Source organism: Microcoleus sp. bin38.metabat.b11b12b14.051 (assembly GCF_013299165.1).
Taxonomy (GTDB): Bacteria; Cyanobacteriota; Cyanobacteriia; order Cyanobacteriales; family Microcoleaceae; genus Microcoleus.
The window spans coordinates 1-43,006 of sequence record NZ_JAAFKD010000043.1 but is presented as its reverse complement, the minus strand read 5'-3'; the positions used below and the strand labels follow the sequence as shown (position 1 = coordinate 43,006).

Annotated in this window: 40 protein-coding genes and 1 pseudogene; 17 read left to right on the top strand and 24 right to left on the bottom strand. The window is 44.5% G+C overall.

The window, feature by feature from the left end; all coding sequences use genetic code 11:
- The 4 genes and pseudogenes from QZW47_RS28125 to QZW47_RS28110 all read right to left on the bottom strand — a co-directional run.
- A pseudogene (locus QZW47_RS28125) lies at positions 1 to 506 on the bottom strand (protein-arginine deiminase); the annotation flags it as partial.
- Positions 507 to 683: 177 nt separating this feature from the next.
- Positions 684 to 1,025: a DUF5615 family PIN-like protein gene (locus QZW47_RS28120; RefSeq protein ID WP_293135059.1), complete on the bottom strand. Its 342-nt coding sequence runs from the start codon at positions 1,023 to 1,025 to the stop codon at positions 684 to 686.
- A 3-nt stretch (positions 1,026 to 1,028) separates the two neighbouring features.
- On the bottom strand, positions 1,029 to 1,355 hold the full coding sequence (locus QZW47_RS28115) for a DUF433 domain-containing protein (protein WP_293135056.1): 327 nt from the start codon (positions 1,353 to 1,355) through the stop codon (positions 1,029 to 1,031).
- Positions 1,356 to 1,415: 60 nt separating this feature from the next.
- Positions 1,416 to 1,919 carry a hypothetical protein gene (locus tag QZW47_RS28110; RefSeq protein ID WP_293135053.1) on the bottom strand — a complete coding sequence of 168 codons (504 nt, stop codon included), beginning with the start codon at positions 1,917 to 1,919 and terminating at the stop codon, positions 1,416 to 1,418.
- 183 nt (positions 1,920 to 2,102) lie between these two features.
- Between QZW47_RS28110 and QZW47_RS28105 the strand changes: the two genes are divergently transcribed.
- From QZW47_RS28105 to QZW47_RS28095, 3 genes are all read left to right on the top strand, one after another.
- Positions 2,103 to 3,380, top strand: a complete 1,278-nt coding sequence (locus QZW47_RS28105) for a hypothetical protein (protein WP_293135050.1) — start codon at positions 2,103 to 2,105, stop codon at positions 3,378 to 3,380.
- A gap of 136 nt (positions 3,381 to 3,516) precedes the next feature.
- Positions 3,517 to 4,122, top strand: a complete 606-nt coding sequence (locus QZW47_RS28100; RefSeq protein ID WP_293135047.1) for a hypothetical protein — start codon at positions 3,517 to 3,519, stop codon at positions 4,120 to 4,122.
- A gap of 7 nt (positions 4,123 to 4,129) precedes the next feature.
- Positions 4,130 to 4,573, top strand: coding sequence for a hypothetical protein (locus QZW47_RS28095; RefSeq protein ID WP_293135045.1), 444 nt, complete (start codon positions 4,130 to 4,132; stop codon positions 4,571 to 4,573).
- Between the two features lie 97 nt (positions 4,574 to 4,670).
- On the opposite strand, the gene QZW47_RS28090 is transcribed toward QZW47_RS28095, so the two are convergent.
- Positions 4,671 to 5,150: an excisionase family DNA-binding protein gene (locus tag QZW47_RS28090; protein ID WP_293135042.1), complete on the bottom strand. Its 480-nt coding sequence runs from the start codon at positions 5,148 to 5,150 to the stop codon at positions 4,671 to 4,673.
- 218 nt (positions 5,151 to 5,368) lie between these two features.
- Here QZW47_RS28090 and QZW47_RS28085 point away from each other — a divergent pair, with 218 nt between their 5' ends.
- Positions 5,369 to 5,566: a type II toxin-antitoxin system HicB family antitoxin gene (locus QZW47_RS28085; RefSeq protein WP_293135038.1), complete on the top strand. Its 198-nt coding sequence runs from the start codon at positions 5,369 to 5,371 to the stop codon at positions 5,564 to 5,566.
- 211 nt (positions 5,567 to 5,777) lie between these two features.
- Here QZW47_RS28085 and QZW47_RS28080 read toward each other — a convergent pair whose 3' ends face one another.
- From QZW47_RS28080 to QZW47_RS28070, 3 genes are all read right to left on the bottom strand, one after another.
- Entirely contained in the window at positions 5,778 to 7,187 is a 1,410-nt protein-coding gene (locus QZW47_RS28080; RefSeq protein WP_293135035.1) for an NAD(P)(+) transhydrogenase (Re/Si-specific) subunit beta, read from the bottom strand.
- On the bottom strand, positions 7,184 to 7,477 hold the full coding sequence (locus tag QZW47_RS28075; RefSeq protein ID WP_106150865.1) for an NAD(P) transhydrogenase subunit alpha: 294 nt from the start codon (positions 7,475 to 7,477) through the stop codon (positions 7,184 to 7,186). The genes QZW47_RS28080 and QZW47_RS28075 overlap by 4 nt, the downstream gene beginning before the upstream one ends.
- A gap of 489 nt (positions 7,478 to 7,966) precedes the next feature.
- Positions 7,967 to 9,115 (bottom strand): Re/Si-specific NAD(P)(+) transhydrogenase subunit alpha, encoded by a 1,149-nt coding sequence (locus QZW47_RS28070; RefSeq protein ID WP_293135019.1) that lies wholly within the window; start codon positions 9,113 to 9,115, stop codon positions 7,967 to 7,969.
- 100 nt (positions 9,116 to 9,215) lie between these two features.
- On the opposite strand from QZW47_RS28070, the gene QZW47_RS28065 reads away from it, so the two are divergent.
- From QZW47_RS28065 to QZW47_RS28055, 3 genes are all read left to right on the top strand, one after another.
- On the top strand, positions 9,216 to 9,461 hold the full coding sequence (locus QZW47_RS28065) for a hypothetical protein (protein ID WP_293135016.1): 246 nt from the start codon (positions 9,216 to 9,218) through the stop codon (positions 9,459 to 9,461).
- A gap of 192 nt (positions 9,462 to 9,653) precedes the next feature.
- The gene (locus QZW47_RS28060; RefSeq protein WP_293135013.1) at positions 9,654 to 10,166 is read left to right on the top strand and encodes a DUF2808 domain-containing protein; all 513 of its coding nucleotides are present in this window, start codon (positions 9,654 to 9,656) and stop codon (positions 10,164 to 10,166) included.
- Between the two features lie 420 nt (positions 10,167 to 10,586).
- A complete protein-coding gene (locus QZW47_RS28055; protein WP_293135010.1) occupies positions 10,587 to 11,855 on the top strand; it encodes an MFS transporter in 1,269 nt (422 codons plus the stop codon).
- 1 nt (position 11,856) lies between these two features.
- On the opposite strand, the gene QZW47_RS28050 is transcribed toward QZW47_RS28055, so the two are convergent.
- On the bottom strand, positions 11,857 to 12,051 hold the full coding sequence (locus QZW47_RS28050) for a hypothetical protein (RefSeq protein ID WP_293135007.1): 195 nt from the start codon (positions 12,049 to 12,051) through the stop codon (positions 11,857 to 11,859).
- Here QZW47_RS28050 and QZW47_RS28045 point away from each other — a divergent pair.
- Positions 12,050 to 13,561, top strand: coding sequence for an MDR family MFS transporter (locus QZW47_RS28045; protein WP_293135004.1), 1,512 nt, complete (start codon positions 12,050 to 12,052; stop codon positions 13,559 to 13,561). The two genes, QZW47_RS28050 and QZW47_RS28045, sit on opposite strands and share 2 nt — an antisense overlap.
- An 82-nt stretch (positions 13,562 to 13,643) precedes the next feature.
- On the opposite strand, the gene QZW47_RS28040 is transcribed toward QZW47_RS28045, so the two are convergent.
- Both QZW47_RS28040 and glyQ read right to left on the bottom strand, forming a co-directional pair.
- Positions 13,644 to 14,411, bottom strand: a complete 768-nt coding sequence (locus tag QZW47_RS28040) for an ATP-binding cassette domain-containing protein (protein WP_293135001.1) — start codon at positions 14,409 to 14,411, stop codon at positions 13,644 to 13,646.
- A gap of 357 nt (positions 14,412 to 14,768) precedes the next feature.
- Complete coding sequence (gene glyQ, locus QZW47_RS28035; protein WP_293134997.1) at positions 14,769 to 15,647, bottom strand: glycine--tRNA ligase subunit alpha; 879 nt, start codon at positions 15,645 to 15,647, stop codon at positions 14,769 to 14,771.
- 181 nt (positions 15,648 to 15,828) lie between these two features.
- On the opposite strand from glyQ, the gene QZW47_RS28030 reads away from it, so the two are divergent.
- Complete coding sequence (locus QZW47_RS28030) at positions 15,829 to 16,749, top strand: hypothetical protein (RefSeq protein ID WP_293134995.1); 921 nt, start codon at positions 15,829 to 15,831, stop codon at positions 16,747 to 16,749.
- Positions 16,750 to 16,788: 39 nt separating this feature from the next.
- Entirely contained in the window at positions 16,789 to 18,906 is a 2,118-nt protein-coding gene (locus QZW47_RS28025; protein WP_293134992.1) for an SUMF1/EgtB/PvdO family nonheme iron enzyme, read from the top strand.
- 39 nt (positions 18,907 to 18,945) lie between these two features.
- Here the strand turns inward: QZW47_RS28025 and QZW47_RS28020 are convergent, their stop codons facing one another.
- Complete coding sequence (locus QZW47_RS28020; RefSeq protein WP_293134989.1) at positions 18,946 to 20,355, bottom strand: DUF4041 domain-containing protein; 1,410 nt, start codon at positions 20,353 to 20,355, stop codon at positions 18,946 to 18,948.
- 52 nt (positions 20,356 to 20,407) lie between these two features.
- On the opposite strand from QZW47_RS28020, the gene QZW47_RS28015 reads away from it, so the two are divergent.
- Positions 20,408 to 21,640 carry an Rpn family recombination-promoting nuclease/putative transposase gene (locus QZW47_RS28015; RefSeq protein WP_366930938.1) on the top strand — a complete coding sequence of 411 codons (1,233 nt, stop codon included), beginning with the start codon at positions 20,408 to 20,410 and terminating at the stop codon, positions 21,638 to 21,640.
- A 132-nt stretch (positions 21,641 to 21,772) separates the two neighbouring features.
- Here the strand turns inward: QZW47_RS28015 and QZW47_RS28010 are convergent, their stop codons facing one another.
- The 3 genes from QZW47_RS28010 to QZW47_RS28000 form a co-directional block, all read right to left on the bottom strand.
- Positions 21,773 to 22,060, bottom strand: coding sequence for an NfeD family protein (locus tag QZW47_RS28010; protein WP_293134986.1), 288 nt, complete (start codon positions 22,058 to 22,060; stop codon positions 21,773 to 21,775).
- A 97-nt stretch (positions 22,061 to 22,157) separates the two neighbouring features.
- Complete coding sequence (locus QZW47_RS28005) at positions 22,158 to 22,445, bottom strand: NfeD family protein (protein WP_293134983.1); 288 nt, start codon at positions 22,443 to 22,445, stop codon at positions 22,158 to 22,160.
- A gap of 100 nt (positions 22,446 to 22,545) precedes the next feature.
- Positions 22,546 to 22,833, bottom strand: coding sequence for an NfeD family protein (locus QZW47_RS28000; protein ID WP_293134980.1), 288 nt, complete (start codon positions 22,831 to 22,833; stop codon positions 22,546 to 22,548).
- 273 nt (positions 22,834 to 23,106) lie between these two features.
- Between QZW47_RS28000 and QZW47_RS27995 the strand changes: the two genes are divergently transcribed.
- Positions 23,107 to 23,436 carry a hypothetical protein gene (locus QZW47_RS27995; RefSeq protein WP_293134977.1) on the top strand — a complete coding sequence of 110 codons (330 nt, stop codon included), beginning with the start codon at positions 23,107 to 23,109 and terminating at the stop codon, positions 23,434 to 23,436.
- Positions 23,437 to 23,928: 492 nt separating this feature from the next.
- Here QZW47_RS27995 and QZW47_RS27990 read toward each other — a convergent pair whose 3' ends face one another.
- From QZW47_RS27990 to QZW47_RS27970, 5 genes are all read right to left on the bottom strand, one after another.
- Positions 23,929 to 24,405 carry a GNAT family N-acetyltransferase gene (locus QZW47_RS27990; protein WP_293134974.1) on the bottom strand — a complete coding sequence of 159 codons (477 nt, stop codon included), beginning with the start codon at positions 24,403 to 24,405 and terminating at the stop codon, positions 23,929 to 23,931.
- Positions 24,402 to 25,037 carry a restriction endonuclease subunit R gene (locus QZW47_RS27985; protein WP_293134972.1) on the bottom strand — a complete coding sequence of 212 codons (636 nt, stop codon included), beginning with the start codon at positions 25,035 to 25,037 and terminating at the stop codon, positions 24,402 to 24,404. The genes QZW47_RS27990 and QZW47_RS27985 overlap by 4 nt, the downstream gene beginning before the upstream one ends.
- 43 nt (positions 25,038 to 25,080) lie before the next feature.
- Positions 25,081 to 26,130, bottom strand: a complete 1,050-nt coding sequence (locus tag QZW47_RS27980) for a DUF1611 domain-containing protein (RefSeq protein ID WP_293134969.1) — start codon at positions 26,128 to 26,130, stop codon at positions 25,081 to 25,083.
- Positions 26,131 to 26,197: 67 nt separating this feature from the next.
- Positions 26,198 to 26,959 carry a Uma2 family endonuclease gene (locus tag QZW47_RS27975; protein ID WP_293134966.1) on the bottom strand — a complete coding sequence of 254 codons (762 nt, stop codon included), beginning with the start codon at positions 26,957 to 26,959 and terminating at the stop codon, positions 26,198 to 26,200.
- A 30-nt stretch (positions 26,960 to 26,989) separates the two neighbouring features.
- On the bottom strand, positions 26,990 to 28,069 hold the full coding sequence (locus QZW47_RS27970; RefSeq protein ID WP_293134963.1) for a dipeptide epimerase: 1,080 nt from the start codon (positions 28,067 to 28,069) through the stop codon (positions 26,990 to 26,992).
- 158 nt (positions 28,070 to 28,227) lie between these two features.
- On the opposite strand from QZW47_RS27970, the gene QZW47_RS27965 reads away from it, so the two are divergent.
- A complete protein-coding gene (locus QZW47_RS27965) occupies positions 28,228 to 28,668 on the top strand; it encodes an NADAR family protein (protein ID WP_293134960.1) in 441 nt (146 codons plus the stop codon).
- A 4-nt stretch (positions 28,669 to 28,672) separates the two neighbouring features.
- Here QZW47_RS27965 and QZW47_RS27960 read toward each other — a convergent pair whose 3' ends face one another.
- Together QZW47_RS27960 and QZW47_RS27955 are read right to left on the bottom strand one after the other, a co-directional pair.
- A complete protein-coding gene (locus tag QZW47_RS27960) occupies positions 28,673 to 28,885 on the bottom strand; it encodes a hypothetical protein (RefSeq protein ID WP_293134957.1) in 213 nt (70 codons plus the stop codon).
- 1,059 nt (positions 28,886 to 29,944) lie between these two features.
- Entirely contained in the window at positions 29,945 to 30,649 is a 705-nt protein-coding gene (locus QZW47_RS27955) for a hypothetical protein (RefSeq protein WP_293134954.1), read from the bottom strand.
- Positions 30,650 to 30,901: 252 nt separating this feature from the next.
- Here QZW47_RS27955 and QZW47_RS27950 point away from each other — a divergent pair, with 252 nt between their 5' ends.
- From QZW47_RS27950 to rsmB, 4 genes are all read left to right on the top strand, one after another.
- The gene (locus QZW47_RS27950) at positions 30,902 to 32,047 is read left to right on the top strand and encodes a hypothetical protein (protein WP_293134951.1); all 1,146 of its coding nucleotides are present in this window, start codon (positions 30,902 to 30,904) and stop codon (positions 32,045 to 32,047) included.
- 402 nt (positions 32,048 to 32,449) lie between these two features.
- Complete coding sequence (locus tag QZW47_RS27945) at positions 32,450 to 35,401, top strand: tetratricopeptide repeat protein (protein WP_293134948.1); 2,952 nt, start codon at positions 32,450 to 32,452, stop codon at positions 35,399 to 35,401.
- A gap of 208 nt (positions 35,402 to 35,609) precedes the next feature.
- Complete coding sequence (locus tag QZW47_RS27940; protein ID WP_293134945.1) at positions 35,610 to 36,284, top strand: Uma2 family endonuclease; 675 nt, start codon at positions 35,610 to 35,612, stop codon at positions 36,282 to 36,284.
- 174 nt (positions 36,285 to 36,458) lie between these two features.
- On the top strand, positions 36,459 to 38,093 hold the full coding sequence (gene rsmB, locus QZW47_RS27935; protein WP_293134942.1) for a 16S rRNA (cytosine(967)-C(5))-methyltransferase RsmB: 1,635 nt from the start codon (positions 36,459 to 36,461) through the stop codon (positions 38,091 to 38,093).
- A 603-nt stretch (positions 38,094 to 38,696) separates the two neighbouring features.
- Here rsmB and QZW47_RS27930 read toward each other — a convergent pair.
- Together QZW47_RS27930 and chlG are read right to left on the bottom strand one after the other, a co-directional pair.
- Entirely contained in the window at positions 38,697 to 41,324 is a 2,628-nt protein-coding gene (locus QZW47_RS27930; protein ID WP_293134939.1) for a transglycosylase domain-containing protein, read from the bottom strand.
- Between the two features lie 158 nt (positions 41,325 to 41,482).
- On the bottom strand, positions 41,483 to 42,493 hold the full coding sequence (chlG, locus tag QZW47_RS27925; RefSeq protein ID WP_293134936.1) for a chlorophyll synthase ChlG: 1,011 nt from the start codon (positions 42,491 to 42,493) through the stop codon (positions 41,483 to 41,485).
- Positions 42,494 to 43,006 lie beyond the last annotated feature (513 nt).

Sequence of the window (43,006 nt, the reverse complement as noted above, 5' to 3'; positions counted from 1 at the left end):
GCCCGTTCAGCCAACAAAGAACCGTGGGGAATGAGTCGCAGGGTATTGATAGCAATCTGCCACAGGCGTTGTGACTGTTCCCAAGTAGCGGGATCGGCTTTAGAAGTGCGTCCAATGACAACGGCTTCGGAGGCTATTTTAGCAGCATAGTCCCAGTTACTTTTGGCTTGTTTTTCTACTTCTATCTGACTTTCAAGGTTTTGGAGTTGCTGCGTCAGATTTTGGGATTGCTGGCGGTTGGTTTCCGGTTTCCAATGTTCTGGGGAAAACAGACTGGTATCGGGAGTTGGGGGGACGTTATCTAATTGTACTTTGAGGCGATCGCGCAATTTGTAGAGTTCCGGGAGAGATTGCGGAGTGTCGCCATCTGGCTGTCGGGCCGAGAGTGCTAGTCTGTAGTTTAGGCTTGGTTGAGCCACTGTTGTAGGGATAGCAACCCAAATTATACCGATGACGACACCGAAAGCATTGACGATGGCGATCGCCACATATCGAACCCAGCGCATATAGTTAATCCTCTGACACCCAGATGATTCTACCTAATCTTGGTGCATTTAGTAAGATTTTAGGATGATTTGGGCAAATAGGACTTAGCATGGGGCCCAGAAACCGGGTTTTTCGCGAAAATACTTTGTTACTACCGACAGATTAGGTAAAAAACCCGGTTTCTTTACGGCTTTTTTTCAGTTTTGGGGACGTACCACCCGAATCAATTTACCCGTCAATGTTTCTTCAGCAGAAATAGCATCATCGATACGTGATGCCTGTCTTTCCCAATTGTTATCTTGAGTACAAATGATAATACCAGCATGGTTAGGTTGTGAGCGATGCAGTCGAATGAAATCCCCTCGATTGAGAGTCAAAACTGCTCGCTCATTACTCACAGCAAAAGCCAATACATCCTCATCAGGAATTCCCAATCCTGCCTTTCCTGCTTGTTGAACTGTTAACACATCATGACCTAAAGGTCGAAGAAACTCAACTACTGGCAGCGGGTACTGCTCGTCTGCATAAAGTCGCGCCATGTTTTATGCTTCCTCATTTTCTCGGATTGCTGTTTCAATTTCTTCTGGGTAAGCATCAGCATAAGCCCAAGCATTGACTAAATCAGCCGCAGTCAAATGGGGATAGCACTTAAAAAGTTCAGCATCGCTGCATCCGAGACGGCGATACCCGACAAGTACCCAAACTTGTATCCGAGTATTGCCAACACAAGCATCACCACCGCACACGCCGGGAGTTTTTTTGATTCCCAGCGAACTATTGCTTAAACTTTGAACTAATAGCTGTATTGCCTGAGTTTTTTCACTGGGAGTTAAGGCAAGGAGTTGTTTTTCTAATTCTTTCAGTGTCATTGTTTGCTATTCCATGTTTATCGAAGTAATATTTGTTCGCTCCATCATATTGTAGCAAACTCACCCCTCCGAGTCCACCTGCTTCACCTCATCCAATGTTAGCTCTAGCGACTCTGCAATTTGCTCGTCGCTCAAGCCAAACTGCCGCAACTTGGCAATGGTTTCAATCTTAGCTAGATGCTTGTCGCGCCGCAAGTCAGGAGTCGGGGGCTGACTTTCATCTGGGGTAGCAGTAGGGCGATCGGAACAAACATTGATGTAGCCAATAATGTTGCTATTACCAATAGTACAATCCCAGATATTCAGATTTCCTTGCCGATCGAGAACAGATTTAAGATTTCCTTTCTCCACTGGTTCACCAAAGGTATCCGATAACATTTGCAAAAGTTCGTAACCCACATCTTTAACGTGACCTTGTGTAAGACGATAAGTATCTGCAATCTCAGCATACTTTTGTTGTTTCAATGTTCCCTCGATAATTCCACGCTGCAAGTCATTTAGACATTTACCTGTCTTGGCGTAGACAACTTTATCTACAAATTGCAATACCTCGTGAATGTCCATCAGCATGGATGTAAGAGAACTAGGATTATTATACCCGACTTTATCCGTCTATATCCGCCCAAATCCGACTTGCATTCGGAAAGTGAAAAAGATCCGTCTTTTTCCGTCTTTATCTTTTTGAAAGAAAACTCTACTATATGGAGGAGAAACTTATGGAGCGTAGGTTAGAAGGAGAAAGTAGCTATGAGTGGTGGACTCTTCGATTGGGTTGGCGAAGTGGTTGCTGAGATGGGCTCTGAGATCGCTGAAGCCTTCGGCTTTGATGATGCTGTTAGCAGCTCAGAGGCGACACAGGCGAGAACCCCTAGCGAAAATCAAGAAAGGGGTAGAGCTAGTTATCTGCAAGGACAAGATTTGGAGAGGTATACAGAGCAACAACTAGATGAATTTGGATTAAATGCTCTTTGGGATTCCTCTAACTTGGTTTACGATGAAACATTGGAAGACTACGGAAAAAACACTCAAGTCGATGTCATTATTCGTGATGACAATGACAATGAAGTAGCGATAATAGAGTGCAAAGCTTATACATCAAAATGGAGTAATGACGATGCGGTCGATCAAGCTAAACGGCTAGTTTATTTAGCAAGGGAAAGAGGAGTCGCCCTAATTTTTTCTACTTCTGATGGAACTGCCGACTGCTTCGGATCTCGTGTAAAGGAAGTCTTGAATGAAACCCAGTGGTTCGTAATCTCTCCCGATAATATCTTCTTTGCCGATCCATCTGATGTCAAAGAGAATGGTTTTACACAGGGACTTCCTCCTGAATTTCAATCTCACCAAAATACCGTAGATAGCGGTTCGGGAGATAGTGGTGGGTCTTGGGATTTGTTCGGTAATTGGTTCGGTGATAGCTCTGACTCCAAATCGAGTAATAGTTCTGATTCCAATAGCAGTAATTCTGACGATAGTGGCGGCTCTTGGTTCAGCGGTTTGTTCGGTGATAGCTCTGACTCCGAATCTAGTGATAGTTCTGATTCCAATAGCAGTGATTCTGACGATAGTGGCGGCTCTTGGTTCAGTGGTTGGTTTGGTGATAGCTCTGACTCCGAATCTAGTGATAGTTCTGATTCCAATAGCAGTGATTCAGACTCAAGCTACGGTTCCGATTCAGACTCAAGCTACGGTTCCGATTCAGACTCAAGCTATAGTTCCGATTCAGACTCAAGCTATAGTTCCGATTCAGATTCAAGCTATAGTTCCGATTCAGATTCAAGCTATAGTTCCGATTCAGACTCAAGCTATAGTTCCGATTCAGATTCAAGCTATAGTTCCGATTCAGATTCAAGCTATAGTTCCGATTCAGATTCAAGCTATAGTTCCGATTCAGACTCAAGCTATAGTTCCGATTCAGACTCAAGCTATAGTTCCGATTCAGGAAGTAGTGACTATGGAAGTGGGGATTCTGGGGATAGTGGCGGATCTGATAGTAGCTCTAGCAGTAGCGATAGTTGGTGGTAAGCCCTACTTTTTATGGGAAGAGAGCAATGGATAAAGCTATCTGGTCAAAAAATAAATTTTCGGCAAAGGTAAGTGACTACATAATCCTAGTAGCTCTGGGAAACAGGCTAAATAGTTAGAGTTGCAGTGTGGTTTTATGAATCAACAAGTTATAGATAGTGATAGCGGAGACACTTTTGAGAGTGCTATCGCTCAACTCTTGGAACAAATTAGAAAGACAAAATGGGCTAGGTCTCAACTAGATGTCATAGTTGCAGATGGTTTGAAAGTGGCCAAGAAGATTGACGATAGTTACCGTAATGATGGAAGCTTTACAAAGTTTAGGTTATACCTATTGTACAAAATAGCTTTTGAAGTGTGGTCATATCAGCATCAAGCTATTCTCCAGAGTCTAGAAGCCAGTAAACAGCAACAGTTGACACCTAATTCGCAGCTAGTTTTACAACATCAAACTGTAGTGATAAAGATGTTTGATGAACTCAACCATCTTCCTAGTGTCAATGACCCAGATAGCTTGAGAAATTATTGGTTATCAGTATGGAGACAAACGCTCCTTCAATTGGCGGAATTCGTAGACATCCCAATAGTGCCTCCGGTAAAGTCCAAAAAGTCAAATTTATTCGGATTTAGCTTGAGGATGAAACTACCGGCTCTGTCTCCAGATACTAAGTTTGCTTTTCTTGCAACCTGTTTATTATTGCTTGGAATCGTGATTGCTACCCTACTACTGATTCGTAATTGAGGAATATATGAGAGATAAAGGAATATCAGAAATCTTAATCACTGGGTTTTCCGTTGGAGTGTTCTGGGACTTCGTGACAACATTTATGGGAGTAGTATCCATACTTGCAGGCCCAAATTTTTCTATTTCTCTCAAGAACGTTGATAATAACACTTTTGGAGTCTACGGAATAGCTGTTGTTGGTACAGTTATAGTTTTTTGCTTCAATCTAATTACTAAAAACGTCTGGAATGAAGCTCGTGATGGAACATGGACATTAATAGCACCTTGGTTTCTATGCGTTTTTTTCGACTTTTTTACATCACTTGCTGGAAACTACAGGTTTATACTACCGGCCAGACAAAATGAAGTAGCTGTTATAGGTGTCATATGGTTCACAACTCTACTCACTACTATCAGCCCAATGACTGTTTACTATTTATTTAAGAACTACGAGGATAAGAACCGCTAGATAGATATAAATCCCCAAAACAAAAACCCGGTTTCTTCAAAAATAAACCGGGTTTTTTAGGAGGGAATCCAAGACAACAGGATAGGGAGTCAGCCTGCTAGCTGTATACTCTATTCTCATTGAGTTCCTCTTCTTGGCTAAACTCAGCTAATTCTCTCAAAATCTCGCGACGTTTAACAGTAGGCTGCTTTTTATATGCCATTAAATCTCCTAAACAAATCCGCCGTTCAGACCCTATTTTTACATATTTAATCGCCCCTTCTGTCAATAATTTAATCAAAAACTCTTGCGATACATTCAGCAAAATAGCAGATTCTTCAACGGTCATATCTTGCTCGATCGGCACTAAAGACACGGCTCGACCAGCAGCCATTAAATGTGCAGCTTGACGCAATATTTGATAGAGCGATTCAGGAAGTGCGATCGCCTCGCTGCCAACTTGCACAAGTTTCACTTTTAATCTCTCCGAATCACCATTTTCTGTCTCGTTCTCTAACACTCGATTCAACAATTTAATAACTTCTGTTTCTTCCTCTGTCGGAAAAACCGGATCTAGGATGATTCTTTGTCGGTTCATGGGTATGCTTCATGAATTGGTTTAATGCTATTATAGTAGATAAAATAGTCCTAGAGATGGGGCAAGAAACCGGGTTTTTTAGGAAAATACTTCGTTGCTACCGACAGATTAGGTAAAAACCCGGTTTCTTCGTCGGAGTGCATAAGTCCTGTAGAGATGCGATATAATATCAAGTAAAACTATAATTGTTTGAGCTTGGCAGTCCGCCACTTCAAATTATGAAGTCAACACAACAGTTTACAGCAATCATTGAACGAGAAGGCGACGGATATGTATCCCTTTGCCCAGAACTTGATATTGCCAGCCAAGGTGACAATATAGAAGAAGCCCGACGGAATCTGATCGAGGCGCTAGAACTATTTTTTGAGACAGCAGATCCTTCTGAAATAAAGAATCGGTTGATACTCGGCGATTGAAATCGCGGCTACACAAACGAAGTCGGCCTCCGCCGACTCAAGAGTATTTGTATCAAAGCTATCATCGCATTAAAAATACTCGGCGATTGAAATCGCGGCTACACAAACGAAGTCGGCCTCCGCCGACTGAAGAGTATTGATATCCAAACCCAATCCAAACAAAAACCCGGTTTCTTGGAGAAACCGGGTTTTTATTGAGTCCTAAAAAATCCTACAATTGCTTCACCTCAGCAACCAATTTGGCAACCACATCCTTAGCGCTACCAAACAACATCATCGTCTTATCCTTGTAAAACAACTCGTTGTCAACACCCGAAAAACCAGCACTCATCCCGCGCTTAATGACGATCGTATGTTTGGCCTTATCAACCTCCAAAATCGGCATCCCGTAAATCGGGCTCGCCGTATCGTGGCGCGCCGCCGGATTCACCACGTCATTCGCCCCGATTACCAAAGCAACATCGGTTTCGTCAAATTGCGGGTTGATATCGTCCATATCGTACAACTGCGGATAAGGCACGTTTGCTTCCGCCAGCAACACATTCATGTGCCCCGGCATCCGCCCAGCCACCGGGTGAATCGCGTATTTCACGTCAACACCCATTTTTTCCAAACCGTCGGCTAACTCGCGTACCGCGTGCTGGGCTTGCGCTACAGCCATCCCGTAACCGGGAATAATTACTACCGATCGCGCATAGCCTAACATCATCGCACTTTCTTCGAGATTGATGCTGCGGACAGTTTTGTCGATCGCCCCACCAGCAACCCCAGCAGCAGCCGCACTACCACCACCGCTACCAAATGCGCCAAACAACACGCTAGAGATCGATCGATTCATCGCCTTACACATAATTTGCGTCAAAATGATTCCCGACGCGCCAACAAGTGCACCAGCAATAATCAGCATATTGTTCATCAAAATGAACCCAGCCACACTCGCCGCAATCCCCGAATAAGAGTTAAGCAGCGACACTACCACGGGCATATCACCGCCACCAATCGGTAGCACAAACATGATACCCAGGATATTAGAAATAGCCACCAAAGCCAGGAATACCGGCACATCTTCCGGGTGAAACAGCATATAACCACTACCGGCTAAAAGTGCGATCGCCAGTAAAGCATTAAACGGCTGTTGCAACGGAAACGAAATCGGAGCACCAGGTAGCAATTCTTGCAATTTTGCAAACGCTACAAGGCTACCAGTAAACGTAATTCCGCCGATTAAAACGCCCAAAAGAATCGTGATTGTTGCATCGGGAGTTGGCGATTCCGGGATGCTGAGATAGCGCCAGAATTCGCCCACAGCAACGAGTGCAGAAGCCGCGCCCCCGAAACCGTTAAGCAAACCCACCATCTGCGGCATATCTGTCATCGCGACGGTTTTCGCCATAATTGTTCCCAAAATGGAACCGACGATAATTCCCACTGTAATGAGCTCGTAGCTAACTACTTGCTTTTCGAGTAAAGTACCGACGATCGCAATAAACATCCCGATCGCAGCTAACACATTTCCTTGACGCGCCGTCGCCGGGGAACCCAATTGTTTCAAACCGACGATAAATAAAGATGCGGCTACTAGATAGCCTAGCTGAATGCCACTGGGCAGAAAATCGCTCACGCTTTAACCTCTTTTTTCTTAAACATTTGCAGCATTCGATCGGTTACTAAGAAACCGGCGACTACGTTGATTGTGGCTAGGGCGATCGCGATCGTCCCCAAAATCGAAGTAACAGTCACATTACCTTGGCCCGAAATCAGAATTGCGCCTAAAACGGCAATTCCCGAAATCGCATTGGAACCCGACATCAAAGGTGTGTGCAGCGTCGGCGGGACTTTATTGATTACTTCAAATCCCACAAACGACGCTAGAGTAAACACCACTAAACCTGCAATCAATCCTTCTGCCATAACACTTGGTAATTGGTAATTGGAAATAACTCGATTAGTCCGCGGAGGCGGACATTGTTTGTGTGCCCGTAAACTCCGCGATTTCAATCGCCGGGATATTTGTTAGTCCGCGGAGGCGGACATTGTTTGTGTGCCCGTAAACTCCGCGATTTCAATCGCCGGGATATTTGTTAGTCCGCGGAGGCGGACATTGTTTGTGTAGCCGCGATTTCAATCGCCGGGACATTGTTTGTGTGCCCGTAAACTCCGCGATTTCAATCGCCGGGATATTTGTTAGTCCGCGGAGGCGGACATTGTTTGTGTAGCCGCGATTTCAATCGCCGGGACATTGTTTGTGTGCCCGTAAACTCCGCGATTTCAATCGCCGGGATATTTGTTAGTCCGCGGAGGCGGACATTGTTTGTGTAGCCGCGATTTCAATCGCCGGGACATTGTTTGTGTGCCCGTAAACTCCGCGATTTCAATCGCCGGGATATTTTTATGAACCGACTAACTGACTACTGAAGCCTGAGCAGCCAAAGCATCCCGAACTCGCTGATTACTAATTTCGCCATTGTGGGCGACACAAGAACCAGCAATGATATCATCTTCAAAATTTAAATTGAGTTCCTTATCTTTTACCATCAATTGAAGTAAAGCCGAGATATTTTTCGAGTAAGTTTCGCTGGCGTGTACAGGCATTGATGATGGTACATTAATCGGGCCGATGACATTAACGCCGTTCCATTCAACATCTTTCCCTGCTTCAGAACATTCGCAGTTGCCGCCTTGTTCGGCTGCGAGGTCAACAATTACCGATCCGGGTTTCATTTGAGAAACCATTTCTCTAGTAACTAAAATAGGTGCTTTTCTGCCAGGAACTTGAGCAGTTGTAATCACTGCATCGGAAGCGCTGACGTGTTGGGTGAGCACTTGGCGGGTGTATTCTTTGGCGGCTTCAGATAATTCTTTTGCGTAACCACCCGTGGCGACTGTTTCTTCTTTGAGTTCGACATCAACGAATTTAGCGCCTAAACTTTGTACTTGTTCTTTGGTTTCCGGGCGGATGTCGAAGGCTTCGACGACTGCGCCCAAACGACGGGCTGTGGCGATCGCCTGTAAGCCCGCAACGCCTACGCCCATTACCAATATTTTCGCGGGGCGAATTGTACCCGCCGCCGTTGTCAGCATCGGGAAATATTTCGGTAATGCACAGGCTGCAATCAGTACGGCTTTGTAACCGGCGATGTTGGCTTGGGATGAGAGGGCGTCCATGCTTTGAGCACGGCTGGTGCGCGGAATCATTTCCATGCTGAATGCAGTTACTTTGCGATCGGCCAAACGCTGTACTAAAGCCGGATTTCCCAAGGGATTCAAAAATCCGATGCAAACTCCTCCTTCACGAAGTTGGTGAACTTCTGATTCTTTGAACTCTCCGATTTTGACTACGACATCGGCTTCGCCCCACAGCGTAGCAGTATCGGCGACAACACGAGCTCCGGCTTGTTCGTAAGCAAGATCCGAGAAAAAGGATTTTGCGCCGGCACCCGCCTCAACCCAAACTTCGACCCCCTGTTTGACTAATCGGGCTACAACGTCGGGTACTAATGCTACCCGGCGTTCCTCTGCTTCGACTTCTTTGGCGATCGCTAATTTCATGAACTCTCCTTTACTCTAATAGACAGGGCGGTTGAAACCGCGTTGACACAGACAGGGCGGTTTAAACCGCGTCTACACAGACAAAACCTGCCTCCGCAGGTTGAAATTCAAATTTCCAAGTCGGCGTCCGGCGGACATCGTTTGTGTAGGCGCGATTTCTAATCGCTGGCTGGCTTTCCCAGTCCGCGGAGGCGGACTTGGTTTGACAAGAAGCGATTTCAATCGCTGGCTGGCTTCTCACGTTGATACTAAAGCCGATCGCCAAAATTACACTCGCTTCTTTAACTTGTCTTATAGATTCAATTTTGCTAAACTCTTAAGTTTGCAGCAGAGCATGATACAATAAAAAGCTGCCTTATTCTGTAGTTTGAATGTGTGTTGTAAGTATTACGCAAAAAATTACACAAAAAATAATTGACCGAGGGCGGGCGACCCGCCTGATAGAATAATTGAGAAATTCGGTATATTGTAGGCACGATCGCAAATTGACGGCGATCTATATTTAAGCTTCACCAGCAGTTTGATTAGAGGAGTGATTATGAAACGATTATTTTCAGCATTAGCAGTTACAGGTTGCTTACTGACAGGCTTACCAGCCATCAGTTTAGCCCAGTCCATGCCCGGATTCACGATTTTCGGCGGCCCCGATCGCGCCAACCAGTTAAACTATCGCTTGGATTACGGGAAAGCCGGGATGGCTGGGGATAGATACCGACTGCGAATTCCTGCCAAAAAAGTAAGTTTGGCGATCGCGCAACTCAACATTACTTATCCAGACTATTACAAAGGCGAATTCGACCAAAAAGACATTAAAGTGCGCGTCAAAGACAAAACAATAGCATTGCAAGAAGTAATCTGGGACAAAGAAAATCGATTCATAGAAATTTATCCCGCAGAGCCAATTCCAGCAGGTAGCAACGTGGAGGTTGTGCTCTCCAACGTCAGAAACCCAAGTCCCGGCGGAATGTACCATTTCAACGTCCGCATCCGCACTCCGGGTGACGTTCCATTGATGCGTTATTTAGGGACTTGGCTGTTAAGCATTGATTGAGCTTCAGGAAAGCAATTTTTAGTTCATCAAGCGATCGCGACATAAAAATCCAAAGGTTCGTAGTGCGGACTTCAGTCCGTAGAATGAAAGCGGACTGAAGTCCGCACTACGAACCTTTTTTGTTATGTTAATCGATCGCACACAATATTGCGCGCTCTTTGCCAGAAACCGGGTTTTCACTCAAAAATATTCGGTTGTAGCCCCCAGATACGCAAAAAAGCCAGTTTCTTTGAAGAAAGTGCATCTACCCTGAATACTCAAATCCTGATTCTCGGAAATCGTAAAATCGAACCTGAGGCTCATACCGCAATTGTATTTGATTCGTAAAATAAGTCTATGGTAATTCCCCGATGACTGCTCCTAGCTAATTAGGCGTATGCCCTTGGGCGCTACCATAGAGAATATTAACGAAACTGATACATGAATCTTGTAGCAAAAATCAAAAACATAAAACTTCCTCCAGCACTGCGATCGCAAAACTACCGCCTGTTTTTTGCAGGACAAGGCATCTCCTTAATAGGCAGTTGGATGACCCAAGTCGCTACAGTGTGGCTGGTCTACAATTTAAGCGATTCACCTTGGATGCTAGGCGTAGTCGGATTCACCAGTCAAATCCCCACATTAATCTTACTGCCTTTTGCCGGAGTTTTAATCGATCGCTGGAACCGGCACCGAGTGATAATTGCCACTCAAATATTAGCGATGGTTCAATCCTTAGCCCTCGCATTTTTAGCGCTAACAGGAGCCGTCAACATTTGGCAGCTTTTGGTACTGAGTTTCTTGCAAGGGGCAATTAACGCCTTTGACGCCCCCGCACGACAAGCATTTGTCCCCGAGCTCGTAGAAAAGAAAGAAGACTTAGCAAATGCGATCGCCCTCAACGCTTCCATGTTCAACGGAGCCCGACTAATCGGCCCAGCAATTGCAGGTTTGCTGATAGCTACAGTCGGGCCGAGTTATTGTTTTCTCATTGACGGACTCAGCTACATCGCTGTCATTGCAGGCTTATTAGCAATGAAACTCAAGCCGAGAAAAATTGCAGTAACTAATAGCAAACCCATACAAAGATTAAAAGAAGGATTCGTTTATGCCTTCGGATTCCCCCCGATTCGAGCAATCTTACTACTATTAGCATTAGTCAGCTTCGCCGGAATGTCCCACACAGTATTAGTCCCAATTTTTGCCACCAAAATCCTGCACGGCGGCCCGCAAACCCTCGGCTTTTTGATGGCCGCTTCTGGAGTCGGAGCATTTGCAGGCGCAATTTATTTGATTGGACGCAAAAGTGTCGTTGGCATCGGTAAATTAATTGCTATTTCCCCCGCAATCATGGGATTTGGACTGATAGGTTTTGGTTTATCCCGCGTCTTGTGGTTGTCATTAATCATGATGTTATTCGTGGGGTTAGGTTTCATCTTGCAATTTGCAGCAGGAAACACATTTTTGCAAACAATAGTTGAAGACGACAAAAGAGGAAGAGTGATGAGCATCTACACAATGGCATTTTTTGGAATCACACCATTTGGCAACTTAGTTGCAGGTGGATTAGCAAATTATATCGGTGCTCCCAATACAGTCGTAATTGGAGGTATAATTTGTATGATAGCTTCAGGATGTTTCACAAAACAATTGCCAACTTTAAAAAACTTAGTCACACCAATTTATCAAAAAATGGGCTTAATTTCGTAACTTACTTCTTCCTTCTTCCCTCTTCCTGAAGCGGTTCCTGAGCGTAGTCGAAGGGTCTTCTTCCCTCTTCCCTCTTCCTTCTTCCTTCTTCCTTCTTCCTTCTTCCTTCGGTTATAAAACCAATGGCAAACCCCAGTGCAATTCCACAACAGCAGAGCGACGATCGCGTTCCCTTAAAAACCTGGATCGGCGTCATGGGAACAATCCTCGGCGCTTTCATGGCAGTTTTAGACATCCAAATCACCAACGCATCTCTCAAAGATATCCAAGCCGCTTTAGGCGCAACCTTAGAAGAAGGTTCTTGGATTTCCACCGCCTATCTAGTCGCAGAAATAGTAGTAATTCCGATTACCGGCTGGCTGTCGCAGGTGTTCTCAGTCCGCCGCTACATCTTGGTAAATGCGGCTTTTTTTGTATTCTTTTCCATGTGCTGCGCTTGGGCGTGGAATTTGAATTCAATGATTGTATTTAGGGCTTTACAGGGATTGAGTGGCGGAATTTTAATCCCGATGGCTTTTACATTTTTGCTAACAAACTTGCCGCCCAAAAAGCAGCCGATTGGTATGGCAATGTTTGCACTGACAGCTACTTTTGCACCATCCATCGGGCCGACACTGGGAGGTTGGCTGACTGAAAATTACGGATGGCAATATGTCTTTTATTTGAACTTGGTTCCGGGGCTGCTGCTGCTAGCTGCTGTGTGGTACGCTGTCGCCCCTGCACCGATGCGGCTAGAATTGCTGAAAGGGGGCGACTGGTGGGGAATTGCCTCAATGGCGATCGGCTTGGGTTCCCTGCAAGTTGTGTTAGAAGAAGGCAGCCGCAAAGACTGGTTTAGTTCAGATTTTATTGTACGTTTAAGCATAGTTGCTGCGATATTTCTCGGTGCTTTTTTCTGGATAGAACTAACTCGGAAAAAACCGTTTATCAACTTGCGATTGCTGACTCGCCGCAATTTCGGGTTAGCAACTATTGTCAATGTTTCGTTAGGTGTAGGATTGTACGGTTCGGTGTTCATTCTGCCCCTGTATTTAGGTCAGATCCAGCAGTACAATGCCATGCAAATTGGCGAGGTGATTATGTGGGCTGGCGTACCGCAGTTATTCATCGTGCCGATGGTGCCGAAATTGATGCAGCGAATCGATATGCGGCTGCTAATTGCGATCGGTGTGAGTTTGTTTGCGGTAAGCTGTTTTATGAATGCTAGCATGACTCATGAGACAGGTATCGATCAGTTGCGTTGGTCGCAATTAATTAGGGCAATGGGACAGCCTTTAATTATGGTGCCACTATCAACTATTGCCACTGCTGGTATGGAGAAACACGAGGCTGGTTCTGCTTCTGGTTTGTTTAATATGATGCGAAATATGGGAGGTTCGATGGGGATTGCGGCGCTAGCAACTTTGGTGACGCAGCGCGAGCAATTCCACTCGAATCGATTAGGAGAATCTGTGTCTTTGTACAATCCGGCTACGCAGGAAAGACTTAATCAAATGACTCAGTATTTTGTGAGTCGCGGTGCTGATTTGAGTGTGGCGAAAGAACAGGCAATTAAAGCGATTGATGGTTTGGTTCGTCGGGAAGCTTATGTGATGGCTTTTAATGATTGTTTTTATTTTGTGGGAATTGCTTTGTTGTTAAGCGGGATTGCTATTTTGGGTTTTCAAAAGGTGAAACCTGGTGCTGGTGGTGGTGGAGCTCATTGAGTTGGCTTGGGGCGGGCAGGATGCCCACCCCACAAGACTTTTAATATTTTTCCAAATGCCAAGTAAATGTTTTTTACCTGGTTCACCATTCTTGTTGGGCTTCTGCTTCTGCTTGGATTAAATCTTGCCGAAGTTGCACCCAATTTATTTGATGGGAGGGCATATCTTCGATGAGTTTTCCGCGCTGTAAATGCAAAATTCGCGTGCTAAATTGCTCGGATAATTCTAATTGGTGGTTCACCATTAAAATAGTGGTTTCGCCGTTAGTTAGCTGTGTCAATACTTGCAAAAGATTGGCGGCTTTTCCTACATCTAGGGCGGATGTTGGTTCGTCTAAAAGCAAGATTTTTGGTTGTAAAATGATGCCGCGGGCGATCGCCACTAACTGCTTTTGGCCCGTGGAAAGTTGCAATTCCGTGCGATCGAGCAATTCTTGGGGTATGTGCAGTTGTGCGATCGCCCCGCTAATTCTCTCAGCAATGTCTGATGCAGCCACACCGCGCAGCTTCAAAGGATAAGCCAAAGCTTCCCGCACCGACATCCCCAACAGCTTAGATTCTTGTAAAATCAGGGTGATTTGTCTGCGAAGTTCGATCGGCGGAATTTGCCCGTATTCCGTATTTTCGAGATAAATCGAGCCACTGGAGGGGCTGCTGAGTCGATTTAACAACCGCAACAGCGTAGTCTTCCCAGCCCCCGAAGGGCCGACAATCGCCACGCGATCGCCCTTTTGTACCTGAAACGAGATATTGTCCAATAAGTAGCTAGAGGCGATCGGTGTTTTCACACTTACACCATCAACTCGCAATTGAGCAGTTGTCTCTGTATGATTTTCCGAATAATTAGGCATTCATATTAAGTCCGCTAGATTGATTTGTAAGGTGCACAATCCGAACTTTACCCATTGATTTGTAGTGAGGAATTCAGTCCTAATAAAACTACCAAGCTAACCAGCATTTAAATTATCTCTCATATCATGCCCGGTCGATTACCATAACAAAAAAGGTTCGTAGTGCGGACTTCAGTCCGCATAATGCTGCGGACTGAAGTCCGCACTACAAACCAATCTTATTGTGGTCAATCCACCGGACATGATATCAAGCAACAATCCACCCATGAGTAAGCCGCTGGTCTGACGCCGAAGATATGCAATTTAAATGCGAAATAGCAAAGGACTGAAGTCCTCACTACAAACGGAAGTTCTTTGTCAAACCTTCACAGCTTTATCCAAAGGAAAACCCAGATGTTCGCGCTGTTCCAAATAAAGCTGAGCAACACGCCGCGCCAAATTCCGAATCTTGGTAATATAGCGAGTTCTTTCCGTTACCGAAATCACACCTCTAGCATCCAGCAAATTAAAAGTATGAGAACATTTGAGGACATAATCAAGACTCGGCAAAACCAAACCTTTTTGTGTTAATTGCTCCGCTTCTTGCTGGTACAATCCAAACAAAGTAAACAGCAATTCAGGATTAGAAGCTTCAAAGTTATAAGTACACTGTTCTATTTCCCCTTGCAGGAAAACATCCCCGTAAGTTACACCATCTTTCCACAGAATTTTAGTCATCGCATCAACTTCTTGGAGATACATCGCGAGGCGTTCTAGCCCGTAGGTAATCTCAATCGAAACCGGGCGACAATCAATGCCACCGCACTGTTGAAAATAGGTAAATTGGGTAATTTCCATGCCATCGAGCCAAACTTCCCAGCCGACGCCCCAAGCTCCCAGAGTGGGCGATTCCCAGTTGTCTTCAACGAAACGAATGTCATGGTCTTCTGGGCGAATTCCTAATGCTCTGAGAGAGTCTAAATAAACCTCTTGAATGTTGGGAGGAGAAGGTTTAATCAGAACTTGATATTGATAGTAATGTTGGAAGCGGTTAGGATTTTCGCCGTAGCGTCCGTCAGTCGGGCGGCGACAGGGTTCTACGTAGGCGACAGACCAAGGTTCAGGCCCAATTGCTCTGAGAAAAGTGTGGGGATTCATGGTTCCTGCACCTTTTTCTGTGTCGTAGGATTGGGCGATCAGGCAGCCTCGATCGCTCCAGAATTTGTTTAAGGTGGCAATGACTGATTGAAAGTTCACTGGTTTAAATCTGGTTAGTAAGTGTCTAAGCTTATTTAAGCATACTAGGAGTGGCGGATTTATGGCGATCGAGCCTAGGTACACTCTCCAACAACTTATAATGATAAAGATACTTTTACAATTTCCCGAAATCACCTTGGTTGTAGGGAAAATATTGTAATCACCACCCGAGAGACCTAATATGAGCGATAACCTATCCCTGCCTAACATCCAAGAAGCGGATACGCTGCTGTCAGACCTCTTTCAAGAGGTGCAAAAGTGGGAAGGCACCCTGGCTGGAGGGAAAAAACTTGGCACAGGTGCAGCAGCCATTGAAAGTCTATTGAAAAGTCAGGTCAGCTTTGGCAATCCGCAAGATCGGTTGACCTTACTGACAGAGGAAACATTTAAAGGAAGTGGGACTGAATTAATCGGCATCTATAAACAGCAGATGCAGACTCAGTATGATTTTTATTACATGACACTAACAGTGAATTTGCGTCCGCAACCGGGCGCTCAATTCACACGGTTAACCTGTCAGCTCGATTTCCATCCCAAAGGCAGCAACGAGCCAATTATTCAGAACATTTTTCCCAATCAGCAGTGGCGAACTGTGATGAATTTTGGGGTTGGCATGGACATCGGGCTAAATGGAAACCTCGAATGGAGTGCTGGGGTAGACAGCACTTGGCTAGGTGAACTTACAAACTTGCTTCCGGGTGAGCTAAAAACAAATGCAGCAAATAAGAATGAACTTAAAGCATTTATGGTGATGCCTGAATATAAATACGAACTGAGTCATGCTGAGATTACTGCCGTAGGTGACGGGAGTTCCACTTGTTATTGGCGCATCCAAGACGAGGAAATTCAAAAAGTCGGAACAGCAAAATTTGCAGTAGTTTTCAAAGTGCCTAAAGGAACAGAATCGATTAATTTGCGAGGTATTGCCTGGGCCGAACCCAATATGAAGTGGCTGACTGCCGATGTGCGTGATGTGTTTAGCGAATTATCAGATCGCTTCAAGAATCTACTGCGGCGTAAAGATGAAGCTGCGATTCATTTGGCTCGAATTGCAAATGAAGAATGGTCGCTAATTCTACCAAAGGCAACTACTAAAGGCTAGGAAATCAGGTAGCTGTTCACTATTTTATAATAATAATCAATGACAAAATCTTACTGGAATTATCGCATTTGTGTTGCTAACTACAACCGCGTGCAGGTACAAAAATGGAATGATAAATATCAATCATTAGGTGAACCATCTGGAATATTCCGATATCAAGATAAGCGAGCAGAGATTACACCAATGCTAGCAACTGCACGCAATGATGAGTTGCAGAACTCCAGTCAGACACGAGCGATCGGAGAAGTTTTGTTTGAGATCCTATTTGATGATGCACTGCTCCATGATTTTGTGGATTTTTATCATCGGGTTGTGCAGCAGGAAAAGCAACTGTTGCGAGTAGAATTGGACATTGACGAACAGGGAATGCCTGAGATTGCTGCACTTCCTTGGGAGTTCATGTGCGTGCCTACACGGGCAAATTTAGGCACGATTTGGCTCGGAACGGTTTCACATTTGGCATTCTCTCGCCGTCGATCGCAATGGATTGCACCCCCTCCAATTCAGTTACAAAAAGATGAAAAGCTGAGGATTGCGCTGGCGATTTCTGCACCTGAAGATTTGTCTCCAGTCGCTTACGAACCCGTGCAAGAGGCTTTGGAAAAACTGGCTATCGAACTAGCAGAGCGAGTAGAGTTATTGCCAATCCTCAAGTCAGCCAATCCTGAAACGATGAATGCAGTGTTGGTAAAAAAACCGCATATTCTCCACTTTATCGGTCACGGGCGTTTGGTAAACGAAAATAATCGGGAAATAGGGCAAATTGCGTTCGTTGACCCAGAGTTTCAGGAAGCAAGGTGGGTTGATGCCGATTACTTCAGTGAACTGTTTAATCAACACCGACCTGGTGTAGTGATGCTGCAAGCTTGTGAAGGAGGAAAGTTGTCTGAATCCCAGGCTTTTGTAGGTGTGGCCTCCAGGGTAGTTCAGCAAAATATTTCCGTGGTTGTAGCAATGCAGTATGAAGTGACTAACAGTACAGCCTGTCGATTTTCTCGCCACTTTTATCAACAGTTAGTGCAAGGAGATCCGGTCGATATTGCCGCTCAATATGGACGACGGGCGATCGCTCTGGGCCCAATGGAATATCGGAAACGGGATTTTGCTACCCCTGTCATCTTTATGCGCGTGCAAGATGGCTATCTATTCAAACGTGACGATAAATCGAACAACAGTAACAATCTAGAAGAGTTTCCAACCCAGTTACAAGTCACTAGACAGCAGCAGAAATTACCTATAATTTCTATTCCCAGGCAAGGGATAGAGGGTTTGGAGGAACAACAAAATACCAAGTTGATTATCCCATCAATTCCTGGAACTCAAGCCTTTAAATTTATAACTGTGACAATAGATGCTCAAGGTAAAGAGATTAATAGTTATCTAAAGCAGACTCAATGCCTTATCCAAGATTTAGGGAATGGGGTGATGTTAGAAATGGTTGTTATTCCGGGAGGAGAATTTTTAATGGGTTCATCGGAATCTAAAGGCAAACGATACGCTAATGAAAGACCTCAACATTCAGTTACAGTTAAACCATTTCTGATGAGTAAGACACCAATTACACAAGCACAATGGAGAGAAATTGCTTGTTTAAAATACGAAGTAAATCAAAAGCTCAAACTTCGTCCGTCAAACTTGGGAGGAAAAAAACATCCAGTTACTAACGTTTCTTGGTATGATGCGATTGAGTTTTGCGATCGCTTATCTAAAAACACAGGTCATGAGTATCGTCTTCCTAGCGAAGCAGAATGGGAATACGCCTGTCGTGCTGGAACTACAACCCCTTTTCACTTTGGCGAAACGATTACTAGCAACTTAGCTAATTACGATTGTGGCTATCTCTATGCCTCTGAATCTAAAGGTATTTATCGTGAAAAAACTAATGCAGTAGATAGCTTTCAAGTAGCGAATTCCTTTGGACTATTTGATATGCATGGCAACGTATTGGAATGGTGTTTAGATCTCTGGCATGAAAGTTATGATGGTGCACCTACCAATGAAGATGAATGGCTAGATGGTAGTGATAATCAAATTCGTGTAATCCGTGGTGGTTCGTGGCGCAATGAACCCCTACTATGTCGGTCTGCTAGTCGCTGGTACAATAATACCAACAAACCATCTCAAAATATTGGTTTCAGGATTGTTCGGTCTTTATAGCTGACTATATTCCAATCTGTTTTTATGTCGTCACTATTCCTAAGCTATCTCATCTTCATCTATATATGCGTCGATTAAGGTTGTATCATGGGACTTGTTTTGTTCCGCTGCTTTAGTTCTGTGGTATTCGTAGGCTTGAGGTACTCTTTCAAATTTTTCAATCGTCAAAGTCACAGTCTCTAGATAAATATCAATTTCTTGTACAACTTGCTCAATTTCATTGAATGAAACCTTGAAAAACTCTCTCCTTTCATTTTCTACATTCACTCTTCTATCATTAAACTGCTGATGTAAATGCTTTAATGCTTTTGAAGCATCGTCAGCAAAAATCTTATAGTGAACATCAAAGGGGAATGGCAGGTAAGGATTCATTGTTCTGATATATACATCTGGGTCACTATTCTTCGTCATAAATATCCTATATACATCTCGTCCAAGAGAACCAATATTTGAAATTACATAAATGTAACCAGACTTGAGCATTTTGGAATATGAAATAACTTTTTCTTTAGCTTTTTCTTTATCTGTTTGAGCTTGAAAAATCCCCTCTTTAAGATATTTACTTTGACTCTCATATTCTTCTGGCTGTAAACCAGCCACTTTTTTCTTTTCTAAACCTACAAGCTCTTCTTGATATTGCCTTTCTCTTTGCTCAGCTTCTTCAGCTTCTTGTTGCGCCTTTTCGATTTTAATGCGGTCTTGTTTTTCTTGTGCTATCTGTTCTTTGATTTCTCTTTTTCTTGCTTTCTCTTTCTCTTTTATATATTCTAATTCATACTCGATATCTAGCTGTCTCAATTTAAGACTTAAATACTCTTCGGAAATCCTACAGTCTATTTTTTGCAAATACCTATTAATCTTGTCACAATAGTTATTGATCTTCGTCTTTAAATTGTTAACGTTTTTATAGGTAAGTTCTTTGCCAACATACTTGCACTGTTCTTCAAATACAAACTCTATCATTTTTAAGAGATTTTCTATCATTCTTTTTCCTTCATTCTTTCCTTGTCTACCTTCTCCTATACTCCACGGAGTATTAGAAACAAAAGCTTCGTTATTGCGTTGCATTGTTCGCTGTTTTTTTTCAATTTCTCCTAATTGTTGTAGATAATCCCCAGACTTGATAAAATCATATTTTGGTTCGTAAGCCTCTATCGATATCAAATACTCTTTAGCCTCAACTTCACGCAGTTTAGATTGTAAGTTTTTGATAGATGTTCTTATGGCTTCCTGTTGTACATCCAGTTCTTGTAGCTCGTTTTGTTTTAACTGAATGTTTGAATCTAGTTGCTTTTCAGTCTCTTCCCTGGAAGTTAAACTCTGATACTTATTCAGATCCTGTCTAAACGAATTCCGCTCGTGTCGCATTTGGATCAACGTTCTAACCAGGTAGATTAATAATATACCAACCAAGGCTGCTATTGTTAACAGAAGAGATGTTGACAACATTTGACTCAATATTTTTACTTATGCGTTCTTAACCTAGTTTACAGGATATTCAGTGCTGTGGCAAGCGGTACAGATAGGCGATCGCATTTACCAATCTTGGCATGGTATAGTACCCATCTTCGATTCGCACCGACAAGTCATGAAAACAGACACCATTTTCTACAGCCTGTTTCAGGAATTTCCCAGCTTCTTCTTTGAACTGATCGATCGCCCTCCAGACGAAGCCGCCGCCTATGAATTCACCTCCCGCGAAATCAAACAACTGGCATTCCGCATCGATGGGTTATTTCTGCCCACAACCGAAGCACCGGAAAAACCATTTTACTTGGCGGAGGTTCAGTTTCAACCCGATCCCGACTTGTACTATCGCATCTTTGGCGAACTCTTTCTCTATCTGCGACAATACAAACCCCTCAATCCTTGGCGCGTCGTTGTCGTCTATCCCAGCCGCCGCATCGAACACGAACAGATGCTGCAATTTCAGGAACTCTTAACCAGTCAGCGGGTGCAACGGATTTACCTCGATGAATTGCCAGAAGCCGCCGATCGATCGCTGGGAGTGAAAATTGTTAAACTGGTAATCGAGCCAGCAGAGACAGCGGCAGAGCAAGCACGGCAGTCGATCGCAATGGCCCGCCAACAGTTGTCCGATCCCACCGTTCTACGCGATTTAATCAGCCTCATCGAAACAATTATTGTCTACAAACTCCCCCAAAAAAGCCGCGAGGAAATTGCCACCATGTTGAATTTAAGCGAACTCAGACAAACCCGATTTTATCAGGAAGTCAAGCAAGAAGGTTTAGAAGAAGGACTCGAACAAGGACTCGAACAAGGTGAGCAGCAGGCGAAGTTAGAAGCCATTCGTCGGATGATCGCGTTTGGAATGAATTTAGAGACGATCGCACAATTATTAGATTTGTCTCTAGAATTTGTGCGGCAAACAATTCACAAAATCCAACGGGAATCGATGTCGCTTCCCGAACAAAAGATTGACTCATTGATCGAACTATTAACTCAGCAGCGATCGCTCTTCTCTCCCGCACAATTAACTGAACTAGCACAGCTAATTGAACCTTTATCTGATGACAGCGATGTTCTTGCAGAAGCGATTTCACTCTGGGCTGAAAATTACCCTGCAATTGGGGAAGCTCAATCGAAACTGCTCGAACCATTGCGGCCGCTCGCCAAAGCATCAGAAATAGCAGCAGTCAGTCCAGAAAGTAGCGAATCTCAAATAGGCGATCGCCTCAACAAACAAGCTCTCAAAAATGCCATTTTATTGTAGCGCGACATTCGATATATTGTAGGGACACGGCACGTGCAGTCTCCTAATTTCTAAAAAACAGAATAGTCAGAACCCCGACTTATTCAAGAAGTCGGGGTTCTGACAGTGAAAAAATTGAGATTAATTTCTGGTTTATTCGGCGGGAGTTAGGGAAACTAACAGGGTAATTTTGTCAACGCCGATCACATAAACAGTATCTCCGGGTGTGAGGGTGATTTGGCGATCGCACCGTGCGGGCCACCAGCTACCTTGAAAGCGGACGCGACCTGTTTGATTCGGGTAAATAGATTCATCGACGACGGCTTCTTCGTTGAAATAAACAAAATTGGTGTTGATGTAGTTGTCCATTAACATATTGTTTTCTGTGCTGTAGGTGTGAATAGAAAAAATAGAACCGAAAGCTTTTGCTAAGTTGAACATTTCTCTTACTCCTGTTGTGTTAATAATATATATGGAAGTTTAATCGCCTGTTTCTGCTATTTCAAAGGTTGCATTTCCTGGTTATTCATCCTCTGATTTAGTCGGCGGGAGTGAGGGAAACTAACAGAGTGATGTTGTCAACGCCGATGACATAAACAGTATCTCCGGGTGTGAGGGTGATTTGGCGATCGCACCGTGCGGGCCACCAGCTACCTTGGAAGCGGACGCGACCTGTTTGATTCGGGTAAATCGATTCATCGACGACTGCTTCTTCGTTGAAGTAGACAAAATTGGTGTTGATGTAATTTTTGATTAACAGATTGTTAGCTGTGGTGTATCCTTGAGTGGAGAAGATAGAGCCGAAAGCTTTTACTACGTTGAACATGATATTTACTCCTGTTGTTTTAAAATATATCGAAGTTTAATCGCCTGTTTCTGCTATTTAAAAGGTCGCATTTCCTGGTTGTTGATGCTGTGATTTAGTCTTAGTCGGCGGGAACGAGGGAAACTAACAGAGTGATGCTGTCAACGCCGACGACATAAACGGTGTCTCCGGGTGTGAGAGTGATTTGGCGATCGCACCGTGCGGGCCACCAGCTACCTTGGAAGCGGACGCGACCTGTTTGATTCGGGTAAATCGATTCATCGACGACTGCTTCTTCGTTGAAGTAGTTAAAATTGGTGTTGACGTAGTTTTTGATTAACAGATTGTTGGCTGTGGTGTATCCTTGAGTGGAGAAGATAGAGCCGAAAGCTTTTACTACGTTAAACATGATATTGACTCCTGTTGTGTTACAATAAATGGATGTGTAATTGTCTGTTTTTGCTAGTTGAGAGGCTGCATTGACTCGGTTGAGATTGATTGCTTGCCCTGTTATTTCATTGTTCTTGTCTTGCGTCGTTTTATCCGGAACGAAGGCAAAGAATTTTTGAAATGTTGGAGGGATTTGAGAAGCGGTTGCGGGAGTTTAAATTCGGTAATTCCGAGGTATTGAATTAACGATTTAGTGGTTGAGCGGTTGGTGGGATTTACCTCAAGGGTAGATGTGGTTATCTACACTAGCGATTGGCTGATTCCGCATTACTGCTGTTGTGAAGATGTTTTATTTTTGGGCTTGATTTTTTGGCTCGGTTGTGACTCGTTTGCTTTACACTTACTAATTTCGCAGGAGTCGAAAGTGTTTGGTGCGATCGCCAGTCCACTTTTATCGTCTGGTACTGGCACAGGACACTCGCGAACCCTAAAACAACGATTCATCAAGAGTTTCAGCCTAACGATCTGGCTGGTAGCTGTGCCAGTTGACCAATGTGGACTACCGTTGGCTGTGAATCCTGAGTTTACGCAATCTCTCCAGCCCAATCCGGAACATCCATAAATAGGTAGCGCGTGACTCCCGCGATCGGTAAAATAGCCGTTACAGGTTCGTAGTAAGGACTTCAGTCCGTTCTAGTATAAGGTTCGTAGTAAGGACTTCAGTCCGTCCTAATCCAAGGTTCGTAGTAAGGACTTCAGTCCGTTCCGATCCGAGTACAGGTTCGTAGTAAGGACTTCAGTCCGTTCCGATCCGAGTACAGGTTCGTAGTAAGGACTTCAGTCCGTTCCGATCCGAGTACAGGTTCGTAGTAAGGACTTCAGTCCGTCCTAATCCAAGGTTCGTAGTAAGGACTTCAGTCCGTTCCGATCGCATAAAGACTCAAATCAGCCCCGGAAGCATAATCTGTATATGTAGAGTGCACAGTAAGTACGAACAGCGAATCCTATGAGTAGCCTACAAAACCACTTTTTAGCCTGAACCCTGTAATTGCAATTATTCAACAGATCAAACTTAAAATCAATTCATAAATTCAGAATCTCAAACTCATAAAAGTCATAATGATCGAGAACCTGCTTGATACTGCATAATTGTTACAGGAACTTTGAATAAAGTTTTAGCTAATTGAGACAAACCGAACTTAAATTTCAGAGACTGCGGCAAATCTTGCACAGAAACTTCCACAAACCCAAACCGAGTATAAAATGATGCGAGTCGCTTTCCCAGACATTCTAAATATAGGGGTTCTGTAGCCTGTTGAATGAGATATTTTGTGAGATAGCTTCCCAAACCGCGATCGCGCCAATCCTGCGCCACCACCAAACTACCCAACTCCTGCGCGCCCGCAAACTTCCGCAACTGCCCGCAAGCCGCCAATTTCCCGTCACAGTCGATCGCCCAAAATTGCTCCCAGCGCAACTGAGTCGGATCGAGTTTGGCACTCCAAACTAACCCTCTAATTGATTTGATATCTTGTTCAGAGGCGGGGCGTAGAACGCATTCTGGGGGTAAGGAAACAGAACTTGCAATCATGAGTTATAGCTGGAAACTACAGCAGCGATCCGTTTGAAAATGCGAAAAACTTCGTAAAGTTCGTTTCCGGGATTCCGAAGATCAAAAAGCTTAGACAAAGCATACTGCGGTGTATCTTGTTTCGTAACTTTGATGAATCGAAAACTGCTACCATTGGTCAGCAGCCCAAAAGTTGGTTGTTCTGAATTTGGGTCAGTCAGCATATAAAATAGTGATTGAGGAAGTCCAGCTTCAACCGAGTATTGCGATCGCTTGGCTTCGATAGCTACAACCCAAAAAGATTGCAGCAATAGCAGCACATCTATGCTGCCCCTCACAATTGTATCTTCATCTTCGACAATCAGTTCAACAGATTTTTCGCATTCTATGTGAAAGGGAGTCAGGAAAAAATCTGCTACAAATAGCAAAGGAGCTAGTACCACCATTTTTACAGTATCTTCGATAAAAGTATATGAGGTACTGTTGATATAGCCTGCTTTTATCTTGTCGAGCGATCGCTTTTCGGAGTCTGCTATTTCAGGCAAATCATCAATCCATTCTCTAAAAAATTGCTCGTCTTCGCACAACTGTAAATTAAATTTAGTTTGAACATCACCCAATGTCAGTGTTTTTGCTTGAATGCTTTGTGTCATAGTTTTCAGTAGTTATGTGCGACTTGTAACTTATTGTAGCATATCAATTGGCGATCGCCCCCAGCAACATTTCCGCACCAAACCGCACCGGATCGGTACAAAGCAATCCCGTGTCTGCTTGAATTCCGGCGATCGCTAACAGCGCCTCTGCGTCAGTTAAGTGATGAGTATTAAGAGCGATCGCACTTACTTTAGCCCCGACAAAAGCACCCGCAGCAGCGGCAACAATTTCGTACAATTCAACCACTTTCGACAAACTCGGAATCGATACATGGGGGTGATTGCGAATGTGAGTTTGTCCGGCTCTGTGCGCTAAAATTAAGTGAGTTGGCTGCGTACCCCGCAACAGTGGCAGAGTCGCCGTCGAACCAGGATGCAATAGCGAACCTTGCCCTTCTACGTGCAGAATATCGCATTCCGAACCCATTTTTAGCACCGCTTGTTCAACAGCACCGGCGGCGAAATCCACTCGCACTGCATCTAATGCAATGCCTTCATTTCCCAGCATTAAACCCGTTTGTCCGGTTGCTAAAAATTTGGAACGCAAACCCCGCCGCAAGCAACTACGATTGAGTTCCAAACTGCTTGACATTTTGCCAACACTCATATCTGTACCGACGGTTAACACGCGGCGACAGCTTAACTTAGCCGCGGCCGCAGAGGCGATCGCCCCCACAGACTTTGGTTCCTGACGCACGTCCCAAATCCATTGATTTTCGGCTAACGGAACCGCGATCAAAGGTGCAAGTTTCGCGTGCAAACCATTGACAACCGACAAACCTGCTGCTACGGCTTGATTAATTTCTGGCAACCATTCCGGCGGCAAAACACCGCCCGAAGGAGCGATACCAATTAGCAGAATATCCGGTGTAAATTGCAGTGCTTCTGCAACGGAAGCAACTATCGGCACTTGTTGGGGAATGCCAGTTAATTCAGACAAAGATTGTCCTGTACATTGGCGGTCAATTACTGCTACAATTTGTGCTTCGCTGTAGCGTAAAAAGGCTAAACCTGTTTTGCCAGAAGTACCGAGAATACCTTCGTGCAGCAAGATAGAAACTTTGCCATTTTTGATGGGATAGCTTTTAGTCATTGGTTCACTTTTTAGATGGGCGATTTTAGATTTTAGATGGGAGCTAAAATCTAAAATCGATTGGGTGTTAGCTGTGATTTGGGTTCAGGCTAAGATCATTCGGATCTTCTCCCAATTCTCGCAATCTCGCCTCTAGTCGCGAGGCTCGCTGTTGAGCAGCTTCTGCTTGCTGTTGAGCAGCTTCTTCAGGTAACAGAATTAGATTGCCAGACTCGTTATAGAAACGCGCCCAGACTGCTGTTTCTCGATCGACAATTCCTTCCCAAGTACCCAACCAAAAACCTAAAGTTTGACTCCACAGCCAACCCCGCTCGTTAGGTACTAATGGTTGATAGCGTTGATTATTATCTAAATGCCATCCCCGCAAAGAATTCGGATCGAAAGGATCGAAAATAAAGTAATCAGGCGTTCTAAAAACCTGCTCGTAAATATCCTTTTTGATACCTGTATCTACATTAGCAGTGGCAGGCGACATTAATTCCACAATGACATCCGGGTAACGTCCGTTTTCTTCCCAAACTACCCAACCCTGTCGGGAAGTATTGCCGTCAACACCCAACACAGCGAAAAAATCCGGGCCTCGAAAATCCCGATTACAAACCTGTTGAGTGCTGAAGTAAATAAACATATTGCCACCGACAAAAAAATCGTTCCGGTGAGCTAAACCTTGTTCTGCGGAACGAATTAAAACATTCATTGCTATGCGGTGGCGGTTGCTTTCCATTTCTGCCGCATCATCAAAAATTAAATCAGTCGGTGGCTTATGTTGTTCATAAAAAAGCTGTGCTTCTCTATCAATTTGCCCTGCAAGTGATTCAAGTGATATCATAGCATCTCTCGTTCATTTTTAGCGATACCTTTATTCTACAATGTCAATTCGCTGCACTCCCAATCCCGATCGCCCGTTTGGTAGCAAACACCCATTTTCAACGACTGCACCCGTGAAAGGATCGTCAATTAAATTCAAGTGACTGTCCAAATCCAGGTAATCAGCGAGGGGCGAAAGTTGTGCGGCTGCGGTATTGGCGATCGCACTATCGGAATAGCAGCCGAACATTACTTGCAAATTGCACGCTTTTGCAGTGTGAATCATCCGCATGGCTTCTGTTAATCCGCCGGATTTCATCATTTTGATATTGATGCCGTGGACGCAATGTGCTAACTTGGGTATATCCGAACTGTCAAAGCAACTTTCATCAGCAAAGATTGGCAACGCTGACTGACGATATAGTTCTGAAAATTCAACTAAATCTGCAACTGGTAATAGCGGTTGTTCGACATATTTAATGTTATATTGTTCCAGCCAGCGACACATTTTTACAGCATCTTTTAAACTCCAACCGCCGTTAGCATCAACACTGATTTGAACGTTAGTCGGCGCTTCGTCTAATACAGCGATGAACATAGCTTTATCGGCTTCGATTCCTTCGGGATTGCCCAATTTAATTTTGACAGCGCGGTATTTGATACTTGCCGGATCTGTCGCATCTTTGCCAAACCAATGGCGCACTCTGTCTCTGGCACCAGATGGCGAATTTATGCCGATGGTGACAGATGTGGGGACAATGCGCGATCGATCTAATCCCCACATTTTCCACAGCGGCAAGCCTGCTTTTTTGCCCAGCCAGTCGTGCATTGCCATGTCGATGCCGGCGCGGGCGGCCGAGGGTAGCTCGACCTCTGTGAAGATTTGTTCGACTTTTTGGCGATCGCACGGAGTAAACTTTTCTAACAGGGGTACAACTTCCTGCAATGCAGTTAGCAAACTTTGGGTAGTTTGGGGCTTACAACCTGTGGAAAACGGCGAAGCTTCTCCCCAACCTTCGACGCCTTCGTGCGTTAATTTTACCCACAAATTCGTACTTTGGGCTGTAGTACCGCGGCTGATGGTAAGCGCAAACCGCTTGCGGAGAGTGAAAGTTTCTATTTGAATCTGCATGATGAGTTATAAACAGTGGGTTGTAGAGTTACAAAATAATTTCAGTTGTGACATTTTACTAAAAAATCGCGATTTATCCAACGGCTAATTGTAAATTGTGGCATAATTATAGGTAGGAAAGGTACGCAGTATACAGCCTACATCAGCCATAAAATATTATGACTATTTACTTTTACAGTACGCGGAGTGAATACGGTAGTTTCTCTAACTTTTCCCGTCACGGATTCGAGTTAGACGGAGAATACTGGCCGACTACCGAGCATTATTTTCAAGCACAAAAGTTTCCCGAAACGGAATACTGCGACCAAATTCGCCAAGCAAAAACGCCGAAAGATGCCGCCAAAATGGGGCGCGAGCGCTCTCGTCCCCTGCGCCAAGATTGGGAACAGGTAAAAGATGATATCATGCGAAAAGCCGTACTGTGCAAATTTGAAACTCATGCCGATATCCGCGAAATCTTACTCGCTACTGGCGATGAGGAAATAGTCGAAAATGCACCCGGAGATTATTATTGGGGTTGCGGCAAAGATGGCAGCGGCAAAAATATGTTGGGAAAGATTTTAATGGAAGTGCGAGAGATTTTGCGAAAAGGTACGTAGCTTTTCAGTTGACTGTTGACTGTTGACTGTTGACTGTTGACTGTTGACTGTTGACTGTTGACTGTTGACTGTTGACTGTTGACTGTTGACTGTTGACTGTTGACTGTTGACTGTTGACTGTTGACTGTTGACTGTTGAGGGCTATCTCTGGATAAAAGGAAGAGGATTGAAACGGGTGCATCTCACTTTGGCAAATATGTTTGTAGGGGCGAAGCATGACCGCAGTCAATATGGGATTATAACTAATAACTTATATGCGGTCATGCTTCGCCCTCTTCAAAAGTGAGATGCACCCATTGAAACAGTGAATAATTCTGTTGTATATCATGCGTGAAAAAACATTGCTACAATAAAAAATAGAGGTTTTTATCTGTAGGGAAACGGCACTGCCGTATCCGGCAATTTATGATGATGACAGATAACTGATATATGCTTAATAAGCGTATCAACAATTTGTCAAAATCGTATTATTCCCTAAAGTGATAAAGCTTTCAACCCATTCTTAATGGAAAAAAAAATAATTGCATTTTTTGCTAAGCACCAATTGTAAATGATAAAGCAGGACTTAATTAATTCTAAGTCCTGCAATGCTGCTCAGCGATAGTTTCCTCAATTTTATTAAACAAGGTGACTCAAACAATCCGCCTGACAAAGTGTCAAATTTTGTGTCAATCTCCTCAGGCTGTTCTAGTAGAGGGTTTAGCCTCTCCTTGGAGACTGCGAAGCAGGGGAAACGGTAAAAACCCTGCACCACTTTTGGGTTTGAACAACTATTGTCAACCGGAATTAACTTTTATTGTCGCAAGTACAGCATTGTTGACCAGTCGCCTCCCGGACACCGTTCTCCTTAGGTTGGCGATTCACAAGTTACACAGCAAAATACCTGTTCTGGTTAAGGTTTGTTTTTGATTTATGCTGTATGTTTCTATTCTGTGCGATTTCTATAAATTGTCACCTATTGTACAGAATTCTTAACACTTTTTCGTTCTAAAACCTGCTTTATCTACTTTTGGTAAAGGATCGATCGCACTTTTGGAATCCTCCCTCAGACTTAAGTATGGGGAGTGTAGCTTAAGTCAGTTTCAAACGAATTATCAGATTGCTTACCAGAAAGAATTGGTTTAAAGCCGGAACTCTTAAAGGCGAGAAATTAAAAGAAAACTATTGATTAGTCTAATCCTCTTCCTTTTAGCTAGAGGTCACACTCATTTGTCAACTGTCAATTGTCAACTGTCAATTGTCAACTGAATCAATGCTTACCGTTAAGATGTTTGAGTTATTTCGCTACATTCGTGCCAATTTGCCGCAGTTGCTGTTGAATTCTGTTGAATTCTTTTTGTTCTTCGCTTAGTAAAGAATTGTCGATCGGCGATCGCATATCCCACTGCAACTCAGACAATAAAAGCAAACATCCGGCCATAATTATGCCTGTGGTTAGATATTGCCAAGGCGCAACTAAGGTTAAGAGAGGTATGCTAAATAAATGAGTTAGCCCGATCGCGATAAAAGCACGCGATCGCAAACCGAGCCCAGTACAAAAATAGCCGATCGCGCTCAACCCCAACCACAAATCGCACAGATGTAGCAACCAAAATCCCCAACCCGCAAAAATACTGCAATCTGTCACAACCAAACCAGAAATCATCAAAATCGCCCAAGAGTAAAGAATCCAGCTAACACGCTCGACTTTTACCCAAAACAAAGTCAAAACCGCCATTATCCCAGTGCCAATTAGAGTCACTGTTGACCACAGAATCGCCTGAAAGCTCCAACTCAGGGGGACAAACTGAGCCGTAAAAAAAATCCCCGCCGTCACCAAACCCCAAACCAAAAAAGTTTGGTCGATGCGGGTATAAAATCGTGAGAAAGGAGTGATATTTCCAATTTGCCAGTGGAGGCGCAAGAGGCCTTCGAGGTCTTGTACATCGAGATGTTCTTGTTTGCAGCGGATTAGGGGTTCGGAGGCGTTGAAGAAGGTCATCCGGTATGAGGGGGGAGAGATATTAAGTTTCGCGTATTGTAACAAAACTTCAAGAAGATTTTGCAGATTTTATATCCTTTTTTCTCGTTCCCTGGCTCTGCCTGTGGAGGTAGATCCAAAAAAAGATTTGGACGGGCAAGATGCCCATGCCACGAGAGTTTGATTGATTTTGTGTGTCTAGCCAGAATATACGTCAGATTTGACGTACAATGAAAACAACGTATATTATAAGAATATAATTAAGGAGAGAATATGAAAGCAAATCCAGGCGGAGAAATTGCCCCAGCAGAAGTCATGGGCAGAGACAAGCTCATCTGTGATTTATGGGGGATTTTAGAGCAGCAAAGTGTTATATTGAGTGCCGAGCGGCGGATGGGGAAAACGTCGGTAATTAAGAAAATGCGATCGGAAGCTACGGCAGATAAGTTGCCGATTTATCGTGACTTGGAAAATGTGCGATCGCCCTTAGAATTTGTCGAGACAGTTTTTAAGGATGTCGAAGAATATTTAAGCCGTTTTAAGAGCACCGCCAAGAAAACTCGCGCATTCCTCACTCAACTGGGAGGTACAGAATTTAGTGGTTTCAAGTTGCCGGAGATTGCCGCCCCGCACTGGAAAGCTTTGCTAACTCAAACTATAGCTGATTTGGTCGAGAATCAAGATCGAACAGTCATTTTGTTTTGGGATGAAGTGCCGTATATGCTGCACAATATCGGCGATGCAGCGGCGATGGAATTGCTCGATACTTTGCGATCGATCCGGCAGATGTACCCGGCAGTTAGAATGGTTTATACAGGTTCGATCGGCTTGCATCATGTGCTGAATGATCTCAGAAAAGCGGGCTATAAAAACGAGCCGACTAACGATATGTACGTTCAAGATGTGCCGCCACTATCTGTAAAAGATGCAACTAACTTAGCTCGCAAATTGCTTGACGGCGAAAATATTTCCACACCCGATATTCAAGGAAGTGCTGTTTTTATCGCCGATGAATTAAGCAACATTCCTTTTTACATCCACCATTTAATTGTCAAACTTAAATTGCGCGGTGGATCGGGTGACATCCCAGCGATTAAGGAAATAATTGCTGATTGTTTGGATGACCCGCTGAATCCTTGGAAAATGGAACATTATCGAGACAGAATTGATAGTTACTACGATGAAAAACAGTGTCGTTATGCTCTGAATTTACTGGATACTTTGGTAGCTACTGATGGAGATTTATCCTTTAATGAGTTGTTTGACGGTATTAAGCAAGAGTCGGAAACTCAAGACAAGGAAATGGCGCGGAAAGTTGTCAGACTTTTGGAGCAAGATTACTATATTTATAAGAAAGATAGCAAATATCAATTCCGGTATCCGCTGATTCAAAAATACTGGAAATCCTTAAGATGTTGAACTGTTATCGTAGGGTGTGTCGCCTTGAAAAATCCCTAAATCAAATCGACAATTTCAGGGCGACGCACCTTACACATGGGTTGAAGAAAACAAACTCAAAACTCCTCTCATAATTTGTGTAGGGTGTGTCGCCTGCGATAAATCCTTAATTCAATCGACAATCTAATGGCGACGCACCTTACATAATGGTGCAGACAAAAAATGTAGTCAAATATGAGCTCTGTCAGGTGCGTCGCCCTGAGATTGTCGATATTTTTGAGAGATTTTCGAGGGCGACACACCCTACGGCTACTGTAGTTAAATATGAACTCTCTCAGGTGCGTCGCCCTGAGATTGTCGATATTTTTGAGAGATTTTCGAGGGCGACACACCCTACGGCTAAATAACCAACACAATTAATCCATGAAAAACACATTAATATCTCGATTTACTCCCAGCTTGATGGCACCAGAAACCCTCGAAGCCATCCTCGTACAGCGTCACACACTGGCAAACCATTTAGTAGAAAACATCCGCGAAAGCGCCCTCACACCCAACAAACATTATCAACTCCTAATCGGGCCGCGCGGCATTGGCAAAACTCACTTAGTATCTCTGATTTATCACCGCATTTCTAAGATGGAGGATTTGCAGGATAAATTGCTAATTGCATGGCTGAGGGAAGAAGAATATGGGATAGCATCTTTCTTAGATTTGTTGATTGCAATATTGCGCGCCATTGGTAAAGAATATCCCGCAGAATATCAAGCAAAGTTACACGATGCTGTCGAAGGGCTTTATGAGTTGTCGTCGGAGGATGCTGAATCTGTGGCGGCACAATTGTTGAGAGATTTTATGGGAAATCGCGTTTTGCTGTTGATTGTCGAAAATTTGGATGATGTATTTGGCGGGTTGGGCGATATTGGACAAAAGCAGTTTCGGGCTTATATTCAAAATTATGCGTTTTTGACTATCTTGGCAACTTCCCAAAGTTTGTTTGATGGTATTGAATCGCGCGACAAGCCTTTTTACGGCTTTTTTTATAGTCATACTTTAAAAGAATTAGAACTCGATGATGCTGTAAATTTGTTACATCAGATTGCTAGCTTGGAAGGGAAAAGCGAATTAGCATCTTTTATTCAAGATGCAGCGGGACGAGATCGGATTAAAGTTGTACATTTCCTTTCTGGCGGTAGTCCCCGGATTTATATGGTTTTCTCCGATTTTCTGGTGAATCGCGAATCTCTAAATAAACTTGTGGAAACATTTATGGCGATGCTGGACGATTTAACGCCGTATTACCAGGATCGGATGAAATATATCTCAAATCAGCAGCGCAAGATTGTTGATTTTTTGGCTGATTTGCGCCGCGCTGGCCCGGTGAAAGAAATTGCTAAACGCTGTTTTATCTCTCAGCAAACTGCATCAAGTCAACTGAAAGATTTGCGGCAAAAGGGTTATGTGAAAAGTGAAGAAATCGGGCGGGAGTCTTGGTACGAGTTGCGGGAACCGCTGATGCGTTTTTGTTTGGAAGTTAAGAAGCAGCGCAATGAACCGATTAGATTGTTGGTGGATTTTTTGCGGGTTTGGTATACGCGGCAAGAGTTGGAACAGCGATTGGGATTGAGGATGGCGGATGTTGATTTTGCGGACAAGGAAAGTCGTTTTGAGTATCGAGAAAATTTGCCACCGATTCCACCTGATGCTGTGATGGAACGAGAATATTATACGCGGGCGCTGGAGGCAATTGAGAATAATGAGGAAGATCCACGTTGTAAGGCTTATTTTGATGAAATTGAATATTGTCGCGAACAGAAAGATTATGTTTCGGCTTTAGCATATGCGGAAAAATTGGTAACAAGTCGTGGCGAGGCAAAGGATTGGTCAGAAAAGGGGCGATGTTTAAATAGGCTGGAACGCTATGATGAAGCTTTGGAGTGTTTAAATAAAGCGATCGAACTTGATTCTAATTATGCTATAGCTTGGCGTATCCGAGGCGATGTACTGGACGACCTCAAACGCTATGATGAAGCTGTAGAATCTTTAGACAAAGCTATTAAAATTGATCCAAATAATGCTTCATCATGGCGTATCCGAGGTTATGTACTCAGGAATCTAAAACGCTATGATGAAGCCTTAGCATCCTTCGATCGCGCGATCGAACTAGATGCCAATGATAAGTGGGCTTGGGCTAATCGAGGCAATGTACTCAACAACCTCAAACGCTATGATGAAGCCTTAGCATCCTTGGATAGGGCGATCGAACTAGATGCCAATTATAAGTGGGCTTGGGATAATCGAGGCAATTTACTCGAAAAGCTCAAACGCTATGATGAAGCCTTAGTATCCTTCGATCGCGCGATCGAACTTGATGCCAATGATCCGTATGCTTCGACACTTCGAGGCAATTTACTCGAAAAGCTCAAACGCTATGATGAAGCCTTAGTATCTTTCGATCGCGCGATCGAACTAGATGCCAATGATGAGTGGGCTTGGCGTAAACGAGGCGGTGTACTCAGCAACCTCGAACGCTACGATGAAGCCTTAGCATCTTACGATCGCGCGATCGAACTTGATGCCAATTATCAGTTGGCTTGGGCTAATCGAGGCGATATACTCAACAAGCTCAAACGCTATGAAGAAGCCTTAGTATCTTTAGATCGGGCACTCGAACTTGATGCCAACGATCCGTGGGCTTGGGCTTGGCGAGGTCATGTACTCAACAACCTCGAACGCTATGAAGAAGCCTTAGTCTCTTACGATCGCGCGATCGAACTTGATGCCAATGATGAGTGGGCTTGGTTTCATAGAGGCTGGACACTGGATAATCTCGGCCGTTATGAAGAAGCTTTAATCTCTTGTGATAAAGCGATCGCACTTGGAGATCAAGATTCATGTGTCTTCTTCAACCGTGCCATTGCCATTCTCGGATTGAATCGTTGGGATGAAGGCATCACCGCCTTAGAAGACGCATTTCAACGCCTCGAACCCGATCGTGAAGCAGATTCAGATGATGCCGAGTTAATTATCAGCAACCTGTTCGCGAACACGAACAATCCAACGATATCTCAGACTCGCATCACCAGCCTAATTGCAGTTTACGAAAAACACGAATATCTCTCAGTGTTAGGACAGGGAATCGTGCGAAACATCCCCGGGCTAATGTCAGAAATGGTCAGCGACAAAGCCGCCCGCACTTGGTTAGAATGGTGGCAAGAACAAACCAGCAACTACGAACAATTTCAAATTCCCATCCGCCTGCTGAATGCGGCTGTCCGCTATAAGGAAACTAAGGGCGATAGACGAGTTTTGCTAGAACTTCCCATTGAAGAACGCACTTTATTAGAACCGTTGGTGTCAACAAAATTAGAATAAGACCCGGCGGTTGAAACCGCGTCTACACAAACAAAACCCGCCTCCGCGGGTTGAAGACCGAACGGTTAAAATACGTTATTCTCTTCAGTCCGCGGAGGCGGACATTGTTTGTATAGCTGCGGTTTCAACCGCCGTCTTATTCCAAACATATTGTCTTATAAAATAGAGTAAAATAGAAATTGATGATACTAGCAAAGGACTCATCCCCATGACAGCAACAATTCCGACTAAAACCTCACCAGAAATCATCTACCCCGACAGCGACGGCCAACCCATGTCAGACAATACCAAACAGTTTGAACTAATTGTTACTATTCAAGGTGGAATAGATGCGTTATACAAAGATAATGAAAATGTCTTTGTAGCAGGTGACTTGCTGTGGTATCCAGTCGAAGGCAATAACAAAACTCGCCAAGCACCTGATACGATGGTAGTGTTTGGCAGACCGAAAGGTTACAGAGGTTCTTATCAACAATGGCTGGAAGACAATATCGCGCCGCAAGTTGTCTTTGAAATCATCTCCCCTGGCAACCGAATGGGAGCACTGTTTAAGCTGTTTCATTTCTACGAGGATTATGGAGTAGAAGAATATTATGTCTACGATCCAGAAGATAATGAGTTAATGGGTTGGCTGCGAACTGATGAAGAACTCAACTATATTGAATCAATCGAGGGTTGGGTGAGTCCGCGTTTGCAGATACGTTTTCAAACTGCATCGGGAGATTTGGAAATTTATCGGCCTGATGGACAGAAGTTTTTGTCCTATGTGGAGTTGTCAAGACAACAGGAATCTGTACAGCGACAAATGGAATTAACACAACAAAAAGCCGATCGCCTTTCTGACAAATTACGAGAAATGGGCATCAATCCAGAGGATATTTGAGGCCCTCGGCGATTGGAAATCGCGGCTACACAAACGATGTCCGCCTACGCGGACTGAAGAAAGGAAATTCAACCCGCGAAGGCGGGTTTTGTGTGTGTAGACGCGGTTTCAACCGCCGTCTCAACCGTCGGGTATTTGAATCACCTATAATAATTTGACATATAACCAGCCGCCATGCAAAATCCTCGTCAAATAGCCTTTCTCGCACTCCGCGAAGTCCACCGCCGAGGTGCATTCGCAGACGCCGCCCTCGATCGCACTTTTCGCAATTCCCAACTCAGCGACCTCGATCGCCGTTTAGTCACAGAGTTAGTGTACGGTAGCGTCAGGAGAATGCGATCGATCGACTTTATCATCGACAAACTAGCCACAAAGAAATCCTCCCAACAACCGCCGGATCTCCGCACCATCCTGCATTTAGGCCTATATCAACTCCAATATCTCAACCACATTCCCCCCTCCGCCGCCGTCAACACCACCGTTCAACTAGCCAAAGAAAACAAATTATCAGGACTCAGCAGTTTTGTCAACGGTTTGCTGCGACAATATATACGTTTAACCCCCCCAACCCCCCCTTACCAAGGGGGGGCTAAGAGCGAGCCTAATTCTGCTGCGCTACCTGAGACTTTCACCCCCCCAACCCCCCCTTACCAAGGGGGGGCTAAGAGCGAGCCTAATTCCCCTCAGCAACCAGAAACTCAAACTACATCCAATCCCCCCCCTTACCAAGGGGGGGCTAAGAGTGTTCCTAATTCCCCTCAGCAACCAGAGACTCAAACTACATCCAATCCCCCCCCTTACCAAGGGGGGGCTAGGGGGGGTTTGAATTCCCTCAATCCCCCCCCTTACCAAGGGGGGGCTAGGGGGGGTTTGAATTTCCTAACATTACCCGAAAATCGAATTGAACGCCTGGGAATTCTGCACAGCTTCCCCGACTGGCTAGTAGAATTGTGGAACGAACAAATAGGCGAAACCGAAACCGAACAACTCTGTGAATGGTTCAATCAATCCCCCACAATTCACCTCAGAATTAATCCTTTAAAAAGCTCGATCGCCCAAATCGAGGCCGCCTTCCAAGCCCAGAACATCTCCACCAGCAGAATCCCCCATTTACCCCAAGCATTAAGACTAAATTCTAGTACCGGCGCAATCCCAAACCTCCCCGGATATCGCGAAGGTTGGTGGACAATCCAAGATAGCAGCGCTCAATTAGTCACCCATTTACTCGATCCACAGCCCGGGGAAATTATTATCGATGCCTGCGCCGCGCCCGGAGGGAAAACTACTCACAGCGCTGAATTAATGCAGGATACAGGCACGATTTACGCCTGCGACAAAACCGCTAGTAGGCTTAAAAAAATTACTGAAAATGCCGATCGACTCCAGATGAAATCCATTAAAATTCATACCGGAGACAGCCGCCAATTCCCAGAATTTATCAACCTAGCAGACAGAGTATTATTAGACGCGCCTTGTTCCGGCCTCGGAACCCTTCACCGCCGCGCTGACGCCCGCTGGCGACACACGCCCGAAAATATTCAAGAACAATCGCAACTGCAATCGGAATTACTAGCAAATGTCGCGACATTTGTCAAGTCCGGCGGCGTTTTAGTTTACGCAACTTGCACGATTCATCCTTTGGAAAATGAACGAGTTGTGCGATCGTTCTTAGATACCAATCCTAACTGGAAAATCGAACCGCCAACCATTGATTTACCTGTACAGCCGTCAGCGGAAGGATGGGTGAAAGTTTGGCCGCACAAGCATCAAATGGATGGCTTTTTTATGGTGCGACTGAAACGAGATTAAACTGAAACGAGATTAAACAGAATTCAACCCGCGGAGGCGCGTGAGTGTTTGTGTAGACGCGGTTTCAACCGCCGTCTTCTTCTGGATGGCTTCTTTATGGTGAAGCTGAAACGAGATTAAGCAGAATTCAACCCGCGGAGGCGCGTGAGTGTTTGTGTAGACGCGGTTTCAACCGCCGTCTTCTTCTGGATGGCTTCTTTATGGTGAAGCTGAAACGAGATTAAGCAGAATTCAACCCGCGGAGGCGCGTGAGTGTTTGTGTAGACGCGGTTTCAACCGCCGTCTTCTTCTGGATGGCTTCTTTATGGTGAAGCTGAAACGAGATTAAGCAGAATTCAACCCGCGGAGGCGCGTGAGTGTTTGTGTAGACGCGGTTTCAACCGCCGTCTTCTTCTGGATGGCTTTTTTATGGTGAAGCTGAAACGAGATTAAGCAGAATTCAACCAATGCGCGTGAGTGTTTGTATAGACGCGGTTTCAACCGCCGTCTTTTTCTGGATGGCTTTTTTATGGTGCGACTGAAACGAGATTAAGCAGAATTCAACCCGCGGAGACGGGTTTGGTTTCTATAGACGCGGTTTCAACCGCCGTCTTCTTTAAGAGTTTAATATCTCGAATCTTGACTAGCAGGCTCTTGATAAGCCGGCTCTTGATAAACCGGTTCGCGACGCCTGGGTTCGGGATTGGGATTGTAAGGGACGATCGCCCCATCCTCATTGACAATCATTCCTCGAATAATCTCCTTGGGCTCCACGGGTTTGGCCTTAATACTGCCTTTGCGGCCCTCCAACTCAGGTAACTTGGGAAACTCCTGTACCGGCATTCCCTTGACAGCTTGACTCATAAAATCGCGCCAATTGTAAGCCGCAGTACCGCTAGTTCCCCCCGTCGGGTAATTGTCATCATTCCCCAGCCAAACGCCTGTCACTACCTGCGGAATGTAACCGATAAACCACAAATCCCGTACCTTTTCGGAAGTGCCAGTTTTGCCTGCTACAGCCCGATCGGCTAAAGAAGCAGGCCCGCCCGTACCACCAGTCACCACACCCTCCAACATCCAAGTAGTAATCGCGGCACTATCCTTATCCAAAACCCGCTTCGGTTTAAAGTTAGCCTTATAAATCACATCTCCGCGCTGATTAATCACCTTAGTAATGCCGTGGGCTTCAATAAAATTACCTTCCGACGCTAAAGTACCGTAAGCATTAGTTAATTCCAGCAAATTCACCTCAGACGAGCCCAAAGCCAGGGAATAAATCGGACTTAATTTAGACTTAATTCCCATATCCTTGGCTAATTTCATCGCCGGTTCAAACCCGACATCCATCAACACCTTCACAGCTACGACATTCACCGAACTCCTCAAAGCGTCAGAGATCGATCGCCAACCGCTAAACTTTTTACCATAATTATTCGGTTGATAGCCGTCAATAATAATTGGCGCATCTTCATAGCTGTCGTAAGGCGAAAAACCGGCCCCCATAGCCGCCGCATAAACCAACCCTTTAAAAGTCGAGCCTGGCTGCCGCAAAGCCTGCGTAGCGCGATTAAACTGGCTTTCCTTAAAACTTCCGCCACCGACTAGCGCCTTAACTTCCCCTGTTTTTGTTTCAATCGAAACCAAAGCCGCCTGTTCAAAACCCTGACGGCGGCCATCAACCTCGATCGCATCTTTAACCACCTGTTCCGCTATTTTCTGCCACTTCAAATCCACCGTCGTCTCGACAGTCAAACCGCCAGATTCCAAAGCATCCTTAGAAACATAGCGCGGCAATTCCTTGCGAATGTAACTAGCAAAATAAGGCGCGACTACTTTAAATCGCTTCGGTTGGCTTTGTTTCACCTTGAGAGGTTCCGCCTGCGCTTCCTTCGCCTGCGCTTCTGTAATTACCTTCGCTTCCTGCATTTGTTGCAGCACAGTATTGCGCCGTTGCTTAGCAAGATTTGGATTAACCAAAGGCGAATATTCGCTCGGCGCTGGTGGTAAACCCGCCAAAGTTGCCATCTCTGCCAAAGTTAATTTATCGACTGGTTTGCTAAAGAAAACCCAAGCCGCATCCGCCACCCCGTAAGCATCTGAACCCAAATAAACCAGATTTAAATATCTTTCTAAAACTTGTTCTTTAGTCAACTCCCGCTCTATTTTCTGAGCTAAAAGAGCTTCCCGAACCTTCCGCTTAATGCTTCTTTCTTGATTGAGAAAAACGACGCGGGCCAATTGTTGGGTAATTGTACTGCCACCCTGCACCAAATCTCTGGCTATCACATTAGAACCAATCGATCGCGCAATACCTTGATAATCGACCCCGCGATGTTCGTAAAAACGGCGGTCTTCTATGGAAATAAAAGCTTTCACCAACAGTTCTGGAATTTCCTTAAGTTTCAGCTTATCTCTAGTTGCCGGCCCCGACTGCAACAAAATCGTATTGTCTGCCGCCTTAATTGTTAGCGTTCCATCGCGGTTAAAAGCCGACAAATCGTTAACATCGGGTAAACCTTTGTCTAAGGTGTATAAAATCCACAAACCGTATATTAAAGCGCCACTTCCCAGACTGAGAATACCTAAAGCAATCCAAAATCTAGGGCGGCGGGAGAACCGTTTTTTAGTCTTTTTCTGCGGTTTGCTCTCTTCCTCCGGTGCAATACTTTCCTGTAGTTCAGTATTTATTTGTAGTTCGGTATTCTGCGGTGCGCTATTTTCCTGTAGTTGAGTATTTATTTGTAGTTCGGTGTTCTGCGGTGCGCTAATTTCCTGTATTTCAGTATTTGTTTGCAGTTCGGTGTTCTGCGGTGCGCTAATTTCCGGCACTACACTATCCGATTTTTCGGGTAATTTAGTTCCCAGCCCAGTCAATCCCGGCGGCAAAAGTCCTTTTCCTTTTGCTTGCAAGGAGGTAATTTGAGGTTCAATTTCCAACCAAGCGATTAAGCGCCTCAAACCTTCCCAATCGCGCTTGACTATCGGATATTCATCGTGTTCTGATTCGGAATATTCTGATGCTAATTCTGGCTCTTCTGGAGGTTCAGCATCTTCTGATACCACGTATTCCGATCGCGAATCCGTTGTCCGTGCAGACGATTCGGCCGGAGATGGCCGCGAGTTTAGCCCGGTACTATTGGCAGCATTTGGCGATTCTAGATCGGAATTACCGCCTGCTCCCTTAGTGACTTTGCTCAATTTATCCTTGATATTTGAGAAAAATTCTGCCACGTTCAGACCTTCAAACCTCATCAAGTCAGATTAAAAATTAAAAATTAAAAAAGCTAGCCTTCTTCAATTTTTAATTTTTAACTTGACATTTTTTTTTCAAGAAAACTGTGCGTAATCTTGAGTTATTTTTCTTTGAATCAAAAACTATTTAATTCAAAATTGACAACTCAAAATTCTTCTTAACCAGCATGGCCCAGTGCCAAACCCGCTACTAGCATACCCAACACCAGGAAAGGCTGAGCGCTTGCCTGATATTTAACATCATTTTCCAGGGGATTGCGTAAAAAGTACATATCCTGAAAAGTAATTTGGGGAACGATCAGCAGCAAGAGAATGACAGCGTAAAGGTTTTGGTGAATGCTGATCAGGTAGCCTGCAATCCCTGCTTGAAATATGTCGATCATCAACACGCAAATCCAGGCTGCGGTGTCGATGCCAAACATCACTGGCAAAGATTTTAACCCTAATTGGCGATCGCCCTCAACACTTTTGAAATCATTAACGATCGCAATCCCCAGCCCTGCCAAACTGTAAAACAGAGTCAAAACCATAATCGTGGGATCTAGTGTACCAAACAAAGCTTGACCTGCCCACCAAGGCAGAGCTATATAGCTAGCACCTAGAGCATAATTTCCCAACCAGCCATTCTGCTTGAGTTTCAGCGGTGGCGCCGAGTAGATGTAAGCTAAAAATGCGCCGCCGAGAGTCAAAACAGTCATGATGGGGAATTCATGACCCGCCCACAAGTCTAGAGCATAGGCTACCGCAATGCCTGCGGCTAATAATACCAAAATTTGCGTTACTACTTGGGGAATCGAGATGATACCGGAGGGAATTGGGCGGTAGGGCTCGTTAATGGCGTCGATGTCGCGATCGTAAAAATCGTTCAAAGTTTGAGTGTACCCAGCCAGCAGAGGCCCTGACATTAACATACAAGCGCAGGCGATCGCGAAATTCTCTAAATTCCAAACATAATTTCCCGAAGAAGCCGCCCCGCACACCACGCCCCACATCAGGGGAATCCAGGTAATCGGTTTCATCAATTGCAAGCGAATCTTCCAGATCGAAGTTTCCCCGCTAGCAGCCCCTTTCATACCCAACATTTGCCGAGTTTTGGCGCTGCGCTTGGAGGTAGCAGCGCTTGGAGGTGTGGGTTCTGGGGAGATTGGGGATGGAGGAGAGTCAGACATAATTTGATGTGAGCGGTACAGCTACTATTGTGTAGTTTGCGGTTTCAATAATAATTCTGATAGGATACCACTGATATTTAAGGCATCGTCTGGAAAACTGACCCTGGATTAGAGTTGATGCTAGAGAAAAATATGGGTTTTGCCAAAATATTTTAATATCATTATTTTGTGTAAATGTCAAGGGGATCAATAGTCACTTGACAGTTGACTGTACGGGAATCAAACTGTTTATCAAGAAAATGGGTCTAGCCTCCGAGCGGGTGTGTCGCCATTGTTAATCTCTCGGATGCGATCGCAAATCTGATGGCGACGCACCTTACACCACAAACAGTTGACAATCATCGAGTGAGTGTGTCGCCATTGTCATACCATTTTTATAAAGATGCAATAGAGATACAGGACAATTGGACATTGTAATTATCTCCTTGACCTTTTCATAAAACTCTATCATAACTTTAAAAAAATGGTATAAGGTTCGTAGTGTGGACTTTAGTCCGCTCTTATTGCGGACTA

Bases quoted from the DNA above. Each gene is read 5' to 3' on its own strand.
- rsmB (WP_293134942.1), top strand. From the start codon at position 36,459: ATGCAAAATCCTCGTCAAATAGCCTTTCTCGCACTCCGCGAAGTCCAC.
- QZW47_RS28070 (WP_293135019.1), bottom strand. From the start codon at position 9,115: ATGAAATTAGCGATCGCCAAAGAAGTCGAAGCAGAGGAACGCCGGGTA.
- QZW47_RS28060 (WP_293135013.1), top strand. From the start codon at position 9,654: ATGAAACGATTATTTTCAGCATTAGCAGTTACAGGTTGCTTACTGACA.
- QZW47_RS28000 (WP_293134980.1), bottom strand. From the start codon at position 22,833: ATGTTTAACGTAGTAAAAGCTTTCGGCTCTATCTTCTCCACTCAAGGA.
- QZW47_RS27965 (WP_293134960.1), top strand. From the start codon at position 28,228: ATGACTATTTACTTTTACAGTACGCGGAGTGAATACGGTAGTTTCTCT.
- QZW47_RS27960 (WP_293134957.1), bottom strand. From the start codon at position 28,885: ATGCTTCGCCCCTACAAACATATTTGCCAAAGTGAGATGCACCCGTTT.
- QZW47_RS28020 (WP_293134989.1), bottom strand. From the start codon at position 20,355: ATGTTGTCAACATCTCTTCTGTTAACAATAGCAGCCTTGGTTGGTATA.
- QZW47_RS27985 (WP_293134972.1), bottom strand. From the start codon at position 25,037: ATGACACAAAGCATTCAAGCAAAAACACTGACATTGGGTGATGTTCAA.
- QZW47_RS28085 (WP_293135038.1), top strand. From the start codon at position 5,369: ATGAAGTCAACACAACAGTTTACAGCAATCATTGAACGAGAAGGCGAC.
- QZW47_RS27975 (WP_293134966.1), bottom strand. From the start codon at position 26,959: ATGATATCACTTGAATCACTTGCAGGGCAAATTGATAGAGAAGCACAG.
- QZW47_RS28050 (WP_293135007.1), bottom strand. From the start codon at position 12,051: ATGACGCCGATCCAGGTTTTTAAGGGAACGCGATCGTCGCTCTGCTGT.
- QZW47_RS27945 (WP_293134948.1), top strand. From the start codon at position 32,450: ATGAAAAACACATTAATATCTCGATTTACTCCCAGCTTGATGGCACCA.
- QZW47_RS27955 (WP_293134954.1), bottom strand. From the start codon at position 30,649: ATGACCTTCTTCAACGCCTCCGAACCCCTAATCCGCTGCAAACAAGAA.
- QZW47_RS28090 (WP_293135042.1), bottom strand. From the start codon at position 5,150: ATGAACCGACAAAGAATCATCCTAGATCCGGTTTTTCCGACAGAGGAA.
- QZW47_RS28030 (WP_293134995.1), top strand. From the start codon at position 15,829: ATGAGCGATAACCTATCCCTGCCTAACATCCAAGAAGCGGATACGCTG.
- QZW47_RS28100 (WP_293135047.1), top strand. From the start codon at position 3,517: ATGAATCAACAAGTTATAGATAGTGATAGCGGAGACACTTTTGAGAGT.
- QZW47_RS28105 (WP_293135050.1), top strand. From the start codon at position 2,103: ATGAGTGGTGGACTCTTCGATTGGGTTGGCGAAGTGGTTGCTGAGATG.
- QZW47_RS28040 (WP_293135001.1), bottom strand. From the start codon at position 14,411: ATGCCTAATTATTCGGAAAATCATACAGAGACAACTGCTCAATTGCGA.
- QZW47_RS27970 (WP_293134963.1), bottom strand. From the start codon at position 28,069: ATGCAGATTCAAATAGAAACTTTCACTCTCCGCAAGCGGTTTGCGCTT.
- QZW47_RS27930 (WP_293134939.1), bottom strand. From the start codon at position 41,324: ATGAGGTTTGAAGGTCTGAACGTGGCAGAATTTTTCTCAAATATCAAG.
- QZW47_RS28075 (WP_106150865.1), bottom strand. From the start codon at position 7,477: ATGGCAGAAGGATTGATTGCAGGTTTAGTGGTGTTTACTCTAGCGTCG.
- QZW47_RS28055 (WP_293135010.1), top strand. From the start codon at position 10,587: ATGAATCTTGTAGCAAAAATCAAAAACATAAAACTTCCTCCAGCACTG.
- QZW47_RS28120 (WP_293135059.1), bottom strand. From the start codon at position 1,025: ATGGCGCGACTTTATGCAGACGAGCAGTACCCGCTGCCAGTAGTTGAG.
- QZW47_RS27950 (WP_293134951.1), top strand. From the start codon at position 30,902: ATGAAAGCAAATCCAGGCGGAGAAATTGCCCCAGCAGAAGTCATGGGC.
- QZW47_RS27980 (WP_293134969.1), bottom strand. From the start codon at position 26,130: ATGACTAAAAGCTATCCCATCAAAAATGGCAAAGTTTCTATCTTGCTG.
- QZW47_RS27990 (WP_293134974.1), bottom strand. From the start codon at position 24,405: ATGATTGCAAGTTCTGTTTCCTTACCCCCAGAATGCGTTCTACGCCCC.
- QZW47_RS28095 (WP_293135045.1), top strand. From the start codon at position 4,130: ATGAGAGATAAAGGAATATCAGAAATCTTAATCACTGGGTTTTCCGTT.
- QZW47_RS28115 (WP_293135056.1), bottom strand. From the start codon at position 1,355: ATGACACTGAAAGAATTAGAAAAACAACTCCTTGCCTTAACTCCCAGT.
- QZW47_RS28110 (WP_293135053.1), bottom strand. From the start codon at position 1,919: ATGGACATTCACGAGGTATTGCAATTTGTAGATAAAGTTGTCTACGCC.
- QZW47_RS28010 (WP_293134986.1), bottom strand. From the start codon at position 22,060: ATGTTCAACTTAGCAAAAGCTTTCGGTTCTATTTTTTCTATTCACACC.
- chlG (WP_293134936.1), bottom strand. From the start codon at position 42,493: ATGTCTGACTCTCCTCCATCCCCAATCTCCCCAGAACCCACACCTCCA.
- QZW47_RS27940 (WP_293134945.1), top strand. From the start codon at position 35,610: ATGACAGCAACAATTCCGACTAAAACCTCACCAGAAATCATCTACCCC.
- QZW47_RS28045 (WP_293135004.1), top strand. From the start codon at position 12,050: ATGGGAACAATCCTCGGCGCTTTCATGGCAGTTTTAGACATCCAAATC.
- QZW47_RS28025 (WP_293134992.1), top strand. From the start codon at position 16,789: ATGACAAAATCTTACTGGAATTATCGCATTTGTGTTGCTAACTACAAC.
- QZW47_RS28005 (WP_293134983.1), bottom strand. From the start codon at position 22,445: ATGTTCAACGTAGTAAAAGCTTTCGGCTCTATCTTCTCCACTCAAGGA.